Here is a 57,671-nt window from a genome sequence, read left to right as displayed (position 1 = left end):
ACAGGCAACTATATCTAAAGGATTTTCATTGTTATTATCTTTACGCTCAGTTATCCCTTGAGCAATCAGCTCAGCAATAAATGGTAAAATTTTAGGGCCAATTGCAGTCGTTACTACATCTGCACTATTTATTGCCTTAATTACCTGATCTGGATTGTCTTTATTGTTTATTCCGTCAACATTATCCACATGAATTTTTTTATGTCCTTCAGATGCTAATTCGATATCATATTCATGTCTTTCTTTTAAAGCATCAATAATAGTTGCATTTACATCCACAAAATCAATACTGAAGCCATTTGATGACAATGTTTCTCCAATAAAACCTCGACCTATGTTACCTGCTCCAAAATGTACTGCCTTCATAATTAGTCCACTTCCTTCAATAGATTTATAACTTCTTCAGAGTTTTGTGCATCTGCTAATTTTTCGACATTTCTTATGTCACTACAAAATAATGCAATTTGGGAAAGAATTTCCAAGTGTTCTCCATTTAAACCAGCAATTCCAAACTCTACAGTGACCAACTTCTCTTCAGAAGGATCGTCACTAAAATCAACACCCATGGGATATTGAATAATAGATATTCCCGTTTTCTTAATAAATTTTTTCCCTGATTCTGTCCCATGAGGAATAGCTATAAAATTACCCATATATACAGATACATCTTTATTTCTGGCTAGCATGGAATCTACATAGCCTTCTTCAACATAGCCATTATCAACCAATAATTGGCCACATTGCTTAATTGCTTCTTCTTTTGTTTTAGCACTTTGATCTAATTTGATTAGATTAACATCCAAATTATCCAAAAGTTTCACTTCCAATCATTTATTTTAATTTGTTCTATAAATATTCTTGCCAATAATTCTTTAATTTCAATATCATTTCCATTTTGATAAATATCCAAATTATTATCATTTTCAATAATTGAACTAGAAATAGCACCTAAAAGTTTTTGATAATATACATCAATTTCATTGGGGGAAATCATATAAATACAATTTCTTAAATTTGTAGAATTTCCATCCATACTCTTAATTAAAATTGGATTACTTAATCGAAATACTCCAAAGAACGGTTTATTGACATACTCACTCCTGCTATGTATCAACCCACTATCGGTATTAGGTATACCAACAGGAGATTTTTCCATTCTTTTAAACAAGCTCAAGGCAACCATTTCAGTATCTTCCACGATACTGTGATCTAATTTAGATGTCATATTTAAAAGAATTTCTTTCATGGAAGAATTATTGCTGTCTAAGTATCTCACTTTGAAATAATCAATTAATTTCATAGAATGATCCGTAACAATAGATAATTCTGATAATTGTTTTAATGGATCTAAGTCATTAGATTCGTCACTTTTATCGTATATAGGTTCTATAGCCTCAAGTGAACTTCTTATATCTTCAACTTCATTATCTAAGATTAAAGGTGAAATGACCTTGTATGGATAACTAAATCCTGGTAAAAAATTCGTTGACAAAATAAGATCATACTCAGAGAAATCTATTGTTTTTAAGTCATTAATACGTGCGATTATATACTCGTTATTATATGGTAGAGTTTCTTTTAATCTAGATTCTAAAATCCTTGCTGTTCCTATACCATTTGAACAAACCAGTAAAATTTTATAGTATCGATGCTTTTTTTGCTTTTCGTACTCTGAAGCAAAGTGTAGCAATAAATACGCAATATCACTTCTTGCTAATTTAGCATTGAATGTGTCATTCCACGAAGCCCTAATTAAAGCAAAAAGTTTAGGATATTTCGTAATTATTTCTTCTAATGTAGCATTATTGATCTCTGGTAATTTATTCATATTTCGATTTAACATTGAACCAACATGTGACAACAAGTCATTAATCAGTTGTAGATTATTAAAGTCATAGTTATAGCCTTGTGAAACTTTTTTCACAAAATCTTTAATATTGTAAGATAATTCTAAATCATAATTATCAGATAGAACATTTTCTTCTGTTGAAAAATGCATATTTTGAATTTGATTAGCTAAAAAATCTAATTCTAATAAATTAACCTTTTCTACAATATTCGAATTAAAAAATTTGTATAGATCACTGGCAATTTTTTTATATTGCATTTGAATATTACTTGAATCATTTAAATTGTTAACTGGATTGTTATCATTAATTCTCATAGCAGAAATAGCCAATACAATGGTTATTTGTTTTAACTGACTATCCGAAAGCTTGCTTAAATCTTCACTCAATTTTGACTTAATAGCTTCTCCAGATTTTATTAATAGTTCTCTATCAAAAAGTTTAATGAAATAACTAGTTGTTGTAGTTGATTGTAATTTTTGATTATCAATATATTCGAAGAATTCATATTCATTAATTTCACTGGACAAAATTCCACTAATGACACGACGTATATTATCTTCTTCGCCATCATATGTGAGTCCTTTTGCCTTAATTCTAACTAGCTTTACTTTATATTCATTAAGCAGCGGTTCAATAGCTTTTAAATCCTGGGTTACGGTTGCAACACTAACCGACAAATTGTCAGACAATTCTTTTATCGTTATTACATCACTGCGTAATAATATCTGACAAACTAGTGAGCTCTGCCTAGATGTAGGTGAAATTATATCATCGTATGATCCTTTATTACTGATCATATTATTTAATGCTTCAATAGTATTGTTACTTCCAACTAAAGTATACAATCCCTCCTGTTTTACCAATTGAACTCCGAGCTTAATTAAGCTCTCTTCTATACTTGATAGTTCACGATAAATAGTACGTTTACTTACACCTATTCTTTTAACTAGTGAATCAATAGTAACACCATTGTTACTCCTCAAAATATGAAGTATTATTTCAATTTCTCGATTTGATAAATTCATCAAGCTACATCCCGATTATAATTATTTCCATTCTGATATAAGTTTATCATACTCAGGATTATCAACTAGATTATCCACAACAAGCACTTGAACATTCTTAAATGATAATTTAATACGTTTTGATGTTTCTTTACTTGCAATAACCAATACAGATTGGTCATCATCAATTTCTCCAACCGAAACATGTTTAACCATAATGTCTGATAATCCAGACTTATTCATTTTCTCTTTAAATAATGATCTACCCATTGTTGCTGATCCTACATTTTGATCATGATGGATAAAATCAATTGTTCTAATTACATTTGTATCTATATTTTGTAGAGAAATATTTTCGTTGTTTATTTCTTCTGAAATATTTTCATCACTAAGAGAATCATTACCAGTAACTTCCTTTGCTTTTAAAGCAGCAACAATTTCATCATACTTAGGTGAACTTAAAAAGTTCTCTACTTGAACGTGTACTGCTGAAGGAGTCTTTTGAAGAGCTCTATCTGCAAGTTCATCCTGTGTAACAACCAATAAACCTGGTTCATCTTTTAAATTGTTTATAGCAGTATTTGTTACAGATAAATTCAGACCAGATTTCTTAACCTTATCCCTTAATAAAGATGCACCCATTGCACTTGATCCCATACCAGCATCACATGCAAATATAATATGATCTACTTCTGAGCTTGAAGTCATGATGTTCTTTGCATCGTCTTGACTAGAAGATAACTGACCTTTTGCTTCACTCTTCATGTTTGAGACTTTATTTTGTGCTGTTTCAATATCATCTTCATCACTGTTATCTCTTTTCAAGATGAAAGCAGACACTAAGAATGAGACGACTGTCGCTACAATTACACCCGACAATACTCCAACGTAGTTATTTATTCCCTTAGGTGTCATCAATAGAATTGAAATGATTGATCCAGGAGATGGTGATGCTTTCAATCCTACATCAAATAGACTAAACATGAATGTTCCTGATACACCACCAGCTATAACTGATAGGAATAGTGCTGGTTTCATAAGTACATATGGAAAATAAATTTCGTGAATTCCACCAAAGAAGTGAATAATTGCTGCCCCAGATGCACTACTCTTTGCTGTTCCTTTTCCAAAAAACATAAATGCAAGTAGAACACCCAGTCCAGGACCTGGATTTGGTTCAAGTAGGAATAGAATAGATTTTCCTGCAGATCCAGCCGCTTGTTGTATACCTAGTGGAGTCAAAATACCTTGATTAATTGCATTATTCAAGAATAGAATCTTAGCCGGTTCAATGAAAACATTTGCTAATGGTAGTAGATGTACTGAAATAATCCAGTCAACACCCTTTGCAAGTGCAGCAGATAGTCCGGCAACAACTGGACCTATTCCAAAGAATCCAATAATAGCAAGGATCATTCCTAAAATACCAGCAGAAAAATTATTTACTAGCATCTCAAATCCTTGTTTTGTTTTAGGTTGTACCCATTCGTCGAATTTTTTAATCGACCATCCACCAAGTGGACCCATAATCATGGCCCCAATAAACATTGGAATGTTTGATCCCACAATGACTCCCATAGTAGCAATTGCTCCTACTACACCACCACGGTGATCATCAATTACGCTACCTCCAGTAAAACCTATAAGTAAAGGTAATAAGTAGGTAACCATAGGTGTAATCATTTTAGCCAAATTGGCATTAGGTAACCAACCTGTATCCATAAATAAAGCAGTTATAAGACCCCACGCAATGAAAGCACCTATATTTGGCATTACCATACCAGATAGTTTGCTTCCAAATTTTTGCATGGAGTTTTTAATAGATGCTTTTTCTTTTTTAGAACTGTTATCCATTGTAACTCCCTCCAAAATTTAAATCGTTTACATTTATAGTTTAATAATTGAAGATTACTACATCAACACTAATTTTGGCACATTATTTTTTGTCATCTTTAAGCGCTTACATTTTCTTAAGTATTGACTAACGCCTTTCACACTTATATAATTGGACTATACCGATTGAGAAGGAGCATTTAATTATGAAAATAATAGTTGCAGATACCAAAAAAGAAGGAAGTAAAGTAGCTTTCGATCTTATTAAAGAATCTATGAACAAAGGCATCAAGACATTAGGTCTTGCTACAGGTAGCACCCCCGTTGATCTATACAAAGAGATGACAAATAGTGATCTTGATTTTTCTAATATGACATCAGTTAACCTTGATGAATATGTTGGATTAGCTCCTGAAGACACTCAAAGTTATCGTTACTTTATGCAAGATCATCTATTTAATCAAAAACCTTTTGCTAAAACATTTGTTCCTAATGGACTTGCTAAAGATGCTGATGAAGAAACAGCTCGTTATAATAAAGTGATTGAAGATAACCCTATTGATTTACAAATTTTGGGTATTGGTAGAAACGGTCATATTGGTTTTAACGAACCAGGTTCTTCTTTCGATGAACAGACTCATAAAGTTGCCCTTACTGAATCTACAATTGAAGCAAATTCAGTTTACTTTGAAAACAAGAACGATGTCCCAAGATATGCTTATTCTATGGGGATTGCATCTATTATGAAGAGTAAAGAAATTATCCTTATGGCTTTTGGAAAAAATAAAGCCGAAGCTATTAAGGGTATGGTGGAAGGACCTGTTACAGAAGATTTACCTGCTTCCGTTTTACAAACAAAAGATAATGTAACAGTAATTATTGATAAAGATGCAGCAAGTTTACTAAGTCCTTCTTCTTTAGAAGAAAATAAATAACCACAAAAAAAGCCAATAGATATTAATCTATTGGCTTTTTTATTATCTCAACATTGTCTTAGTAGCACATGCCATAACTTTAGGATCTTTTTCATAATGATGAACAGGTGTTAACTGTGCTTCTGAAATTCCTAAGAATTTGTATACAGCAATTTGTGCAGCTCTAAATGAATATTGTTCTGTAAATACCATATCAAATGGCATTTCACAGAATTGACTAACAAATGCTAAATTCTTGCTATGAGTAGGAACTACTGCTGGTCTATCACCCACTGCACGTTGATTAAATAAAGCACTTGCATATGGCATATGAACAGGTATTACATTGATAATACTATCCATAATCTCATCTTTGTGATTCATAATGTTGTCTTTACTTGGATCAACTTTTGAAAGGTGTCCCAAAAGTTCTTCTAGCATCTCTTGACCAGTCATTTCTATGATAGGTTTTTGAACAAAATCACCATTTCTACGTGGATACATGAAATAGCCCCAGAATACTGATTCATTAGGCTTTTGTGCTTTGAAATGTGGTTGATGATGTACAACAATTGATAGTAAAGCTGTACTATCGATAAATGTATTCAAGGCATTACCTGGCTCTTGCTGAGTAATTCTTGAAATTTCTTGTACAAGTTTATGATCATCAGTTGTAACAGTGAAACTTAACCATTCACTTTGAGTACGATCATTAAAGAATTTGTCAGGATTACCCAAAGAGTAGAACTTACTTGCTGCCTTTTTCCAAAGTTCAGCACTAGGAGCATATTCCATATTTTCTTTGACTGGAGTATTGATATCACCAATTGATGAGCTATCAGTAATTGATCCATTGGTATCAAATACCATATCATCTTCTTCAACTACCACCTCGGATATCTCATCGTTAGTTACATTTTGCATAATCAATTTTGTAACAATAATATCATCCATTAGTGGTGTATCTTTGAATTCTAAGTCAGTGACTTTCATATTATTTACAAAAGTTACACCGCGATCCTCAAGATACTTTCTCATAGGCAAAATAATACTTTCATATTGATTGTATGGTGTTCTTGTTACACCTTCCAAAGTGTTAATACGACTAAATTCTAGTATCATTCTATTCATATAACGTCTTAATTCCATTGCAGAACTAGCACGTTTGAATGCAAAAGTAGTTTGCCACATGTACCAAAAGTTTGTTTGGAAAAATGTTGGACTTGTCTGGAACCATTCAGCAATACTAATATTATTTAATTTTTCCTCATCTTTTTCAGGCATCAACATTAATTTAGATAATAAAACACGATCTTTATTACTAAATTGCATATGTTTGTAATCATCTTTTCCACCCTTATTACGAGGTCCTTTACTGTCAATTAAACGACCAACATCATGTGTAGGATGTGCGTGATCAAAATTCAAAATATCGTCAGTAACAGTTTGTCCTGGATTATCTAATGACGGAACAGATCTCAAAAGATCCCATAAGTTTTCGTATGTTTCTTCGTTCAACATACGTCCACCCTTTGCTAGGAATCCTTTATTATTAGAAAGTTTTGGATTACTGTACTCAGATTCATATGCAGCAACCGTATTACCATCATTGGCTCCATGTGTCTCCAAACCATACATAGTGATTTGTTCTCCTTTGAAGCCACCATCTCTAATCAAATATATACCAGCTGCCAAATTTCCTATACCAGTACCAATCATATATGCTTTACGTGTCATAACAAAATCCTCCGTTTCTACACCTTTAGTTAACCACCACTCTAACATCTTGTAAATGTTTTCACATATAAAATTATTAAAAAATCATAAAATATTGATTTTATTTTTGAATAGTAAACAAAAAAGGAACTCCATTCGGAGTTCCTTTTAAAATGTTTCTTCAGACCATTTTTTTATTTGTTTTCTAAACTCTTCAAATTCCTTGATATTATTTACATCTGGAATTGTTCCCATAAGAACATTTGGAGTTTGTTTAGAATGATCACCATGTTTTTGAAGAACAACAATAGATTTTTGTGCTTCTTTTGAAGTAAAAAGATTATTGGGTAGATCAAGCACTGCTTGCAAGTACACACTCTTGACCATCCAACTAGACAATATCTTTGCTTCTTCAGTTTGAAAAATTTGTGAAGGAACAATAAAAATTCCTACACCATCATCATTTAGATTATCCATAGTTTGTTCAATTAAGAGATGGTGCGCATATGAATGACCTGATTCTGATTTTGTTTCGAATTTAATGGCATTATCATCAACTGGATAATAACCAACAGGTAAATCTGCAATTGCTAACTGAATATCTTCTATTGGCCAATCAGCAATTGCGTCCTGTAAGTACGCTTCCAAGTTGATATTCAATACTTCACCGAATACTTTGGTAAGTGACAGAAGACTCTCGTCATTATCAATGGCCGCTGCATTTACATTAATATCCATTGCAAGTTTTAACTGATGAATAAATTCAATTAAAAGATTTCCTGTTCCTACAGTAGGATCAATGATATTAAGTTCTTTAACATCTAGTTTTTTAATAATCTCATAACCAATCACACTTGAAATTAATCCGATAGTATCTGGTGTCATTAACTTGTTAACTTCAGTCTTATCTGAGCGTTGTGATTTAATAATTGAAATTGTGATAGCTTGTTTCAATTGTGTCTGCGTCAGATTAATATCTGACATTTTTTTGTATATATCATTTAACTTTTGAACTGTTTCTTCATTTGGAGCACCATTTTCAACAAATACTTCTTTATTTGCTATATTATTTAAATTTTCTGATAAAGCATCAACATTAGAAGAAGACAGTGATTCCTTTAAAAGAGCTGTGGATTCATCTAATAAATCAAAATATTGTTGTAGTGCTTGATTTTCTGCCATTACTCTACCTCTTTTAATAAACTAGAAGTAAATTCTACAGATAAATGTTGTTGAATTCAAGTATTCTAATTATCGACAAAAACAATTTTTTCATTATCTAAATGAGTAATTATCTTTTGTTGATATAATTTATCTAACTTTTGATAGTTTCTCATTTGGTTAACGTAATAATCATTACAAAACAAGATGACCATAATACTTAAGAATAAAATAAATATGACATTTACCATCACTGTACCTGATCTATGCTGTAGGTGTAAATTCTGGAAAATTTTCATGATTATTTGTAATATACCATTCTGATTTTTTATGTTCTTTATCTATGATCTCTATCTTTAAAACATCGCCATTTAAACTAAATTGGCAATCTTCAATATCTGTAATTAATGGAACATGACCACCATGAGTGGTGGATCTATAACGGATCATTTTTTGATTACTTATATATTCTTCTATAACAAAAGAATTTTGAGAAAATCCACCATTTTCTCTTGGTCTAAATATAATTCTGTGTGAATTCTTTACTTTCAATTGTGACCCTTCTAATAAATTTTGTATTTTATCATAGGTCACTTGTCCTCTTATATACCCACTATTTGCACTTGTTTCAACATTCTTTATCACTGCAATAACTTGACTTAGTATCAGAAGAATTAATAGTGTCACAAATAAGGACATCATTGCTTCTGCTAATAAAAAACCTGACTTTTTAGTATCTAATTTTATATATTTCATTATTAACCCTTACCTGATATAGATCATCACTTTTAGAAAATATGTAAGTATAATTTTTTATAGTTAACTTATCAGGCACTTTGTCTGATTGAATATGATTATCTATAAAACGATAAGCGTTAATTTTTCGTTCGTATTTGTGTAACATCTCAAATTGAGCGGATACTGTATAAGAAAGAGTAATTGTAATCAAAACTGCAATCATTAAAGAAATTAATGATTCAGCAAAAATGAATCCACTAGATTTTTTCAACATTTTCTAAAATTTCTCCCCAATGTAATTGGACTTTGAAAGTGTAACGTTTACCACTAAGGGAAGAGATAAAAATTATCGTATAACCTTTAGAAGATCCATTTATTTTTATGATTTTAGAACCACCATTACCATATTTAATATACTCAGGAATTTTCACTACATTTAATTCTTTATTTTCGTCAATATCTTTAAAAACGATTTTTTGTTCATCGGTAAGAACAATCATTTCGCAGGTACTGTTTGATAAATAAGAATAATTTAATGTGTTTGTCCATGAAAATTTAAAGGATTGAAGAAATTGCTTTTCTTCAATCCTTAATTTATATTGATTAATTCCCGTTATGCTGATACTCAAAACAATACAAGTAATTGATAATGCAATAATTGCCTCAATCATTCCAAAAGCATTATTTTTTCTCAACATTACCATTTATGATAGTGTATCCCTCATCTGTGGCTTTTTTCATTTGTTTATTTGAAATTAGATGTGCATTCTCTAGGTCATCAAAACTTTTAGCATTTCCATCGTACAAATCTACTTGTGTTTGAAGAGTTGTTCTAAACGATTCATCAGTTTTATTTGATGCTGATTTTTTTTGCTCCCCTAAATTAGGCAAAATAATCAGAAGTAGCAAGGAAATAATAAACAATACGATAACCATTTCAATAAGAGTAAATGCCTTTTTAGTTTTCTTCAATAATTTTTTCTTCATTATGAAATTCCCCTCATCATTCCATAAACCGGTAGCAGAACCAATAAATATGTAGTAATTATCGATATAGCAATTACCAAAAATAGTACTGGCCGAACCAAGTTTAAAATGTTTTTTATTTTTTTGGTAGTTTCGCTATATTTTAAATCCGACATTAACAAGATATCTCTTGCCATTGATTGATTATCGCCACCCAAATTAATGATTGATTTCAATTCATCTGGAATCAACACAGAATTATCAATTAAAACATCTAGTTTTAACCCCCTGTTAAGCGATTTTTGAATGTATCTAGATAATTCTTGTTGGATAGATCCTTCTACGTATATCCTACTCATTTGACAAACTTGGTTTAAATTTGTTCCACCACTCATCTGCATACCTATACCTTGTAAAATCAAATAGTGATAGAAAGCCAAATGTACTTTCCCTACAATTGGTAACTTAATTAACGTTAAAGCTTTATTATATTCAGTTTTTTTCGCTAATTTTTTAATGAAATAAATTATAAATGATATTAAAAGTACCCCTACTGTAATTACAATCTTTTGCAAAATATCAAATATAAACTCATAATCATCAACCTCTAATTGCGGGATAATATAGAATTTTATTCTTATAATCATAATTACTAATGAAAATAATATGACAAGAGGATACATCAATAATTCTTTTAATTTATCTAATTGTTTTTTCTTAGAACTCAAAAGTAACCCACATTGATTAAATGTTTTTACTATTTCACTATTTTGCTCGGCTATAAAAAACTGATTTATCATCGTTAATGGTAATTCCAATCTTTGCATAGCAAATGCAACACTATTCCCTTGTTCTAAATCGGCTTCAATTAAATTAAATATTTTATCTTTAGTCATAATATGTAAACTTCTAACAGCAGCTAGTAATGAATACCCATTTTCCATTAACTTGCTCAATGTTAGTAAATATTCTGACTTCTTATTGGCTGATACCATTTTCTTACCCACTAATATACTCTTCATATATATCTTTTGTGATAACTCCTTTGTTCAGAGATTCCTTCAATTGAAGTTTCCAGTTGTTATCACTTTTGGAATTTTCTAAAAATTCTATTATTTTAGAATTACTTATTGAGTCTATAAATATTTCACTTTTGGATATGGTGGGTATTAATCTTTGATATGAAATTAAATTTACCCCATTTACAATTTCATCAGGATCAATACCTAGCTGAACCATTCTCTTTATAACTGAAAATTTAGACTTCGAATGTATAGTTGTTAATACTGTATATCCACACATTGCCGCTTGAAGAGCTACTTTAGCGGTTTCTTTATCCCGGATTTCCCCAATTATTAATACTTCTGCTCTATGTCGCAGACTGGCTTTTATTAGCTTTTCATAAGTCATCTGAGCTTGTTCGTTTACTTGTAACTGTATAAATTCTGGTTCCTCAATTTCAATTGGATCCTCAATACACATTACTATTTTTTGATCAGATAATTCTCTGGCTATTCTATACATCAAAGTTGTATTACCAGATCCCATCGGTCCTGAAAATACCATCATCCCAGGTTTCTTGGCTGATAACAATAAATTCTTCACTATCTGGTCACTAGATGTATCTATTACGGCTGAATTGTAGATAAGTCTAATTACTAGTGATTCTCTATTCTTGTAATCACCAATACTAGATATTCGAATACTAACGTTGGCTGTGTCAGATTCAAATACAAATGAACCTTTTTGTGGACGTCTCTTTTCGGCGATGTCTAGTCCTCCACGGAACTTTAATACATTCATCAAACTTTGAGCCATATCGCTATTCAGCTGCGATATTACCTGCCGACTACTTTGATTTCTTGCCTGAATAATATAAAAATCAGACTTAGGTATAAAATAAATATCTGTCACTACATCCTGCATCGCTTTATGTAGTAAATCATTGACTATTTCGTCAGCTGACATATTTTCTCCTTTCATGAATTTAAATTACGTAATAAAAAAAGACAACACTTTATGTGTTGTCTTTTTTTATATTATTCTGCAGCTGTATATACTTCTGATACATCATCGTCATCTTCAAGTTGATCGATCATGCGTTCAAATTGTTCTTGTTTATCTTCTGGAACTTCTGTTGTATTTTGAGGAATCATAGTTAGTTCAGCGTTAGAGACATCATAACCTTTTTCAATTAATCCATCACGAACCGCTGTAAATTCTTTAGGTCCCGTATAAATTTCAAATACTTCATCTGAAGTTTGCAAATCATCTGCACCTAAATCCATAATATCCATTAATACATCGTCTTCTTCTTGAGTATTCTTTTCTCTCTCAAGAACGATATATCCACGGCGATCAAACATGTAAGCAACTGATCCAGCAGAACCCATGTTACCACCATTTCTAGTGAAAGCAACACGAACTGATGATGCAGTTCTGTTCTTGTTATCAGTTAGTGCTTCAACTAGAACAGCAACTCCACCTGGTCCATATCCTTCATATACTACTTCATCATAATGTTCATCACTACCACCAGCGGCCTTATCAATAGCACGCTTGATGTTGTCTTTTGGCATGTTCGCTGAACGGGCCTTATCTAGCATTAAACGAAGAGCAGGGTTACTAGCAGGATCCGGACCACCCGCCTTTGCTGCCATAAAAATTTCACGTGAGATTTTTTGGAAAATCTTACCACGCTTAGCATCTTGAGCATTTTTTCGGCCTTGTATGTTATGCCATTTTGAATGTCCTGACATTTCTGCTTCCTTCTTTCGTTAATTTTTTTGAAACCAGACTAAATAATATCAAAAGAAACCGTTTAATTCAATATTTTACGAGTATTTCTTCTCTGAATAATCCATATTATTGTCAATAAAATTGCAATTCCAAATAGTGCACCCATACTATCCAAGATTACATCCTCAACCATAGGACTGCGACCACCTGTCAAACCTTGATGAAATTCATCAAATGCAGCTAAACCAGTAGTAGTCATCCAACCCACAAAAGCTAGTAACCAATGATTATTTTCAAAGTATTTATATAAAAACAATACCAAAAATATTCCTAATACCAAATAAATTCCAAAGTGAGCCCCCTTGCGAATAAAAAATTCCACAAAATGGTAATATCCATCATTTTCAATAGATTGCACTTTGCCACCATAATTAAATTTAATACTATTTAAAAAGTGATAGAGTGGTTTATTTTCTATATTCTTTTCTAAAAATGGCACCGATGTTTGTTGTTTATATGTCATTGATGAACTATAAAATAAAATTCCTTCTATCAAAACAACAATCCAAGCAAACCATTTTTGCTTATCAATTATTTTTTTGTCCATAAATTACCAATCTACTTTTTCATTTAATTTTCTAGCATCTTCAAAATATCCTGATTTATATGAAGAGTTGATACCCCAATAATAAAACACTGTAGAGCCAATTATAATTACTAGGAAATCCCAAGGATAATGTATCAAATCAATTCCACCAAAATGGACACTTCCTAACCATGAAACAATTGATAAAAATAACAACTCAAATATAAACCACAAACTTGAATATAACTTTAGTTTAAATTCTCTAAACCCTCTTTTATAATCGTAAAAAATATATATTGGTAATCCAATAATGATTAATATAATTACCTCAACGGCGGTTGGAAACATTGACCAATAAATTGCTAAACTAATGGCATCAAAAGTTATTGGCGCCAATATTTTCATACCTCTAATCTTAGATGGTCGTTTAAAATCTGGAGCAATTTTTCTGAGAGAACCTACAACTACTGGACCAGTTAACAACGATATCAACGTTGCAGCCGCCACGACTCTTGCGAGTAGTGCCCAATTTTTAAATAGTAAAATCAACAAAAAGCTAACGATGAAGTTAACTAATAACGCAATTCTTGGAGAATTATATTTATTATTTGTTGATCCTATAAACAAAGGAAAATGCTTATTTTTAGTCATTGAAGAAAGTGATTTACTTGCTGATGCAGAGAATGCAATACCACTTCCCACAGGTGATACAAATGCAGCAAAGTAAATTAAGGTAGACAGCCAGTATACGTTGAGCATAATCGCTAGATCAGCATATGGTGAATTAAAATTAAGATTAGACCAACCGTTAGCTACCACACTATATGGAAGTGCTCCTATAAATACAAATTGTAATGCAATATAGATTACTGCACTAATAAATAGCGAAATTATTATTCCCCTACGAATATTAACTGCAGGATTAATAATGTCATTTCCGATACTTACTAAGGTTTGAAATGCAACGTATGAATAAATTATTCCAGCACTACCTATTGCAATAAAAATTGATGAACTGCCATTTGGCATAAATTGATGAACACTACTTCCAAAATTACCCATATCAAAATGAGCATTCACTAGAAATATCATCGTTAAAATAGGAACAGCTAATTTAAAAATAGATATTAAATTATTAAATCTTGACATTATAGATACAGACCAATAGTTCAATATAGTGAAGAAAAACAACAATATGAAGGACATTAATAATCCATAAACCGATAGGTTGTCTCCATTCATAAGATTGGCTGTCCACTTTGCCCATCCCCATGGCCACGTACTCATATACTGAGTGCTTGCAACGGCTTCAATAGGTAATATTGCCAATAAGGCAAACCAATTGGACCAAGACGCCATATGGCCCAATAAAGAACCATGAGTATACATGGTGAAGCGACTCATCGCACCATCTTCTGGAAACATTGTACCAACTTCAACGAAGACACTTGCCATCATAGCAACAAGAATTGCAGCAAGTATCCATGAAATTATGGCAGCTGGCCCAGCAATTTTTGCTGCCTGACTAGCCCCAAACATCCATCCAGATCCAATAATGGCACTTAATCCAAACATGGTAGTAGAAAATAAATTCAATTTTTTCTTCATTGATTAAACAACCCCTAAAATAGTTATTCTATTAATAATAAAAAAAATACTCTGAAATTAACAGAGTATTTTTAATTAATTATTCAACTGTAACACTCTTTGCCAAGTTTCTTGGTTGATCAACATTGTTACCACGTTGCAAACTTGCATAGTAAGCAATTAATTGAGCAGGAACAACACTGATTAGTGGTGAAATCATTTGATCAATTTCGGGTAGAACAATTTGGTCGCCCTCTTGAGCAAAATCAGATGAAACAATTCTTAGAACCTTAGCTCCACGAGCTTCAACTTCTTTGATATTACCTCTTGTGTGATCTTGACCAATCTTATCACTAATAAAGGCAAATACCGGAGTATCTTTTTCAATCAATGAGATAGTACCATGTTTCAATTCACCTGCAGCAAATCCTTCAGAATGAATATATGAAATTTCTTTTAGCTTCAATGCTGCTTCTAGTGATAGTGCATAGTCAACGCCACGTCCAATGTAGAAAGCATCTCTTTTATCTGTAAGATAATCTCTTGCAATACCTTCAAATAGACTCTTTTCATCAATAATAGTTTGAATACCATTAGCAGCCATAGCTAATTGTGCTTTCAAATCTAGATCGATTGCTGCCTGAATTCCTTTGGCTTCACCAAGTGCTTTAGCAAGAACTGCTTCAACAGCGATGTTGGCTGTATATGCTTTTGTAGAAGCAACAGCAATTTCTGGACCTGCAAGAAGTTCCATTGTGTAGTTAGCTTCACGTGAAAGTGTTGAATTAGGAACATTTGTCATTGTTAGACTTGGTAATTCCAATTCATTTACTTTAACAAGTACTTGTCTACTATCTGCTGTTTCGCCACTTTGTGATAGGAATAAGAAGAATGGCTTTTTAGAAAGTTTTGGCATATGATATCCAAATTCACTAGCAACTTCTACATCTACAGGAATGTCACATAATTTTTCAAAAATTTCTTTTCCAGCTAATCCGGCATGATAACTTGTACCAGCAGCGATAATGTATAGACGATCTGCCTCTTTTAACTCGTTAATTAGAGCAGGATCCACGTTAACTTTATTTCCGTCTAGATAATGTGATGAAATTTTTCTCATAACAACGGGTTGTTCATCAATTTCTTTTAACATGAATGTGTCATATGTACCCTTAGAAATATCATTAGCGTCAATATCAACTGTGTAATATTCTCTTTCAACAGGTGTTCCATCTAATTTACTAATAGATACTTTGTCTTTTTCAAGAATAACAACTTCACCATCATGAATTTCAACAAATTTATTTGTACGGTCTAACATGGCCATTGCATCAGAACAGATAACGTTAAAGCCATCTCCAAGTCCTATAAGTAGTGGACTCTTACTCTTTGCAACAAAAATCTTATCTGGCTCTTGTGTATCTACTAGACCAAATGCGTATGATCCTTCAATGATGCCTAGAGCTTTTCTAAATGCATCTTCAGCACTAAGACCTTCATTTGCAAATTTTGAAATTAATTGAACAGCAACTTCAGTATCTGTTTCACTTCTAAATTGAACATTTGATAGATATTCAGATTTAATTTCATTAAAGTTAGTTAAAACTCCATTATGAACAAGATAGAAACGATCATCTGAAGAGAAATGTGGATGTGCATTATCCACAGTAGGTTCACCATGAGTTGCCCAACGTGTATGTCCAATTCCTGTTATTCCTTGTACATCCGGACCAACTGCATTACGAAGTTGACTGATTTTACCAACTTCCTTAACTAGAAAATCTTTGCCATTTTGGTCATTAACGTAGATACCAGCTGAATCGTAGCCACGATATTCAAGTTTTTCCAGGCCATTAAGTAAAATATCTGTTGTTTCTGTGTTTCCAATAACTCCGACAATTCCACACATAATTATTAGCATCCTTTAATTGGTATAGTTAGTTTTATTTAAATTGGTATAGTCAATTTTTAAGTGTTGTTTTTCTTTCAACGCTGATAGAATACTAGATTTATATATAGTTTGTCAAACATTTCTTTAATTTTGTTAAAATGGTATAGCTCAAATCAATAAAAAAAGACCTTTCGGTCTTTTAATTCATTTCTGATTCAACAACTTTTACAATTTTATCTGTATATGCGTTAACTTTTTCTTCTGTTGGAGCCTCGCACATAACGCGTAGCAATGATTCTGTTCCACTAGGACGAACCAATACACGTCCGTCTCCAGCCATTTCTGATTCCACATCTTGAATAACATCCATAACTGCTGGATGTTCTTTCCAAGATTCTTTATCAGCAACAGGAACATTAACCAATTTTTGTGGATAAATAGTTACTTGACCTGCTAATTCAGACAAAGTCTTTCCTGTTCGTTTCATGATATAAAGCAGATGGATAGCTGTTAACATTCCATCACCAGTATTTAGATAATCATAAAGGACAATATGACCTGATTGTTCTCCACCAAGATTGTAATCATTTTTACGTATTTCTTCTACGACATGACGATCACCTACAGCAGTTTGAACATCTTGCATACCATGTTCTTCAATTGCTTTATATAGGCCTAGATTACTCATTACAGTAGTTACAATTGTATCCTTCTTTAGACGACCTTCATCATGTAAAAATTGTCCTAAGATAAACATAATTCTATCTCCATCGACAATTTCACCATTTTCATCAACAGCGATACATCTATCGCCATCACCATCAAAAGCGATACCTGCCATGGCGTCGTTAGAATCTTTGACTCTTTGTGCTAGTCCTTCAGGATGTGTTGATCCTACTTGACGATTAATATTAATTCCGTCAGGATGTGAAGCCATGATTTCAAAATCAGCATTCAAATCAGCGAATAAACTACTTGCTAGTTTGCTTGTTGATCCATTAGCGGTATCAATAATGACATTCATTCCTTCAAGGTCATCTGAAAGTGTTTGCTTTAAAAATTGTAAATACTTTTGAGATCCTTCTGGATAATCTGAGCTTATTCCTAAACCTTCTGCAGATGGTCTTGGTAATAGATCCTCTGGAGCATCAAGAAGAACTTCGATTTCGTCTTCTACTTCATCAGGCAGTTTGTATCCATCTGAACCAAAGAACTTAATACCATTGTCAGCAGCAGGATTATGTGATGCAGAAATCATAATTCCAGCTTGTGCTGAAACGGCTTTAACTAAATAAGCTACAGCAGGTGTAGTTACAACATTTAAATCAAGCACCTCTATTCCTACTGAAAGTAGTCCAGAAATCAAACTTGACTGTAACATTTGACCTGAAATTCTTGTATCTCGTGCGACTAGTACGCGTGGATTTTGATCTTTTTCATTTGATTCTTCAAAATGTTTTGTTAGGACAAAACCACCTGCTCTACCAAGTTGAAATGCCAACTCTGGTGTCAGTTCTTTATTTGCAATACCCCTAACACCGTCAGTTCCGAAATATTTAGTCATTATTTATGTACCCCCAAAAATTAGTCATCTTCATTATTTGAATCTGTTGTCGAATTTGTATTGTTACTATCAGTGGTTGTTGAATTGCTAGTGTATTTTATATCAACAGATATTTGTTCTGGGTCTGAATCAACTATTTTACCACCTAGAGTATTAATAATATTAACAGTTTTTCTCATATCACCAGAAACATCTGATACATCAACCGGAATATCTATAGAACTAGATATTGCTGCTATTTGTTTGGAAGAACCGTAGACCGTAACTTTCTTAGTTTTTGAACTAAGAGTTACATTACCTGCGTTATCTCCCGTTGCTTTTAAATTAACAGTAACTTCTTTACTTGGAAGAGATATAGGAATAGTTACTTTAGCAGTTTGAGGTTCTAGAACAACATTTAGTGTATGTCCTTCTTTATCCAAGGCCTGCAACAATACTTCTTGGTCAAATGTATTTTTAATACCACCAGGTAATAGAGGTTTAGCAACTATTCTATCAATTTTTTTAATTTCCGATTTTGCTCCAGTAACTTTGGCTGTATCTGGAGAAACCTTGATTTTACCTACCTCATAACCATCAGCCAAGGCATCTTTGTTATATTCTACTTCAACAGGTAACTCAGCCACAGAACTTGTCTGAATATTGACTGTTACATAACTTGGTTTAAATGAACATGTTAATTCACGATTTAAACCTTTTTCCTGAATTTTAACTTTGTGTCTACCATTTGATAAACCTGTTAAATTAATGTAGACCCGATAATTTTGTGTATTCTTTGTACTTGTCACTAAGGCAGAAGAGCCTTCTATATTAACTGAAACTTTACCTGGATAACCAGTTATATATTTTCCCTTATCAGCTTGAACTTGCAAAGGCATCTTCATAGTAGCCGAAGTATTTACATTAGAAGTGTTAGCCTGATTGGAATCTCTTGTAGATCCCATTCCCGGTGTACTAACATTTAAAAATAAATAAATTGCACAGAATAGTGATACTACTAAATAAAAGTACTTACTATTAAGAATATTTCTCATCATAATTATGCGCCCCTATTCTTTCTACGGAATAGTGAACCAAATATGGAATTGCTTCTTTCATCAGAAGGTACCAATTGAGCTCGTAAGTAATTTAGATACTCATCACGTGACAAGTCCAACATCATGTGACCATTTCTAGTAATCATGACCCCACCAGTCTCTTCAGAAACAACAATGGTTATAGCATCAGTAACTTCACTAATACCAACAGCCGCACGGTGTCTAGTTCCTAATTCTTTAGGAATAGTATTACTTTCCGAAAGTGGCAAGTAAGCCGCAGCAGCAGATATTCGATTATTTTGAATAATAACCGCACCATCATGCAATGGCGTATTAGGAATAAATATATTAATTAGTAGCGCTCCGGTAATTTCCGAATCTAGTGAAATACCTGTCTCTACGTACTCTTCAAGACCTGTACTCATCTCTAGGGAAATCAAAGCACCAATACGTCTCTTACTCATGTACTGGATAGCTTGATCCAAACTTTCGATTAAAAGATTTTGGCTTTTACCTTCTTCGTTGCTATTAGTACTGAAGAATGGTAGACGTCCCAAATGTTCCAACCCTCTTCTAATTTCAGGTTGGAAAATAATTACAATAATAACAATTCCCCAGTTTAAAAGCTGATCCATGATATAGGAAACTGTGTGTAAATTTAGCGCCCAACTTACCAAACGAATAACAAATATTATTATTATTCCCTTAAGTAATTGAACCGCCTTGGTACCTCTCATAATATTCAAAACTTTGTACAAAAAATACCATACGACCAAAATATCAACAAGATTTGCTAAATTCTGCCATGTAAAGATATTATTTGGTATTAAATTACTCATTATCTTACCTCTTTATTTATAACTAATATTATAACAAAAATTAGTCTTAGTTATACGGTATTAACTAGCCTAATGATCGAGATTTATCAATTCTTCACTATAATTAATGTTTTGTCTTAAATCATTAGCAATTGAGCGATTAATTTTACCAGCTTCTAACAAATCTTGCAGAAATGCACGTTGATAACTTAATGCTTTTAAATCGATTGCCGATTTTTCTTGAATAAAGTCATCGGAAGGACGTTCAATCCTACCTTCAAATGAATCAATTCTATTTTCGTAATGCTTTTTAAAGTTTTCAACTAAATGCTCAGAACCTTCAAACTGATTAGTCTCTTCTATTTCGTTTAACTTAACAATAGCATTCTGTGATCCAGCAATTGCTATCAGTTTGAAATCTTCTCTATTAGCTGTCATAACAGCTTTTTTCTTAATAATTGACCATCTGATTAATTTTGCAAAACCTTTTACCGTGTTTTTTACGTAAGAGTTAATAAAATCTAGTGACTTATTTCTATGTCCTCTTACCAATTCTCTTTTGTATCTACCAATTCGTCTGACTGATAAATTATAAGATTCTTCACTAATTTTTCCTTCTTCAAGGAGCTGTTGAGCTGCTTCTAGTTCAGAATTAAAACAGGTTTTCCATAAATTTATACCTTTTTTAGTATGAACTTGTTTCTTACTAATAGGTCCATCAATAATTTTTTCAGAACTGACTGAGTATTGAAGATGTTGCAAATTGTGTAAATATTCAGCTATAACGGCAGAATAAACAACATTTGAATCATCCCCACTTTCAGCTCTCAGTTGTTCAATTGTCTTCTCGTAAACAAATTTCTGTGCTTCAAAACTATCCATCAAACTGCTGTCATCATCAGAATTTTCTAACTCTTGGATATCTTGATCTTCAAAATTACCACGATATGTAATATGAATATTTCTGTTTGTTAGTAATGGTATTAATATTGTGGCTCCTAATAAACTAAAGATTATTACCCCACTAGCTAAGAATAACAAGAGTGTTCTAGCTGGAAATTCTGAACCATTATTGGTAACAAAAGGTAGTGATAGTATACCTACCATAGTTACAGATCCTCTAACTCCAGAAATTCCTGACAACAAACTATAAAAGAATCGTTCTGAAACAGAGTAATCTTTGTTTCTTTTGCGGCCAAAAGTCAATGTATAAACGAAACTCCATATAAATCTAATGACTACTAAAATAATCCAAATGACAAATGCTAAGAAAATAGCTCTAAAAGTATTCATTTGATCATTTGCTACTAATTCACGCATAGCAAATGGTACTTCAACACCTAATAAGACAAAAACAAAACCGTTCAATAAGTAAACTAACATATCCCACGATCTTGCACTCATTAACCTAATCTCTGGACTAAAGGGACTTCTAGGTGATCTTGTATTTATATTTAAGATTCCTGCGACAACAACTGCCACAACTCCCGATACACCAAATACTTCATCCGCAACATAATAAATCACAAATGGTATCAGTAAAACTAGAATTACATGCAAAATTGTATCGTCAATACCCTGATTAACCATCCATAATCTTAAACCATTAAACAGCCAAATCATTACTGCACCTACGAGAGCACCACCAAATGAAATTGCTAAGAAATCAAGTGAAGCATCTCTTAGAGAAAAAGCTCCTGTAACTGTGGCTGCTACACCATATTTAAAAGCAATCAATCCTGATGCATCATTGATTAAACTCTCTCCACTAATCAAATGCATCAATGAATCCGGTAGCTTAGTTTTCTGAGCGATTGACTGTACGGCAACAGGATCAGTTGGTGACAATACGGCAACTAAAGTGAAAGCTGCCGCTAAAGGTAGACCTGGAATCAATATTTTAACTAAAATTCCACCAACTATTGTTGATAGAAAAACTAATAAAATTGCATTTCCTAAAATGGGACCTCTTAAATTCCACAATTCTTTTTTAGGAAATCTATTCCCATCGTTAAACAAAATGGGAGCAATAAATGCTAACATAAACCATTCTGTATTAACTTGAATTTTAACCTTCATGAACAAAGCAGCTAAAATTCCTGCACCAATTTGAATTAAACTTGGTGGTATCGAAATAAAATAGTTACTAATGATATTAGCAATAAGCAATAAAGCAACAATCAATATAACAGACTCAAGTATGTGCATAAAAATACCTCATCTATTCTTTTATTTTTTATCTTCACCAATAATTCGGACTTCTGTTTGAAGTTCAATATCAAATTTTTGTTTAATTTCCATTTGAATTAAATGAATCAAATCCATGTAGTCAGTAGCTGTAGCTCCATCTATATTCACAATAAAGCCAGCATGTTTCATCGAAACCTGTGCCCCACCAATTATTTTACCTTGAAGACCAGCTTCTATTATCAATGGACCTGTGAAATGACCTTCTGGGCGTTTGAATACACTTCCACAAGAAGGATATTCTAGTGGTTGTTTAGATCTTCTTAAGGCATTAAGGTGATCCATTTCTTTTTGGATTTCTTCCTTGTCACCCTTTGCCAGTTGAAATTTGGCACTTATAACGATACCGCCATTTTCTTGTATCGTACTGTGACGATATGCAAACTTCATATCATCATGATTGAAATTCAATATCTGACCATCAGGCATCAAAACTTCAGCACTCAAAAATGCGTCTGTTAGTTCTCCACCATAGGCACCAGCATTCATGAAAACAGCGCCACCGACACTACCAGGTATTCCAGCAGCAAACTCAAGGCCAGTTAGCCCATACTGTTGTGCAACGATTGTAGTATCAATAATTGTTGCACCTGCTTCTGCAAAGACAACATTACCATCAACTGAGATTTGTTTGAAATTAGGTAAAATTATAACAATTCCTCTAATACCACCATCTTTAATAATCAGGTTACTGGCATTTCCAACAATAGTAATTTTGATATCATAATCTCTGGCAGTATTTATAATAGATACTAGTTCATCACGTGATTTAGGAAAAGCTAGAACATCAGCATTCCCACCCGTTTTCGTAAAAGTATACTTACTCATAGGTTCATTTATTTTAAATTCGATATTAGGTAACTTTTCAATTGGAAACTTCAATTTTAAAACCGTCCTTATTATTAAACGTGTCCTTGTAATTTTATCATATTTTGATATATCCCCAGAGTAATAATGCTTAAAAGATGTTATAATTCGACTAATAATAATTAGATTCAAAAGAGGTAGCTTATGAACTTTGTAACTTTAGATTTTGAAACTGCAAATAGTAAACGTGAAAGTGCGTGTTCAATTGCTCTAGTATTAGTAAGGGACAGCAAAATAGTAGACTCATTTTACTCTTTGATAAATCCTCAAATGCAATTTGATCAAAGAAATATAGCAATCCATCACATTACTCCTCAGGATGTTCAAGATGCTCCAACATTTGATAAAATTTGGGGCCATATTTCACCACTATTTGATATCAATCATTTGGTAGCCGCACATAATGCCAGCTTTGATAATAGTGTTTTAAACAAAACATTAAGCAACTACGGAATTATTACTCCTCGTTATTTGACAATTGACACTGTAAAAACTAGTCGGAAATTTTATCCAGAATTACTAAATCATAAATTAGATACTGTTTCTAGAAATTTGAATATTGAACTAGTCGACCATCATAACGCGCTAGCAGATAGTATAGCGTGTGCAAATATCTTATTAAGAACTGAACAAGATTTTGGAACTGAACAAATTAAAAAAATGGTTCAGTTTACTAAATAATAAAAAGTCTCTACTAAAATTTAGTAGAGACTTTTTTATTTAATGTGGTAAAAATTTGTTTGGACAATACCACGTTAGACAATGGACAGAACCACCCATGGTAGAAATTTTTGATACATCTACTGGAATAATTTTTTTATCAGTATTCTTACGAAGTGTTTCAATTATTTCTTTATCTTTTTTCAATGAATATTGTGGAACATATATTGCACTATCTGTTTCTAATATATTTGTATAAACTCCTCGTGCCGAAGGTATCTTGCTATCATACTGACCCTTTGAAGTATAACCACTAGATAACTTTATGAATTTAATATTTGGTAATTGCTGACTAATTTCTTTTTCAACTTGTTTATAGTTCTCAAAATCGCTAATTAACAATGTATTAGGTTTGATAAAGCACAGCATGCCATCAGTATGAGCAAGTACATCACCATATTCAGGTGTTACAATAACAATCTTTTTCAAACCTAAATCATTCTTCAATGTCGAAATTACATCTTTCTTAGAATAGTTTTTATTATCATCAAAAACTCGATTAGTAATTATCGCTGTATCTTTACCGTTATAAACGAAATTTCCACCATCCAAAATAAGTTTACTCTCAGTAAATTTAAACTTATTAGTCTTTAACCATGAAGTAAAATCTCTGTCTAATTTGCGACTATAATTTTTACTTAGGTATTTTGGTGAATATCTAAATTTGACTAATTTATTTGTTACTACAGGAGCTACATCCCTAATCCATATATCATCATATTTAGATGAAAAATTCTTTGAACTATTAAGATTAATTACATTGTTACCTTCAGAATTGTCACTCATGTCAGAATTAAATTTAAGTATATTAGGATACATATCCTTATAATATCTATCTTTTGAGTTGGGTAAACTAGTTAAAATAAGCGGACTATCATTTTCTATTTTTATTGGTGCGTTTGTATTATACACAGTAAAATTAGTTGATATTAAAGATAAACAAGTAAGTATATTTGCAATCATGATATCATCTCCTTCTTTGTTAAGGTGATAATATCATGACCTTTTTTTATATATTTATATATAAAATATATCCTTACTCAAGCTTAAGAATTTTTGGTATTGACAGAAATTTTATATAAATATATATAAATTAAAAAGTCCCTACCCAAATTTGGTAGCGACTCTATTATTGAAATTAGATACAAAATTTAGAATTATTTAAAAATATAATGCAAAAACTGAGAAATACATATTATAACTATAATTCCGATAGTGCCTGTAACCCACGATGTTGCTCCAAAAAATACCCATAGAATAGCAGCAACTATTTCTATTAAAAATATTATATAGTTAGCAATTAGTAGATCCTCCCTAATTTGTTATAAAATCAATTTACTTCACTAATCTTTTCATGAATATTGTTTCTTCTGTTTCAGATTCGACACTAAAACCATATTTTTCATAAATATGAATAGCTACAGAATTATCTCTATACACTTCTATAGTTAGTTCATTGATATCTTTGGAATCAGTAGACCAGTTGATTGCGTCCTCTGTTAAATAAGAGGCAATATTATTCCCACTAAACTCTTCGGTTACTACCACTCCAAATTCTGAACTTTTATCGTCTGCATGAGCTACACGAGCAAATCCAACGATATCACCTTCAAAAATTGCTAAAAAGATATTATCTTGTGTTGAGTTATAGATTCTATCCAGTTCAATCTTTTCTTCTTCAACCGTCAAAAATCTCAAACTAGATTCAAATTCTATAAATTCTGATTCATCTGCAACCTTTTTCAAAAATGCTATTAGATTAGCAGCATCATCTGGAATAGCTTCTCTTAATGTAAGTTGTTCCGTCATTTTATGCCTCCGAATGACCGTGCTTGGTATTTGTCGCCTCGTAAAATAATTTCAATTATGCGTCCATCTTCTGATTCAGGACTTCTTCTGATACTTATAGATATATGATCCTTAGGTAACTCGTCTTTGATAAATTGTGGCCATTCAACAATGGATACACCATCTCCATCAAAATACTCTGAGAAGCCCAAATCTTCATCCATACTATCCTCTAGACGATACATATCCATATGATACAAAGGTATACGTCCATCTTTATATTCTCTTATTAAGGTGAAAGTTGGACTTTTTACATTTTTAGTAATTCCTAGTCCTGAGGCAATACCTCTAGTAAATGTTGTTTTACCAACACCTAAATCACCATTTAATAAAATAACATCCCCGGGTATTAAATCTGAAGCAAATTGCTTACCAAGATTTTCAGTCTCATCATAAGATGAGGTTTGAATAGTAATTTTTTCCATGTCATTTCCCTTTATAATGCTTGTGATGCAGTTAAAATGGCTGATTTATAAACATCTTCTTCATTACATCCACGTGATAAATCAGAAACTGGTTTATTTAAACCTTGTAAAATAGGTCCGATAGCTTCATATCCACCTAAACGCTGAGCAATTTTATAACCAATATTTCCTGATTGTAAATCTGGGAAAATAAAGACATTAGCGTGACCTGCCACCTCAGAACCAGGAGCTTTTTGTTCACCTACTGATTTTACAAATGCGGCATCAAATTGTAATTCACCATCTAGAGGAACAGTAGAATCTAATTCTTGAGCAATTTTTGTTGCCTCTGCGACTTTTTCAACTTCTTCACTCTTGGCACTACCTTTTGTTGAAAAGCTAAGCATTGCAACTTTTGGTTCAATATCGAACAATTCAGCTTCCTTGGCAGATTGAATAGCAATTTCTGCTAATTCCTGAGCATTTGGATTAATATTGATAGCACAATCAGCAAATAGATATCTTTCATCGTCCTTTTGAACAATAAATGATCCACTTATTCTAGATGAACCAGGTGCAGTCTTAATTATTTGTAAAGCAGGACGAACAGTATCTCCTGTAGAATGTACTGCACCAGAAACCATTCCGTCAGCTTTTCCCATATAAACAAGCATTGTTCCAAAGTAATTATTATCTTTCAACATTTCAAGTGCTTGTTCTTTTGTATTCTTATCCTTACGGCGTTCTACAAAAGAATCAACCATATTATCAAAATCATCATAATTTTCTGGATCAATAATTTCTATTCCAGAAATATCAAAATTTTCTGATGTGGCTACTTTAGAAACTTCTGATTGATTACCAATAAGAATTGGTTCAAGAATACCATCTTTTTTCAAACGGCTTGCTGCTCCCAGAATTCTTTTTTCAGTACCTTCTGGAAATACTATTGTTAGATTTTTTCCATCTATCTTGTTCTTTAAGCTTTCAAATAAATCCATCTTAAATACCTCACAATATTTTATATTATAAAACCTATGTTTGTTCATTTAATAACGTTTAGTTCGATTTTGTGAACCTTTTGTGAACCTCCAGGCTGTTTAAAATCGCTTACTTACAAAGTATAACAGAAACCTGGTTTGACTAATAAACATTAGCATTTTATAATAGTAAGTATAGGTAAGACACGACCATTTAATTATTGAGTTTGTGTCTAAACCGAATAAAATTGTTTATATATTCAAATTTCGTTCGAGATAGACATTGCAGTGTCTATCTCTTTTTTTATGCAAAATAAAAAGCCCCTACCAATTAAGGTAGAGGTTATTTTATTTTTTTAATAAAAGAAGAGTTAGGATTAGTAATTAAAAACAATAATAATAATATTACTAATACTGAAAAAAATACAACTTTATTAAAAGTGTGTGAATATGATTCTACTCCTATCCAAAAAAATGCTAAAATCAGAAAGCAATCAGATAAATACTTCATTATTTATACCCCCACATTTAAGACCGGTTCCAGGTAAATAAGAACCGGCCCAATTTATTGTTGAAAGTGGTTCAGCAAATTCCTTTAACTTATAGTATCCAACTGATGATAATGATTGAATTTCCTTATCTGTTAACATCTTTTAATTTTAAATAATAATGTCACTATTACTTTTTAACGTTTATATAGAAACGAGCTATGAATATCAAAATTGAAAATAGTAATAAAAAATATCTTTCATTTTTAACCATTTCAAAAAAAGAAGGTACAAAAATAGAGATCAGTAGTACTATCAAAAAAATAATGCCTAATACATCTATTAGATAGTTAAAACTTTTTTTAGATTATTGTAATCCAGCATTTACAATCCATCCCCCATGTATATTCATTCCGTGATGTTTATCACATTTACAGATTAACATTGAATTATACTTCACAAATAAAATAAATATAAACGTATCGATTTTGGATATAAACGTAATAATATTTATAAATTGTCAATAATATAAATTTATATAATTCATAACCTGAGTGATTGTAATAGATAGAACTTATAAATTATTTATTTTCACAATAAAAAATCCCCTACCAATTAAGGTAGAGGTATTTTAATTTTGAGACATTGCTTCTTTTTTGTACCAATCATCAGGAAATCCCAATAATTTTGTTATTTCATTCATTTCTATAGAAGTTACTTTATTAGATAAATATTTAAATCTCTTTCGCAATGTATTATTTAATATTGTATATTCTGTTTTGCTTAAAAAACACTGTAAATTTATAAAAGTGGAATACGTTCTTGTTCTTTTTTGATTTTGATTAATGTCATTTTTTTCATGAAGATCCTTAAAGTATTTTGTATCTGCACGACATTTAAAATCTAGTAATCTATTATTGTGAGCACAAATATTTCTAACTTCTCTGATATTTTCCATAAATGAAATCATAATTTTAGGTGAAAATTTATTTTTATTATCTTTATCAAGGATAAAACTTGTTAAGTCTTTAGAAATTTTGTTTTGTAATGATTCAGGAAGACATTTTATAAGATGAACTAAGTCCCCAAACTCTAAATAATCAACCAATACCCATATAGGAACATCTTTATATTTTTTTTCATAATAGTAAATACTATTATTGGGATAGTTTTTGTTTTTATTAATAATTTTGGATAGTTTTGATATTAAAAATCCAACATTTAAGACTTCTTTATCTGAATAAGAATTAATATCTAAATACGCATAATGTTTGCCTTTATATTCTTCTGCAAATCTGTAGGCAAAAATTGATTTTAAGTGATGTTCAGCATCCAAAATGGAATTCATCAGTGCTTGCTTAATTTGTTTATCAAAATTATATAATCTAAATACTTCCTCAAATGTTGTTCCTTCTATATATTCGTCTTTTTCACCATCTAGTAAAAATATTTACTATATCCATTTATAATATTGTAGTAATTATTTGTTATTAAATATCTACGTGTTTTTTCTATATCACCTAAATCTAAATTTCTACTGTGCAATAAGTCTATTTGATCGTCTATTGTTTTAAATTCTTTTTTATGAGACAAAAAAAACCTCCTATGATAGAGTACTTCTTTCGCAACAGTCCTCTTGAGGATACTGCCACTCTTATACCTTTGTTATACTCACGTAATATTTTTAGTCAATTAAAATAACATTAATCTGAATAGCACATCGATATTTTACCATATTTTTAAAAACAAAAAAAATTCACAAATAAAAAAGCCCCTACTCGATTTGAGTAAGGGCTAAATTAATTTTGGATCAAAAAAAAGCCTTATCTGGCATGAAAGGAAAACGACAGAATAGGCTTTTAGACGGCAATATGCTTGTAGTCAGCAATCAAAAGATAATTCTTTAGAAGTATCTTGCTTTGTTCGAACTTGCATTTGCAATCATCGATATCTTAATTGGTATCTTTGGAATATTGCATTACCTAGGTAATTTCTAGGTTGTAAATAGGAAGAGACCACTTCGGTGGTCTTTTTCTATACCTCAATTATAACAAATAAACTAAGATTTAAACAAAAAAAGCCCCCTACCATTTAAGGTAGAGGATCTTTTTATAACTATAATGCTCTATCTCTATTTACAATTCCCAAATACATATTCAAAAATTGATTCTCAATACTCTTATCTTGGAATGGATCTAATAATGTGAAATCAGTATATCCCATCCTTGTATAGGTTCATTGTATTGCCAGATTCCAGGTTGATCCACAGTATGACTATCTTTAACATGTGCTTGATTTAATGGATACTCACCTGAGATCACTGGAACCGCTCCATCATTAGCCCACCATTGAGAATTTCCAGCGTGACCAATATATTGTGCTGTTAATCTTAAAACAGGAGTTGTACTTAAAACTGGCGCCTGAAATCCTAGTGCATCAGCCTTAGTAGTCTGACCAGAGTATGTGTAATAATAAGTATCTGGTGATAAATCTGTTTGGCTATTTAATTCTTCTGCACCAGAAGTTGTTAAATCATACAGAGAAATATCTTTACTATTCCAAATTGAACTTTCCAATACCCTATTGTTGTAATGATTTATTGATTCACCTTCTTGCTATTTTAATCCCCATTGATCTAACAATCATAAGGTAATTTATTAACATTTGTTCCAGCAAGACCGCCTACGCCTAAAATAAGCAAAGCTAACAATAAAGGTATGAATAACTGGTAAGAAAACCAACCACCAACTCCATGTAATGAATCCCGTTATCTTCGCAATAACAAATATCAAAGTTAATAATCCAAAAAAGCCAATTCCTGTATATGTTGTTTCATTAGATTTCATAAGTAACCCTCAATCTTTCTTCATCGTATTCAAAAAGGTACATGACTTTTTTACTAGTCGTGTACCCATTTTTTATTTCATAATAAAACTCTTATAGTATTCAAATTAACGATATGTAGAATAAAATATTTGGAAGATACCAATTCATTATAAAATTGATTTATCATTAATTTATTAAGTAAAACAAAAAATACACCTAACGAGTAGGTGTACTTTTATTTATATAGTTTGTCACTATCAGAATTAGTTTTTCCACCGTAAAATAGAACAAGTACAGCAACCATTACTATTTGTAAAGCTGGTAAATATATTATAATTAATAACCATACAATAATTTGTAATAATATTATTTTCCAACTTGTCATCAATGAAAAGATAGGCATATTTCTTATACTATCTGCAACTTCCAAATGACCGGCCTTTTTGTTTGCATTTAAAATTGAATATGATAGAACAATATACGCCACAGTCCACAAAGTATAAATAATGGAATAAAATATTTGTGGTCCTCTAGAGTTAATACTTTTTCCTATCCATGCGGTTGCAACTGGAACAAAAGATGTAGTAAACATCCAAAAATTATTTGCCCAAAATATTTGCTTGGTAACGACCTTAGTCTTAGAAAACATATAATGATGGTTGTACCAAGCTACACCAATAAATAACCATCCTACTCCATATGAAATAATATAAGGTAATTCTTCTAACATTGCACCAAGATGAGTTGAATCTGGTATTTTTATTTCTAAAACCATTATAGTGAGAATGATGGCTAGGACTGCATCTGAAAATGCTTCTACTCTAGTTTTATTCATAATAATTTTTCCTCTAATAATTAATAAATTTTAACAACGTAAATAAATTACTGTTCTTTTATTTTTTTAGATGTTGTTCTTAAAAGAAGATATCCAATCAGTAATAACAAAATAGCAATAACCAAAATATAAACTAATATTGTCAATACAGTATTCATAGAAGGATCTAAAAAGAAGTAAGGATATAATAGTTCCTTGGATATTCTTATTCCATAAAAAACACGTATTTCCGTTAAAATAAGATAAATAAATGTTATAAGAATAGGTATGTAAATTGTTTTTTTATTATATTGAATTTTTTCTCTAGATAAAAACCAATCAAACAATACCATTATTGGAATAATTAAATGTAGTAATAAATTGTCTAATGTAAGAATCGAAGAAATACCTTCTGTTTTTAGAGTATCTGGCGCCAATAATAACCAATAAACAATTCCCGTCAATGTTATAAAAGTTGTCATAGAAAACTTGATATTTGAATAATTTAAAGAATAACTATGGATATCACCACTGTTTAATTTCCAAAAACTGTATAAATAAAAAAATAAAACAAGTAAATTACTTAAATCTGTATAATAGTACAAATTTGTATATCTAAAATCCAAATTACCAATATATGTTGCTTTGAATATTCCTATAAAAGAAAGTATAGAAATCGTAAGGTAATAATATTTTGTTTTCACAATCTAACCTCCATAAAAAAATAACATATTTATATTATACTAGTTAAACAAAAAACACTACCTAATTAATAGGTGTGCTTTTTGTTGTAATTTTTTTAAGGACTACCAGTGGTAGTCTTTCTATATTATTTTGCCTACCCGGGAAGATAGGCATAAGCAAGCAATAGGAATCGAACCTACTCTAGTTTAATTTTTAATGTGATATGGAGGACACCATGAAAATTAAATTTGCTTTGAAAGGAGTTTTACTAGCACCATGACTTGCGTATAAGGTATGTCCTTATATTTTGTTACTATATCAATTTAACACATAAAGTGTCCGGTCAAACTCCGGTATTAGTCCGGAAAAAGTCCGGTTTTGTAAACATGTAGATCCATTGTTCTTTCAAATGAATTAGCAAACCAAATATATGCTTTCTTGGTATTCTCATAGTATTGAGTTTTTTCGTATCCCAATCTTTCCATAATGATGTAGTTAGGTAGTTCATCAATATATTTCAATCTTAATAATCTTTGATACTTAATTGGGCATCTATCTATAGCTACGATCGTCTCAATTACAACTAATCGTGCATCAATATATGCAACTAGTTGTTTCTCAACAGTATTACCATAAGGCGTAGAACTGGGCATATCATCAATCACCGGGGACTTAAGTTGAGACATGCTATAACCAGCTTTCATTACCAATTGTGGGAATTTATTACTGAAATAATTGCGAACATTGTTTTCGGTTTTCTCAACATCAACATTATTGAATATCTGATCTAATATAGATAAATCTCTAATTGCCACTCTACACCCTCCATGTGATATAATTAATTTGTTCAGGATTAATCAATCTAGAGGTCACTCACTTTGTGGGTGGCTTTTTTATTTCTACTTAAACCACTTAGAGTGTGTAAATGCAATTATATCGTTAGTTAGATATAGCATATAGGTTATCATCAATACCCATACAGCATGTCCATTAATTGCAGTTTGAATCCACAAAGCAATACTCATAAGTGCCTGAAGTGTCCACATATAATATGAGGCTCTATAACGCTGAACAGTTAAAACAGCACCAGTTAAACCTACAGAAGCTGATATACTATCTAAAATTGCTTGCTGACTTCCCAAATATGTATCCAGTAAAAAAGTTAATATTACAAAAATAAAAAATAATCCTAGGTAAAAAATAATGTTGTTAATTTTCATTTTTCTAGGTTCAAAATTTCCATTCCAAGAAACACTAAGAAGAATTGGTATATCAAGTAACAAAACATAAGCTGTTTGCATAATAACATCAGAGTAGTTACCTGTTCTTGTAGCTACGAATATTAATAATAAAGCTGATATAAATCCTAATAATCCATTTATACTCTTACCATTAGTAATTGCTATTGTACACGTAAAACCGATAACACCAGCAATTGTACTTGTAACACTCAACATATTAATTCCACTATTAAACCCTATTACCAATTGTATTAAATACCCTACAAATAATAGAATGTAACTAATTTTCGTCCACCCACTCATTTGTTCCTTGTACCATTTGGGGTTAATTACTCTCAAAATATTATTCATCTGTTTCTCCGTTCTATTTATTTTAGAATTACAATTCTACTACTTAAATTCATTAAAATAAATTACGATGTCCACTTTCTAGATCCTCACTGTTTATCTTTTATAATTTTCTCCCACAGTTACTACAGTATGTTGGTGGTAGATACACTTCACCATCTTTACTTCTATGTAAATATCCTTGGTATCTGCATGTCGCAGTGTTCGCAGTAACTCATCGTTTTTCTCTCCATAACTCATCACTTAAATGACCTAGTCGTATTTCTTTTTTTAGAGAGTCATTAGATATACCTATTTCTTTTATAATTTTACTTTTAGGAACACCACTATCTAATAATCGTTGGGCAAACCCATGATCATATTTATTACTTATAGATGTTAAATATAGATATTTAGTATTATTTAGATAGCCATATTTATATAGAAAACTAATAACACGTTGAGGCATTTTTAATTTCTTAGTTAATCCCACTTTATTACCACTATCTAAAAAATGTTGTGCCTCTTTAAATTGTTTATTTTTAGACATCCATTTTTCAATAGATAAGTCTTTTGACATAATCAAGTTCAATAGTTTTTGTTGACTAATAATATTTCTTTCTGCTATTTCATCAAGATTAAACTCACCATAATCAAGTTCATACTGAATAACTTTTAATATTGCTGGGTGTATATCATTATCTGGTATTTGAAGTTTCTTTCTAAATTTAATAACTCTAGGGTCATCTTGATGCTCCAAAATGCTGTTAAATCCAAATTTATACTCTAGTGATTTCATTCTCTTCCTCAAGTTCTTCTATTTTTAAAAGTAGAGTTTCGTTTTCTGTTTTCAATTGCCTTTTCTCAATTTCTAATTCATGTATTTTTTCAATAAGTAATTGTTCGTTTGATTTTCTAACCATTAATAATATTGATTGCATCTTCCACTGAACAATCTGGTACGTTAAAACCTTCCGAGATAAGATCCACATTACTAATAACTTGCAGGATTCCTTTTTTGAAGTTACTCATTATCTGTTCACGTTCTTTAGTAGGTGTTTTAGAATCCGCATGAGCTGCCTTTATACCAGCTTTATTAAACTGTTCAGCTATATACTTACTAAATTCTATTGAGTGGCAGTACACAATTGCTTGCTTACCATCAGCTACTTTCTTATAAGTACTTATTACATCTCCAAAGATTGTTCGACCTATCGCATAGTCAATTGATTTGTTAGTGAAGTCACCAGTGCTAGAACGTTTTAGCTTTTCATCATCAACTAATTTCACTGAATAATACTTGTAAGGCGCTAAATAATTGTTCTTTATCAACCATTCAACGCTAGGACCTTCAACCATTGAATCGTATACATTTCCTAGTCCCTTACCATTCATACGCCATGGAGAAGCAGAAAAGCCTAATCTAGGTACATCAGAATAATATTCATATATAGATTGATAAGTCTTAGCTAATGAATGGTGTGTTTCATCAGTGATTATTAATGTTGGTTTTGGTAGACTATCTAATCTGCTAGCTATCTTTCCAACAGTCATTACAGTGCATCTATTTAGATCAACATCATTATCTTGAAATGACCTTTTAATCTGTTCTATTAGCTCTTTTCTATGAACCGTAAACATTACCTGTCCATCTGGTTTTAGTAATGCTAGGCGTGCTATTTCAGCAATGATGACCGACTTACCAGAACCAGCGGGACTAACTATTAATACTGATTTACTTTTCTGACTTAGTTTCTGTCTTGCTTGGTTTACCAGCGTCTGTTGATACTGATGAAGCTTGTACATTAACATCACCCCAGTTGAAAAGTTGCTCTATACTAGTTGCTTTGCGATTGTCTAATCTGTTCTTAGCAAACATCCCGTCGTTTCCTTCTAAGAAAACTCCTCTATTGCCTGATTCTGGATTGATTGCCATACGACCAACTACATCAGCTAATCCTAATAAACCATCTCTTACAGCGTCTCTCATTTGAGGTGCATATTGACTGAACTCTTGACCGCTTGGACTAGTAATTTTTCTTTGGTTTTCCCATGCTGTAGTGACAATATTGATGTTAGGTAACATATAAATAGTTGTCATAACTCTGGCAAAGTAATTAGTCCATTGTGAATAATCTTGAATCTCATTACTTATTCCATTTTTTGATTTACGACCCTTTTCAACAAACCAATCTTTTTCAAAACTTGATACATTATCAATAACAAGATTGTTATATGATTTTATAAGTTCAGGGAGTTGCTTAAGTAGCTCTTCCATAAATTCTTCTGGGTGTACTCTATCAAAATCAATTATGTCTACATCAGATCCAGCCAATACTCTTGAACTGTTATCTAAATCAACTACAAGTGTCTTACCTTTTAAATTTTTAATTGCAGAAATTTTACCAACACCCGGTTTTCCATATAGAATAGTTTTCCAGTTATCACTTCTAGAAATACTTTTTGCACTTTTTATTTCCATCATCTAATCCTTAAAGAAGAACCAGTTTCTAGAGTTGCCCCCGGAACTTCTTTTCCTTTCTTTAAGTCTTCTTTTAGCTTTTGATTATTAAGTACATACTTTGTTTCAAAATAACTAGCTGGTACTTTGCTTTCATCAAATGTGTTTAAAGATGGTTGGTTGTTCTGAACCCAGATAGTAAACTCAGGTGTTTTAATCTTTTCCTTACCGATTGATTCCATTTGTTCAGCAAGGTTATTTTTTAATTTTTTTCTATTGTTATGAATTGTAGTAGCTCTTAAACTAAGTCTTTGAATATCTTCTTTGAGAGCTAATTCATCTTTTGATAATTCTTTATCAACTTTTGCGTAGTTGACTGCTTTATCTTCTATTGCTTCATCGATAGAATCCAACGTGTCATGGAATAATGTTGGGTCCATATCTTCTGCATAATCTAATAACTTCATGTAGTTATCAGTCAGTTCGTATAATGTGGACATAGTTTATCCTTTCGTGATATATTTAAACGGTATTCAATTTATAACCTAGTCCCTTAATCAGTTGCCGCTGATTGGGACTTTTTTTGTGCCCTAGAATATTCGATATTTATCACCCCTTTCTTTGGTATAATTTTGGTAATAATAGTATTGGAGAATGATTATGGATAATTTCTATGATGAGAATTTTAGGAGACAGTTGTCAGCTTCAGCAAGAACGGCAGAAACAATAAGTAACGCTATGAAACCTACCATTCAACAAATTAAAATTTTGAACGAAGCAATATCCCCCTTAAAAATCAATTCAGAATATGCTAGAAAAATGACAGGCGCAATCAGCAAGGGACTTCCGTCCCCTTATCTTTTAAATGAAATTAAAAATGTAAATAGACGTAATGATTACTTAATAAAAAACAATCAACTTATTTCCCAATATGTAAAAAATTGTTATGAATTTGGAAGAAGCACAATATTTTGTATACTGTCTTAAGCAAGTAAGTAAAGTAAATCCAAATATATTAAAATTTGATCAAAGTAAGATTGTTTTTAAATCAGAAGATCAATTTTTTACTGCATCTTAGATTTCAGAATCTGAAAACTTAATAACTTTAAATCAAGAAATAAGCAAGAAAATTTCTTTGCAAGATGTCACACCATCTTTTCAAGATATGAAATTTTTAACTAATACACTTTTAAAAATTTCAAAAAAAGCTGCAATGAATTTCTATGTACATTTAGATACCGCTTCTCTGGATAATGTAAAATTTTTAAATAGTCCAGAGACTACTTTTAGTTTTTATAATTTAGATACAAATAGTTCTATTGAATTCGTTGGTTTTATTTAGTTTTAAAAACTGGTGTAATAGATCTAATTTTTTCTAAATCTTTTTGAAGTTCAGCAGATTCTTGTTGAACTTTTTTTATTAATTCCATATATTGGTCACCATTTTGCAATACTAATTCCAAACTTGGTTTTCCATAAATAGGACTATCTAAATTAAACTTTTTATTCATACTTCTTCCTCCTTTCGGTAATAAATTCATCAAGTTGTTGACTAATTTTAGCACGGGTGATAAAATCAATGCATAGCAAATAACCATATAACATGTACCCTAGCCCTTACGACTCCTACATCTCACGGGATAGGTCTGTTTACTTATTGCTCAATTACTTGATGAACTTATTATTGTGCATTCGTGCTAAGTAGTCAACAGATATTTTAGCATGGGTGATAAATAAGCTTTGTCAATCACGGAGAAAGATTGATATGACAACCTTTGATAGAGTTAAAAAAATCGCAAAAGAACGTGGATACACGTTGCAACAATTAGCTGAAAAAGCAGAATTAGGTACAAATTCTATATATCACTGGAAAACAAAAACCCCTAGTACAGAAAATCTTTCTAAAGTTGCTGACGTTTTAAATGTTTCTATTGATTATCTATTAGGAAAGACTGATACAAAATCTAAAAACAAAACAGTAGAAATTACAGATGATGATGTTCTTATGACATTTGAAGGTAAAGAAGTTTCAAAAGAATATAGAGAAATTATTAAACGTTTACTAAAGGAAGATTAACCTGAATGAATATAATGGACTACTTGTTTAATTATGCCTATGATCATAAAATTTCTATAATTTCCACGTATCTATTACCAGAAGAAGAAAATTGTTCTTCTTACCCTTCGAAAAATATGATCATCATAAATATGAATTTAAAAAATAAGAAGCAACTTCCCTTTCAGATAGCACACGAGATTGGACATGTACTAAACAATCATGACTCTATGGCTCCTCTGTATTTCACAAATAGTAAAAATAAGATTGAATTTGATGCCAATAAAACAGCAATCCAGATTCTTGCCGATTTTTATATTGCTAATTCAGAGGAAGAATATATCAACCCTGAGCAATTTATGGATACCTTTGATGTTTTGCCACATCTTCATGACGAAGTATATAAATACATGAATAATAAGTTATAATTAATATATTAATAGTCCAAACACTGACGACCCAAAAACCTGGATTATATTTTTAGGGGAAATTTAATGAAAACAACTAAATTAGTATTAGGGATTTTAATGATTGTACTTTCGCCACTTATTTTAATTCAAGGTATAGCTATGGGATTTATTAACTCCGTAGAAAGCAACGGTCAAGCTAGTGACTCTGGAGCTGTACTTATGGCATTAGCTTATATCGTTTCTGGGATTGTATACTTAGCCACACGTAAATCAAATGGTTTAGGTGGAGATATTGCCAATGCGGTTATTCTTGGATTGATTGGATTGATGTCAATTACAACGACTACCAAGGATTCAGGGGACTTAGTTATCTGGATTTGGTTAGGTTTTATTATTGGATTTGGATTACTAATTTGGCATATTTTAATTAATAGAAACGTAAACAAATCTCAAAGTACATCTAACAATAACAATAATGTTCAAAACTACTCTCAAGGTATGACAAGATCACAAATGAGATCTAGAAAAAAATAACTTATTAAATAACTAAGCCACCCTAGGCTTAGCATTCTGTCCAAATACTGAAGACACAAAAAGCTGAATATTATTTTTAGGGAGGAATTTACTATGATAAATTCTTATAAAAAGTTTTGGAGTAATGTATTTAACTTTTCAGGTAAGTCAAATAGACCAGATTATTGGTGGCCAATTATTATTAACTGGCTTCTAGCTGTAGTAATAATTGCTATAATTCAAGCAATCACTGGTCATCCATTTGAAGATATTTATAATTTTAGAGATCTTTATGCAAATATGGTTTCAGATATTATTGCCATAATTGTTTGGATTGGAACACTTTCATTAAGAATTAGACGACTTCACGATACTGATAGATCAGGATGGTGGGTACTAATCAATCTAGTTCCTTTAATTGGAGTTATTTGGTTCATTATTCTAATGCTACTTCCTTCTAAGACTAGTCGCTGGAATTAATAATATTTTATAAATAAGCCACCCTAGGCTTATTTATTTTTACCCAAAATAAAAAAGACATGTAATTTACATGTCTTCTAAAAGATAGTCCTTTTTGTTTGTGTTTCAATATCTATTACAGATATTGAAGTAACTGACTTAGTATTTTTCAATACTGATGCCATAGATTTTGTATATGTTAAGTTAAGTAAACTATTTGGAATGTAATCTCCTCTTTGAGTACATATCAAGGAAAGAGCAACCAGATCTTTATTTGATCTGATTGCTTTATCAAAAGACAGGTTTGTAAAATTGCCATTATCTGAAATTCTAACGCCTTTTGAAATAAGATATTTTAAATTGTCAATACATCTAATTTTAGCCTCTACAACATTCTTGATACTAGAAGACATAATAACATCCTTTGGATCTAATCTTCCTCTTTCCAAATCTCTCGCAAAATTCTTGGCTCCTCGTGAATATTTAACTCCACATAAATGTAAAAAATGTTTCTTTTTCATTGATACTTCTAAAATTTTTGTTTGATTTTTATATTCATACTCATATATAACTCTTTTGCCAATAAAATTTTTACAAAAAAAACTATATGATTCTTCCCACGACTTAATCTGATTGCTTTTCATAATTAAAAAAGCTAGGTATTAACCTAGCTTCCTTTCTGATTTTTAAGTTGTCGCCCAACCTACGTCTGGTTTTTCCGTTGCCAGCCAACAATAATGGATGCAACTTTCGTTGTCCACTAAGCGATTATAATGTCAGAACATTAAAGAGATGGAAGAAAGAATAGATGAATGAAAGATTAGACTATTCTCTCTTCGAGTATTCTAACATCTTACATAAACTCATACAAGATCAAAGTAGCTAATTTAAGCTCAAAAGAGCTCAAATCAATACAATTTATTTTTACCTAAATTAGGAGGTGAACCCATGGCAAGTATATATAAACGTGGTAAAACGTGGACTTACCGAGTGAATTACTATGATGATAACCACACACGGCACTCGAAAACTAAAGGTGGGTATTCTACAAAGAGAGAAGCTGAAATTGCAGCTAGAGAGATTGAAACCAATAAAGATAAGGGATTCAGCATAGACAATAAAAATATTAGCTTTGCTGATTATTTTAAAGAATGGTTTGAGATTTATAAGAAGGGTAAAGTTGTTGCCGGAAGAGTAAGATTGTATATGTCCGCGTATAATAAAATTCACTTGTACTTTAAATTTACACCTCTCAATTCTATAACTAGAAGCGATTATCAAAAGTTTGTCAATAATCTTAGTGAGGAATTAAAATACTCCTCCATTCAACAGTACCATTCGGTTATAAAGTCAGCTGTTAGAGATGCTGTACAAGAAGGGATTATATTCAAGGACTTCACATATAGAATAGAATTCAAAAAGAATAAAATCATTCCTAAACAACAAGTATTGAGCAAAACAGAATATTTTAATTTAATAGATTATTTAGAAGCGCACTTAACAGAAAAATCAAACTTAGCTTTTTATGTTGCAGCAAAAACGGGTATGAGAATTGTTGAAGTTTTTGGTTTAAATTGGGAAGACATAGATTTCGAAAATAATTTTATAGCTGTTAATAAAATCTATGATTTTAATAGTGGCACATACGAGAATAGAACAAAGACTGTTTCATCGAATAGAATGATTCCACTAGGAAAAGATACAAAGGTATGTTTATTAGCAATAAAAGAAACCGGTCATATTACAAGAGCTTTATCTCACAAAACTGTTATCGATAGATTTAAATCTTTGCTGTCTTTTTTAAATATAGATACCAACTTCACTCCTCATAAATTAAGACATACATATGCTTCATATCTAATAAATGAAGGTGTTGATATATCCTATGTGTCAAAAATATTAGGCCACGCTAATATTGGCATGACGATGAGGGTTTATCAACACGTTCTGGAAGAAAGGGCTAAAAAAGAGGTACAAAAAATTATGAGTCTCATGTAATGATTTGTGAACCTGATGTGAATCTAGAACAGACGTTCTTGTGTTTTTTATTTTTCTTAATCGAGGAAACATATCTAATAATCATTGATACAACAGCATTTTTTGAATATCATCTTTATTTAAAATTGTTTTAAATCCTTATGTTTATTTTATATTATAAAACATTCCAATCAATTACTTCTTTATTATAGTGTAAAAGCGCTTTATTTGCTTTAGAAAAAGGCTTTGAACCAAAAAATCCTCGATATGCTGACAAAGGACTTGGATGAACTCCTTCTATAATGGTATTTTTTTCTTCATCGATTAGTGATTTTTTACTACGAGCTGAGTTACCCCATAGTATAAATACTACTTCTCCCCGATCAGACAACTCTTTGATAGCCGTATCGGTTAACTGTTCCCAACCTTGTCCCTTATGAGAATTGGCACGACCACGCTCAACTGTAAGAACAGAGTTCAGTAATAAAACTCCTTGATCTGCCCACTTTTTTAAATATCCTGTTGATACAGGGGGAATACCTAAATCATCATCTAATTCTTTGTATATATTTTGAAGTGAAGGTGGTAGTTGAACGCCTTCACTGACTGCAAAGCTGCACCCGATAGCTTGATTAGGTTCATGATAAGGATCTTGACCTAAAATAACTACTTTGGTATCACTAAATGATGTCCAATTGAAAGCTTGATATATATGGTGCATCTCAGGATAAATAGTTTTTGTACTATACTCTTTCTTTAAAAAATCATGTAATTTTTTATAGTAATCTTTTTGGAATTCTGGCTCTAATATATCTTGCCAATCATTTGATATAAATTTTCCCATCATATACCTACCCATAATTTATCCTAAAGTATTTATTTTGTGTTACTATTCAAATATAAATTAGGAGGGATTTTCATGACAAAACTGTTTATAAGAAAAACAGATCTAGATCACGGAAATGTTATGACTATTAGCAATAAAAATAGCCATACTATTTTTATTGCTTCTAGAGATAAAAAAGATCCCTTACTAATCAAATTATATAACACTCAGAATGAACTTATTGGAGAAATTAAATATAAAAGCAAACTCCTAAATTCTTTTAATTTTTTTATTGAGGAAGTTAATATTGCCAGTATTACGACACTTCCAGTTATTGACTTAAGATTCATTCACATTTCAAAATTGAATTGGAATGTTCATGGTAATTTACCATTATGCAAATACACTGTTACTCATAAATCTGAACCAGTTTTTAATGTCCATCCAAGTGTGGGTAGAATTAACCAACAGATTTTAGAAATGGATATTGCTGACAATTCCAATATGCCTGTGATTGTTTTAATCACTATCTTTCTAAATAGATATCTCAAAATACCTTTATTAGACAGCGATAAAAAAACAAATTTAACACCTTCTAAATCAAAATTAAAGTTATCGGTAAGTAAAATAAAAAACAAAAAGACGTCTTGTTAGACGTCTTTTTTATATAAGATTTAATTGCATATGTTCGTACAGATGAGTTCCAATATATAATTCGCCAACTTTTTTAAAGCCTAGCTTTTCATATACGTGTCTAGCACGATCATTTTTGGTATCAACATTCAAACTAAGTGTTTTTTCGCCTTGGTTCTTAACCCACTCGATTAATTCTTTTAGCATTTTAGTTCCAATACCTTGATTTTGAAGGTCTTTAGAAATTGCAAATGAATCTAAGTACCACTCACCGGGCCATGCCTCTTTGTCATCGAAAAGTGTTTGTGAGTCAATTCCATGTTTCTGCATAATTTTTTGCATCGGTTGATCAATATCATCTTCTAACTCTTCTGGATAACCTACAGATAATCCTGCGATTTTTCCCTCTATCTCTTCAACTAGAATATTCTTATAGCCATATCGATAGTCACTTTGGAAAAATCCTTCACGAATTAGTTTCATCATTTTTTCGCGACCAACTTTATTGAAAACTTCTAATTCCATATCATCAAAAATTTGGAACAGTATTGGTATTAAATGATCTACATCTTCTTCTTTAGCAAATCTAAGCATTTTTTCACCTCATCTAAATATGATACCGAAACTTACAAATTATTCAAAAAAAAAGATGATATCTAATTAGATACCATCTTTTTTTGATAAGTTGTTCGTTTTTATTTGAGCTTTAGCTCATATATTATGCTACAGTTCTATCTTTTCATTTAGAATAAGCAGAAATTTAAATCAGTCTTAAAATAGTACACTTTCCAAAATTTGTATAGACCTTTAAATATATTCACTTAACATTTCAAAAAACGAATGAACTTGTTTTTTTATATCTACACTATCAGTGCTCAAATTATCTTCAAACCAAGAGTATAGAATAAAAACAAATCCTCCTATCAAATATCTGCGGTGAGAATTAATTTTGTCTTCTCCTAGTTCATATTTATAAAAAGCTTGGTTAACCAAAGAAATAATATAATCTCTCCTATTCATATCAGACGTTAGTCGATACACATTAAGACAAATCTTCTTATTATTAACTATATAGTCAATTAGTCCCTCAACAATTGGCCTTAAACTCAAATTTTTGACGATTATATTAGGTAATATTCTTTCATTAAATAAGCTCTTGTAAACTTCTTCCAATGATTCAAAGTGATAGTAAACGGTACTTCGACTTAAATCGGAAATATTTACTAATTCAGTAATTGTAAACTTATCTCTTAAGTTATCTGATAATTCTTTTTCAACAATATCTAGTAAATACTCTCTAGTTAAATTCATATTTCACCTCTTCGCGTTTAATAATTTTAGCAGTCCCAACTGGACTTTAAAAATTATTAGCACATAAAAAAAAGACCCAATCTCGAAAAAATTAACGGGTATTTTTCAATGCTCGTTGAATTTCTCTTTCTTGATCGCGTCTCTTCAATGTTTCACGCTTATCGTATTGTTTCTTACCTTCAGCAACACCGATTAAAACTTTTGCAAAACCATTTTTTAAATATACTTTTAAAGGAATTATTGTAATTCCCTTCTCTTGAACAGTTGCAGTTAATTTTCTAATTTCTTTTTTATGTAACAGTAATTTTCGTGCTCTCAAAGGGTCGTGGTTAAACTGATTACCCTGATCATAGACACTAATATTTACATTATCCAACCACATTTCACCATTTCTCGGTTGAACATAGCCATCACGGATTGTTATCTTACTGGCACGCACAGATTTTATCTCTGTCCCTGTCAAAGAAATACCTGCCTCATAGGTTTCTAAAATATTATAATCATGTCTTGCTTTACGATTATTAGCTACTTCGTTATCAGCCTTTGCGTGATGTTTTTTCATAAGTCATCACCGTCTTTCGTATTTACTGTTGCGATGTCTTTTCTTATCAGAATTGTTATTCTTATCTTCATGACCTCTGCCATTACGACTTGAATTTTTGCGATTATTACGACGCTTTTGGAATTCTGCTTCACGCTTAATAACCATTTCTTGTTCTTCTTTTGTTAGAACTCTTTCAAAGTCAAGTTTTCTAAGTTCTATATCAGCTCTTATTAGCTTAACTTTAATTTCTTGACCGACTTTGAATTCTTTTCCAGAATTTCGACCATGAATTGACATGCTCTTTTCATCATATTCATAGAAATCATCTTTCATATTAGAAATATGAATTAAACCTTCAACTGTATTTTCAAGCTGAATAAACATACCAAATCCTGTAACAGAACTCACAACTGCATCAAATTCATTTCCAACTTGATCTGCCATGTATTCTGTCTTCTTAAGATCATTGACAGCTCTTTCTGCATCGATAGAATGTCTTTCACGACCAGATGAGTGCTCTGCAATGTCAGGAAGAATTTCTGACCACTTATCTTGTTCTTCATCAGTGAATCCTAAATCTGCATACTCATGTATCATACGATGAACGATCATATCAGGATAACGTCTGATGGGTGAAGTAAAGTGTGTGTAGTATTTAGCAGCTAGTCCAAAGTGTCCTAGAGGATTATCAGAGTATCTAGCTTGTTGCATACTTCTCAATAACATGATAGTAACAACAGCTTCTTCTGGAGTACCAGAAACACTCTTTAAAACATTTTGGAACATCATTGGGCTTATTTCTTTAAGGTTACCCTTTACTTCTACACCCATAGCGGCAACAAATTCAAAAAAACGTTTTACTTTCTCATCATCTGGTTTTTCATGGACACGATACAAGAATGGCACTTGCTTAGTACTATAGTGTTCAGCCACTGTTTCGTTGGCTTCCAACATGAATGACTCGATCATTCGTTCAGAAATTCCACGTTCTCTCAATTCAATATCTGTTGGTTTACCATTTTCATCAACGATAATTTTTGCTTCAGTTTCTTCAAAGTCAATGGCACCACGATTATGACGCTTATTATAAAGAATTTCATGAAGAGATGCCATTGCTTGAATTTGAGGAACAATAGCTGAATATTCTTCATTAAGTAATGGATCACCATCTAAAATTTCATTAACATTTTTATATGTCATACGATATTTTGACTGAATTACACTAGGATATATCTCATGTTTAATAACATCCCCATTGCGATCTATTTCCATATCACAAGTTAAGGCAAGACGGTTCTCACCAGGATTTAGTGAACAAATACCATTTGAAAGTCTAAACGGAATCATTGGAATAACACGATCAACTAAATATGTACTAGTTCCACGTTCATAGGCTTCTTTGTTCAGTTCACTACCTTCAGTAACATAGTGTGAAACATCAGCTATATGGACCTCTAAATGGAAGTTACCGTTAGGTAAGACATCAGCACCAACAGCATCATCAAAATCTTTTGAATCATCTCCATCGATTGTCATAATTACATGTTCAGTTAAATCTTTGCGACCTTCCCAATCTTTTTCCAACACTTGATCAGGTATTAATTCGGCTTCTTTTAAAACTTCATTAGGAAATTCTGGGTTGATATCGTTATCAATAACAATAGAAATAATATCAACACCGGGATCATTTTTGTTACCCAATATTTCCAAAGCAGTTCCCTTCATACTTTGTGGGTGCTTTTCATTGGGGTATTCATCTACTGAAACTTGAACCATATCACCCATTTGTGGGTGTAATCCCTTGTCTGAAATAAAAATCATATAAGAAGCAATTTTCTTTTCATGACTTTTTATATATCCGAAGTTTCCAGTCTTTTCAACCTGTGCATCACTATATGGATGGAATTCTCCGACAATCTTTGTGCTTCCACGTTCTACAATACCTACTACTTCACCTTCAGGTCCCTTGTCAATCCAAGGATTAGAGGGCTTAGTTATTTTGACTTCAACGGTATCTCCATTGACAGCAAACAAAGTATTGCCTTTATTGATAAATATATCAGGTTCTACTTCGTCATATCTAACAAATCCAAAACCCTTTTCGTTTCCTCTAAATGATCCTTCGACTACTTTAGTCTGTTGAGCCATCTTAAATTCATCAGTATTAGTTAGTGTAATTTTACCTTCACCCTCTAATACTGCAAGTGCCTTAACTACACGTTTAAACGCACTTGCACCATGCATTCTAAGCGAATCTTCTACTTGATCAGAAGTGTATCTCTTTTCGGGATTACTTCTAAAAAATTCAAGTATATCCGCAATTAATTTTTGTTCTTTATCAGGCATTTTTGTCCTCAATTATTTTCTAAAAAATTTAATAAATCTATTTCCAATTGTTTATGTGCATCATTCACTGTTAGCACGTGTCCTGCATCATATAAATGGATTTCAGCGTTAGGAACTTTCTTCCCCATTGATACTGCCAGCTCAGGATTTACTAGCTTATCATATGTACCTTGACCAATAAAATATGGTTTTCTAATTTGAGATATTTTGTCTTCAACATCTTCCGTATAAGAAGCTATGCTGGCTATCATTTTATCTAAATTAGTAGTAAGTAAATCCAATTTTTCATCTATATCCGCTTGATTGTTTATTTCATAAACTTTTCTAGAATATTGAAAAAAACCTTGGCGAATATTACTAAAATCTCGACTACCTAAAGGTGTTCCAAATACTCCACCTAATTTGACTCTATTGTTTTCCTCTAATATCTTAGTAGCAAAGATAGAACCCAGAGATAAACCAAATACAGATATTTCGGCCATACCTTCTGATTCCAAAAATTCAATAGCTTCAACAGTTTGTCGATACCAAATATCTGGTGATCCCTGTTCAAAAATATCGTTTGGTTCAAATGTTCCATGACCTGCAAAAATTGGTGCATAAGCTGAGTATTCATTTCTCTCTAAGAATCTGCCTAATAGACGCATGTCATTGGGGCTTCCGGAAAATGAATGTAGGAGTAATACAGCTTTGGTGCTATTTTTAAAATAAAATGGCTTAGGTTCAACTATTTTCACTTTAATCCCTCCTAACAAAAAACCCCCTGATCAAACTATCAGGAGGTTAACTAAATTAATGTGATGATAAGTATACTAGTATTAGAGAAAGTCCAAAGAAAATTACTAGTAGTACATATGTAACCTTGACCATAAATGCTTCAAAGCCACGTTTCTTTTGGTTACTGAATAAATCAGCACCACCACCAGAAAGTGCACCCAAGGCATCTTGTTGTTTAGTTGGTTGCATCAATACTGCAATAACGATAAGAATTGACACAAATATTAATAATCCTTCAAGTATATTATACACCTGCAAAACCTCCAAAATTGGTGTTAGACGCTAAAATCACTTCTACAAGAATAACATATTTATTATGATAATTCTAGTTAATTCCGTTAATCATTGTTCTAATTTGAGATCGATATTCTACCCTTCTAGGGGAAGGTACTGAAAATATAATTCGATCTCCTGATAGTATCATAGTATCTCCATGTGGAATAATTAATTTTTCTCCACGGTATATTTTTACAATTAAACATTCGTTAGGCAAAGACAATTGACGAACTTCTTTACCATTAATCTGAGATCCTTCATAAACAGGAACTTCAATTGTATCTTCTGAATTAAAATCAGTTGAATGGCTGCCATTTATCTTTATTTTACTCTTCAAAGATTCATAAATTGGTGCACCGCCAAGCAAGTCTACTATTAGATATGCCACAAGTGAAACTACTGCCAAAGGCATTAAATGTGCCAAAGAACCCACCATTTCCGTAACCAATATGATGGCTGTAAATGGAGCTTTACCAATACAAGCAAAGTATCCTGCCATTGCATATATGATTAAGCTACTTTCAAATTGCATAGGTAATAAGCCCAAGTGACTAAATATAACTGTAAATATTGCTCCAATAATTGCCCCTAAATTTAAAATTGGAAGGAATATTCCACCAGGAAGACCTGATCCATAAGATATCATCGAAAAAATGAATCTAAAGACAAATAATCCTAATAAGGCCAATAAACCAATTTTTAAACTAGGTAATGAGGTGATAATAGAGTTACCACCACCAAGATATTGTGGAACAATCAATCCAATCGGCACAATTAATACAAAGGGAATAATACCCTGCCAGTTTCTCGGAATTCTACTATAAGATAGCCATTTAGGCATTCTTAGTAAAACGATTTGGTATAACCTTCCTAATACTCCTAAAGCAATACCTAGTATTAACAGAATCCAATAGTATTTTATTGGGAAACTTGTATTATGAGATATATCTAAAATTGGCTGATACAGCACTTGCCAATGCAGTAATCCATACAAGTGGAGAAAAATTATGATAGATTTCTTCTAAAACAAATAGTGTTCCTGCAAGTGGAGCACTAAATGCAGCCGCCAAACCAGCCGCAGCACCACTAGAAATTAAAATTCTTTGATGTGATGAAAATTCATCATCAATTAACTCACCAAAACCTTGTCCAACCATTGCACCCAATTGGATGGATGGTCCCTTCTCTTCCAAGAAATAAACCAGGTCCAATACTAATAATTCCACCCAGATACTTCTTCCATAGAATCGACCACCAATTGAGTTTCAATTCTCCGGCTAGCTGTAATTCAACCTGAGGTATTCCGGAACCAGCAATATTTTTTTCGCTCTTCAATAGTAATGCATTAATAACAACAAAGACAATCAATGTGGCAATGATGCCAGCTAAAACCACAAGATTTCCTTGAGTTTGTACTAAAGAATAAAAGTTACGATAACTTGCTAATAAGTTTTCGATTATCCAACGAAATGAGCTTACTATAGTTCCAGCTATTAATCCGACTAGTACTCCTTCAAAGATTAACTTTACTTTTTCAAAATTAATATTTGCGTCCATAATTACCCCCGTTACCCTAATTATACATTACGCAGAGGAAAACAAAAAAAGACAGCCCTAAGGCTGTCTTTTTATTTACAATAATCTGTAATTATTTCTTTAGGTTGTAGAAACTATGTACACCTTTGTATTCTGATTGTGAGCCTAATTGATCTTCGATTCTCATCAATTGATTGTACTTAGCAATACGGTCTGTACGACTCATTGAACCAGTCTTAATTTGACCAGCGTTTGTAGCAACAACAAGATCAGCAATTGTTGTATCTTCTGTTTCACCAGAACGGTGAGAAACAACAGCTGTAAATCCAGCTTCTTTAGCCATTTCGATAGCTTCAAATGTTTCTGTAAGTGTACCGATTTGGTTTAGCTTGATAAGAATTGAGTTTGATACTCCCATATCAATACCCTTCTTCAAGTAATCAGTGTTTGTAACAAATAGGTCATCACCAACTAGTTGAACTTTGTCTCCTAGTTTAGTAGTAACTTTTTGCCAGTCTTCCCAGTTGTCTTCATCGATAGGATCTTCGATTGTAAGAACAGGGTATTTTTCAACGATTCCTGCAAGTAGGTCGATGAATTCGTCAGCTGTTAGTTCAGCACCGTTGGCACCTTCACCTTTAAGTTCATACTTGCCAGTTTCTTTGTTGTAGAATTCTGATGAAGCACAGTCAAATCCAATAGCAATATCATCACCAGGTTTGTAACCAGCTTTTTCAATAGCTTCAACAAGAATCTTAAATGGTTCTTCGTTGTTTTCAAGGTCAGGAGCAAATCCACCTTCATCACCAACAGCAGTGTTTAGACCGCGAGCTTGTAGAAGTGATTTTAGTGCGTGGAATGTTTCTGAACCCATACGAACTGCTTCACGGATTGACTTTGCACCAACAGGTAGAATCATGAATTCTTGGAAGTCAACGTTGTTATCAGCATGCTTACCACCATTGATAACGTTCATCATTGGTGTTGGCAATGTATGAGCATTTGGTCCACCAAGATATTCATATAGAGGTAAACCAATTTCGTCAGCAGCAGCACGTGCAGCAGCAAGTGATACACCAAGAATAGCGTTAGCACCTAATTTACCTTTGTTTTCTGTACCATCAAGAGCGATCATAGCTTGATCAAGTGCTCTTTGATCAGTTGCATCCATACCGATAACTTCTTTAGCGATTTTATCGTTAACATTAGCAACAGCTTTCAAAACACCATTACCATTAAAACGTGATTTGTCTCCATCACGAAGTTCTACAGCTTCGTGTTCACCAGTAGAGGCACCTGATGGAACAAGAGCGCGACCGAAGCCACCTAATTCAGTATAAACTTCAACTTCAACAGTTGGATTTCCACGTGAGTCAAGGACTTCACGACCTAAAATATCAGTAATTACAGACATATTGTAATCTCCTTTTTTATTTCAAATATAAGTTTATTTTAACATTAATTTTAGTATTAATTAATATTAATTATTTTTGATAGTTAACTAGTGCGATGAATGATTCTGGATCAAGTGATGCTCCACCAACAAGTCCACCATCAATATCTTCTTTAGACATTAATTCTTTGATACTTTCTGGTTTTACAGAACCACCGTAAAGAATACGAACTTTATCAGCTGTATCAGCATCATAAAGACTTGCAACTTTTTCACGGATTACATGAACAACTTCTTGTGCTTGGTCACTTGTAGCTGTTTTACCAGTACCAATTGCCCAGATTGGTTCGTAGGCAATAACAAGGTTAGCAACATCAGCAGCAGAGATACCTTTAAGAGCTGCTTCAATTTGACCAGTAACGAAACCTTCTGTTTCGTTTGCTTCACGTTGTTCTAGTGTTTCACCACAACATACGATAGGTGTTAGACCATTAGCAATGATCTTAACTGCTTTTTTGTTAATATCTTCATCAGTTTCGTGGAAATATTCTCTACGTTCTGAATGTCCAATAATTACATATTCAACGCCCATTTCTGATAGTACTTTAGGACTGTTTTCACCAGTGAAGGCACCTTCGTCTTCAAAGTATGAGTTTTCAGCAGAAATCTTTAGAGGTGTATTTTTTGAACCTTCTACAAGTGTGTATAAATCTACAGCTGGTGCACCGATAACGGCTTCAACACCAGATTCTGGTAATTTACCTTCAATTGCATTTAAAAATTCTTGTGCTTCTTTAGGGTTTTTGTTTAATTTCCAGTTACCCGCGATAATTGGTGTACGCATAAATTTGTTACTCCTATTAAATTATTTGTCTGAGATTGATGCAATACCAGGTAATGTCTTACCTTCTAGATATTCAAGTGATGAACCACCACCAGTAGAAATATGTGTGATCTTATCAGCAATACCTAGTTGTTTAGCAGCAGCAGTTGAATCACCACCACCAACGATTGTAATAGCATCAGGTAGTTCACCAAGTGCCTTACCAACTTCAAGAGTACCGTTGGCGAAGTTGCTCATTTCGAATGCACCCATTGGTCCATTCCAAACAACTGTCTTAGCACCTTGCAATTTACTTACAAATAACTTGATTGATTCTGGTCCAATATCAAGAGCCATCATGTCATCAGGAACATCAATTCCAGATACTTCAAATGGAGCATCATTTGAGAATTCTTTTGAAACAAGGTGATCTACAGGTAGAACAATCTTGTCTCCAGCTTTAGCTAATAGTTCCTTAGCTAAATCAAGTTTGTCTTCTTCAAATAGTGACTTACCAATCTTGTGTCCTTGAGCTGCAAGGAATGTATATGCCATACCACCACCAATAATGATGTGATCTGACTTAGGAATTAGGTTTTCAATAACAGCAATCTTATCTGAAACCTTAGCACCACCAAGAATTGTAACAAATGGGTGTACTGGGTTTTCAACAGCATTACCTAAGAATTTGATTTCTTTTTCCATAAGGAATCCAGCAGCAACTGGTTTGTTGCTAGCTTTCATTGCTTCTGAAATACCAACGTTAGATGCGTGAGCACGGTGAGCAGTACCGAAAGCGTCATTTACAAATACGTCACCAAGTGATGCCCAGTATTCACCTAACTTAGGATCATTTTTACTTTCACGTTTACCGAAGTCATTATCGATATCTTGGAAACGAGTATTTTCCATAAGAAGGATTTCTCCATCTTGTAGTGAGTTGATAGCATCTTCTAGTTCTTTACCTTCATTTGAAGGTACAAACTTAACTGGTTTTCCAATTAGTTCTTCTAGTTTAGCTGCAACTGGTTTTAGAGTAAGAGCTTTCTTGTCATCATCACTCTTAATTCTACCTAAGTGAGATAGAAGAATAACTTTTCCACCATTATCAGCTACGTAGTTAATTGTTGGCATTGCTGCAACGATACGGTTTGTATCTCCTACAACACCATCTTTGATTGGAACATTAAAGTCAACACGGATAAGAACCTTCTTATCTTTTACATCAACATCTGAAACGATTAATTTTGCCATGTTAAATCCTCCGAAGTTTTTTCCTAAAAAAAAGCGGAAGGAGTTTCCTCCCTCCGCCATTTCAAACTTAATAAAAGTTTTAAATTGCCACTAAATGACTAAAAATTAGTCTAAGCTAGCAAATTTTTGAAGTGTACGAACCATTTGAGCTGTGAAACCTGATTCGTTATCATACCATGCAACAGCCTTAACAACTTGGCCTTCACCTGAACCAACAACTTGTGTTTGTGTTGGGTCAAATACTGAACCAAATGAAGTTCCGATAATATCAGATGAAACAATTTCATCATCGTTGTAACCGAATGATGGGTTGTTTTCTGTATATTTCTTAACAGCAGCGTTTACATCGTCAGCTGTAACTTCTTTGTCAAGAGTAACAACAAGTTCTGTAAGTGAACCTGTGATAACTGGTACACGTTGTGCATGTCCATCAAGTTTACCTTGAAGTTCAGGAACAACCATACCAAGAGCCTTAGCAGCACCAGTTGAATGAGGAATGATGTTAGCAGCAGCAGCACGTGCAGCACGTAGGTTACCACCACGATCAGGACCATCTTGAAGTTTTTGAGTAGCTGTGTATGCGTGAACAGTTGTCATTGTACCAGCTTTGATACCGAATTCTTTGTTAACGGCATTTGCTAGAGGTGCAAGACAGTTTGTTGTACATGAACCAGCTGAAGCGATTCTTACGTCTGATGTTAGAACGTCATCGTTTACACCGTAAACAACTGTTGGCATCTTACCAGCAGGAGCTGAGATAAGAACACGTTTTGCACCAGCGTCTAAGTGAGCTTTTGCTTTTTCTTCTGATGTATAGAAACCAGTACATTCAAGAACGATGTCAACACCGTTTGTTCCAACCCATTTTAGGTCAGCAGCATTTGTTTCTGCGTATACAGGAATTTCTTTACCATCAACGATGATTGAGTTTTCTGTAGCTGAAATGCTGTCAGCCTTAAAGTTACCATGAGCTGTATCATATTTTAGTAGGTGTGCAAGCATTGCAGGTGATGTCAAATCGTTGATTGCAACAACTTCTAGATCTGAAGCAACTTCTGAAATACGACGGAATGCAAGACGACCAATACGTCCAAATCCATTAATACCAACTTTTGTAGTCATGAAAATTTCCTCCTTCAGGAAAGCAAAAATAATATTTTTAAGGGTTATCCCTTAAAATCAGTTTTGAGGCACCTTCGTCAGTTATTAACTGAGTGTGACTAGGTGCATTTTTCATATATGCTTGAATAGCTTCGGCTTTTGATTCTCCACCTGCTATAGCAATCACATATGGGATATTATCAAGGTCCCGAATGTGTAATCCAATTCTGGGTACCTTGTATACTAGTTTACCATTATGGTCATAGAAATGTCCAAATGCTTCAGCAACCGCTTTCTTAGTAACGATTTCATCTGCATCTTTTGATGGTAAGTTTCTACGCTTTGCCATGACTGCTGCAGTTCCAATACTATGAACAACAACATCACTCTTATATATTAAATCAAGAATCGATTTAATTGAAGACTCATTTTGCAAAGATTCAAAACTATTTTCGCTGATGTCCTCTGGTAAGTACAAAGATCTGTAATGACCATGAGATTTTTCAGCCATCTCAGCACACACATTATTAGCTTGTATCTGCATTGATTCTCCAACACCACCACGTGCTGGTAAGAATAACAAATCGCGATTTTTAGATAAATCTGGTGATAAATTTTGTGCAACCTGTGCCATGGTGGAACCACCGGTTACAGAAATTATTGAATCTCCAGCAGGAAGCAATGCTCCTAGTAGCTGATTCAATCGACGACCAAATGAATCTACGACGCGACTCTGTTTATCAGAATTTCCTGGTAAGATTATACATCTTTCAATTCCTAACTTTTGACTAAGCTGCCTTTCAAGTATGGTTCTTCCTTGAAATTCGGCAATAACATTACTTAGTTGTGTAGAAACTCTCTTACCTTCTTCTGTTAAAGACATCCCTGATTTTGAAGAAATTAGCAATCCTTGATTTTTCAAAAGCTCAGTCTCAGTTCTCAGTGACCTTTCGCTCAAATCTAAATCTTCTGCTAAAATTCTTCTTCCGACAGGTTCCATCAATGAAATGGTCTGAAGAATCTTGAAACGCTTCTCCAGAGTCTTAACAAAGTCTGGGGCAATTAAATCCAGCAATTCAATTTCTTCATTATCTGCCATTTTTATCTCCGTGGGACTATTTTTGCCCCTGTGTGTCTTTTTCTGACCCATTGTGTCAAAAAATAAAAGCCCTGTGAAAAATAATCACTTTTTGAGCACAACTAAATTATAACTTATCTCGATTATTTTTCAAGGACTAACCTTTTATTTATATAAATTTATTGAATAACTATCTTTAGATATAAGATGCATATTTGTAACACTTAATACAATGAAGAAAATCAACCATGTTATCCACAATCCTGATGTAGCATCAGTTGTAAAATGTGCCCCTACCCTAATTCTTGTGTACCACATGATTATGCAATAAGCCAAACTAATCCAAAATGTTATTTTTTGAAGTTTTATGTTACTTCTATCAACAAACATTGGTAACAACATAATAGCTGCTGCGGCTGTTGTATGACCAGATGGAAAACTCAAGTGGTTATCTGCTCCATTAGGAAATATCCACATAGTAAAATGTTGTGAATTTCCAGCTAATTCATAGGGACGCCATCTTCCCCAATATGTTTTCATGGCAGAATTAACATTGTCAGCAAGGAAACATGCTAATGTTGCAACAATTGCAACTTTTAACAAGTAGTCCATTTGATAGCTGCTCTTTTGTGATAACCAAATTTGAGATAAACCAATAATAACTAGATAAATAATTATCCAAATTGAAAAGTTACCTAGCCATGATAAGTGTAAATTACCACCATCACTATTGGCCTGTGCTATTGGAGCATGTTTGTCTAAATTATCTTTCAATGCTAATGAATAGTATAGAGTTGTTTTAAGATACCCTCTCCATAATTCCCAACCACCTAATGTCAGTGCTCCTAAAGCCGCAATTAATCTGATTAAAGTTGATTGATTCGATATCCTTAATTCATAATTCACAACAACCATTGAACTTAGAATAATTACCAAAGTAAGTGGCCAAAGACCAAAGTCTTGAAAGATTGTTCCAATTAATGAATTTTGATTAATTAATGCTTGCGATATTTGCCAATCATAAAATGTACCTATTAGCATAATTAATACAATTATCGATATTCCACCAATAATCCCTTTTCTTTGTGCTGTCATATTTTCTCCCCCAAGAGTATTTTGTAATACGCTTTCATTATAAATATAACTAGATACTTTTTGTATTATTTTTTTGCTTTTAAACAATCTATTTGTAATAATCTTTTATGTTATAGAAACTCGCGTCATTAGTGTAATGGATAGCACACAAGATTCCGGTTCTTGGAATGTGGGTTCGACTCCCATGTGACGCATAAATTATGGCTAATAAAAACAAAAAGCCCCTACTCAAAAGAGTAGAGACTTTTGCTGTAAGCAACCCATTAGCCGACCATGACCAATGAATCAATACATGTGATTGTATTCTTACATAGGTACACTATACATTAATAGTTGGCACATAGCAAATTAACGACTAAATCAATTGACCTATTAATATAATTGTGCTAAATTAGCACCATAGCATTTAGAGTGCTAATTTACTTTAGGAGGCAACATATGTTAGTACCTACAGTTATTGAACAAAGCTCACGTGGTGAACGTGCATATGATATTTATTCAAGACTTTTAAAAGACAGAATTATCATGTTATCTGGTGAGGTTAACGATCAACTTGCAAATACTGTTATTGCAGAATTGTTATTCTTAGATGCACAAGATTCAGATAAGGATATTTCTATTTATATCAACTCTCCTGGTGGATCTGTAACATCTGGTCTAGCAATTATGGATACTATGAATTTTGTAAAATCTGATATCCAAACAATTGCCACAGGTATGGCTGCTTCAATGGCCAGTGTATTGTTATCAGCTGGTACTAAGGGTAAGAGATTTGCCCTTCCTAACTCAACTGTCCTAATTCACCAACCTCTTGGTGGTGTTCAAGGTCAACAAACAGAAATCGAAATTGCAGCAAAAGAAATTTTAAAAACTAGAGAAAAACTAAATCACATTTTAGCTGACAACTCTGGTCAATCTTTCGAAAAACTACAAAAAGATACTGAACGTGATA

General features: G+C 32.2%; 61 protein-coding genes, 1 tRNA gene and 1 pseudogene (2 of these 63 running past the window's edge). 12 read left to right on the top strand and 51 right to left on the bottom strand.

Annotation, left to right across the window (positions count from 1 at the left end; all coding sequences use genetic code 11):
• The 4 genes in view from CS873_RS03650 to CS873_RS03635 are tightly spaced (at most 21 nt apart) and all read right to left on the bottom strand, a layout consistent with a single transcriptional unit that may run on beyond the window.
• On the bottom strand, positions 1-366 hold the 5' portion of the coding sequence (locus CS873_RS03650; protein WP_099974519.1) for a mannitol-1-phosphate 5-dehydrogenase. Its footprint begins 783 nt before the window's first position; the window shows 366 of its 1,149 coding nt (coding positions 1-366); its start codon is at positions 364-366; the stop codon falls past the left edge of the window.
• A 2-nt stretch (positions 367-368) separates the two neighbouring features.
• Positions 369-812 (bottom strand): PTS mannitol transporter subunit IIA, encoded by a 444-nt coding sequence (locus CS873_RS03645; RefSeq protein WP_099974518.1) that lies wholly within the window; start codon positions 810-812, stop codon positions 369-371.
• A 5-nt stretch (positions 813-817) separates the two neighbouring features.
• On the bottom strand, positions 818-2,875 hold the full coding sequence (locus CS873_RS03640; RefSeq protein WP_099974517.1) for a BglG family transcription antiterminator: 2,058 nt from the start codon (positions 2,873-2,875) through the stop codon (positions 818-820).
• Between the two features lie 21 nt (positions 2,876-2,896).
• Entirely contained in the window at positions 2,897-4,708 is a 1,812-nt protein-coding gene (locus CS873_RS03635) for a PTS mannitol transporter subunit IIBC (RefSeq protein WP_099974516.1), read from the bottom strand.
• A 185-nt stretch (positions 4,709-4,893) separates the two neighbouring features.
• Between CS873_RS03635 and nagB the strand changes: the two genes are divergently transcribed.
• Positions 4,894-5,622 carry a glucosamine-6-phosphate deaminase gene (gene nagB, locus CS873_RS03630; protein ID WP_099974515.1) on the top strand — a complete coding sequence of 243 codons (729 nt, stop codon included), beginning with the start codon at positions 4,894-4,896 and terminating at the stop codon, positions 5,620-5,622.
• A gap of 42 nt (positions 5,623-5,664) precedes the next feature.
• Here the strand turns inward: nagB and CS873_RS03625 are convergent, their stop codons facing one another.
• From CS873_RS03625 to murB, 17 genes are all read right to left on the bottom strand, one after another.
• Positions 5,665-7,338 (bottom strand): oleate hydratase, encoded by a 1,674-nt coding sequence (locus CS873_RS03625; RefSeq protein WP_099974514.1) that lies wholly within the window; start codon positions 7,336-7,338, stop codon positions 5,665-5,667.
• 147 nt (positions 7,339-7,485) lie between these two features.
• Positions 7,486-8,499, bottom strand: coding sequence for a class I SAM-dependent methyltransferase (locus CS873_RS03620; protein WP_099974513.1), 1,014 nt, complete (start codon positions 8,497-8,499; stop codon positions 7,486-7,488).
• Positions 8,500-8,742: 243 nt separating this feature from the next.
• A complete protein-coding gene (locus CS873_RS03615) occupies positions 8,743-9,234 on the bottom strand; it encodes a ComGF family competence protein (protein ID WP_099974512.1) in 492 nt (163 codons plus the stop codon).
• Entirely contained in the window at positions 9,209-9,490 is a 282-nt protein-coding gene (locus CS873_RS03610; RefSeq protein WP_099974511.1) for a hypothetical protein, read from the bottom strand. The genes CS873_RS03615 and CS873_RS03610 overlap by 26 nt, the downstream gene beginning before the upstream one ends.
• Positions 9,474-9,920 (bottom strand): type II secretion system protein, encoded by a 447-nt coding sequence (locus CS873_RS03605; RefSeq protein WP_099974510.1) that lies wholly within the window; start codon positions 9,918-9,920, stop codon positions 9,474-9,476. The genes CS873_RS03610 and CS873_RS03605 overlap by 17 nt, the downstream gene beginning before the upstream one ends.
• The gene (gene comGC / locus CS873_RS03600; protein WP_099974509.1) at positions 9,898-10,203 is read right to left on the bottom strand and encodes a competence type IV pilus major pilin ComGC; all 306 of its coding nucleotides are present in this window, start codon (positions 10,201-10,203) and stop codon (positions 9,898-9,900) included. The genes CS873_RS03605 and comGC overlap by 23 nt, the downstream gene beginning before the upstream one ends.
• A complete protein-coding gene (locus tag CS873_RS03595) occupies positions 10,203-11,204 on the bottom strand; it encodes a type II secretion system F family protein (protein WP_099974508.1) in 1,002 nt (333 codons plus the stop codon). Before CS873_RS03595 ends, comGC begins: the two co-directional genes overlap by 1 nt.
• The gene (gene comGA, locus CS873_RS03590) at positions 11,182-12,150 is read right to left on the bottom strand and encodes a competence type IV pilus ATPase ComGA (RefSeq protein WP_099974507.1); all 969 of its coding nucleotides are present in this window, start codon (positions 12,148-12,150) and stop codon (positions 11,182-11,184) included. Before comGA ends, CS873_RS03595 begins: the two co-directional genes overlap by 23 nt.
• Before the next feature lie 71 nt (positions 12,151-12,221).
• A complete protein-coding gene (locus tag CS873_RS03585; RefSeq protein ID WP_099974506.1) occupies positions 12,222-12,941 on the bottom strand; it encodes a YebC/PmpR family DNA-binding transcriptional regulator in 720 nt (239 codons plus the stop codon).
• Between the two features lie 62 nt (positions 12,942-13,003).
• Positions 13,004-13,528, bottom strand: a complete 525-nt coding sequence (locus tag CS873_RS03580) for a VanZ family protein (protein WP_099974505.1) — start codon at positions 13,526-13,528, stop codon at positions 13,004-13,006.
• A gap of 3 nt (positions 13,529-13,531) precedes the next feature.
• Positions 13,532-15,115: an APC family permease gene (locus CS873_RS03575; protein WP_099974504.1), complete on the bottom strand. Its 1,584-nt coding sequence runs from the start codon at positions 15,113-15,115 to the stop codon at positions 13,532-13,534.
• 79 nt (positions 15,116-15,194) lie between these two features.
• Positions 15,195-17,003: a glutamine--fructose-6-phosphate transaminase (isomerizing) gene (glmS, locus tag CS873_RS03570; RefSeq protein ID WP_099974503.1), complete on the bottom strand. Its 1,809-nt coding sequence runs from the start codon at positions 17,001-17,003 to the stop codon at positions 15,195-15,197.
• Between the two features lie 181 nt (positions 17,004-17,184).
• Positions 17,185-18,549, bottom strand: a complete 1,365-nt coding sequence (gene glmM, locus CS873_RS03565) for a phosphoglucosamine mutase (RefSeq protein WP_099974502.1) — start codon at positions 18,547-18,549, stop codon at positions 17,185-17,187.
• A gap of 20 nt (positions 18,550-18,569) precedes the next feature.
• Positions 18,570-19,586: a CdaR family protein gene (locus CS873_RS03560; RefSeq protein ID WP_099974501.1), complete on the bottom strand. Its 1,017-nt coding sequence runs from the start codon at positions 19,584-19,586 to the stop codon at positions 18,570-18,572.
• A 2-nt stretch (positions 19,587-19,588) separates the two neighbouring features.
• Positions 19,589-20,425: a diadenylate cyclase CdaA gene (cdaA, locus tag CS873_RS03555; protein WP_099974500.1), complete on the bottom strand. Its 837-nt coding sequence runs from the start codon at positions 20,423-20,425 to the stop codon at positions 19,589-19,591.
• A gap of 69 nt (positions 20,426-20,494) precedes the next feature.
• Entirely contained in the window at positions 20,495-22,612 is a 2,118-nt protein-coding gene (locus tag CS873_RS03550; RefSeq protein WP_099974499.1) for a cation:proton antiporter, read from the bottom strand.
• 21 nt (positions 22,613-22,633) lie between these two features.
• A complete protein-coding gene (gene murB, locus CS873_RS03545; RefSeq protein WP_099974498.1) occupies positions 22,634-23,533 on the bottom strand; it encodes a UDP-N-acetylmuramate dehydrogenase in 900 nt (299 codons plus the stop codon).
• Between the two features lie 129 nt (positions 23,534-23,662).
• On the opposite strand from murB, the gene CS873_RS03540 reads away from it, so the two are divergent.
• Complete coding sequence (locus tag CS873_RS03540; protein WP_099974497.1) at positions 23,663-24,199, top strand: 3'-5' exonuclease; 537 nt, start codon at positions 23,663-23,665, stop codon at positions 24,197-24,199.
• A gap of 39 nt (positions 24,200-24,238) precedes the next feature.
• Here CS873_RS03540 and CS873_RS03535 read toward each other — a convergent pair whose 3' ends face one another.
• The 14 genes from CS873_RS03535 to CS873_RS03470 all read right to left on the bottom strand — a co-directional run bounded on the left by CS873_RS03535 (position 24,239) and on the right by CS873_RS03470 (position 36,811).
• A complete protein-coding gene (locus CS873_RS03535; RefSeq protein ID WP_099974496.1) occupies positions 24,239-25,201 on the bottom strand; it encodes an agmatine deiminase family protein in 963 nt (320 codons plus the stop codon).
• A gap of 372 nt (positions 25,202-25,573) precedes the next feature.
• Positions 25,574-26,047: a GNAT family N-acetyltransferase gene (locus CS873_RS03530; RefSeq protein WP_099974495.1), complete on the bottom strand. Its 474-nt coding sequence runs from the start codon at positions 26,045-26,047 to the stop codon at positions 25,574-25,576.
• Positions 26,044-26,511 (bottom strand): tRNA (adenosine(37)-N6)-threonylcarbamoyltransferase complex ATPase subunit type 1 TsaE, encoded by a 468-nt coding sequence (gene tsaE / locus CS873_RS03525; RefSeq protein ID WP_099974494.1) that lies wholly within the window; start codon positions 26,509-26,511, stop codon positions 26,044-26,046. Before tsaE ends, CS873_RS03530 begins: the two co-directional genes overlap by 4 nt.
• A gap of 11 nt (positions 26,512-26,522) precedes the next feature.
• Positions 26,523-27,491 (bottom strand): phosphate acetyltransferase, encoded by a 969-nt coding sequence (gene pta, locus CS873_RS03520; RefSeq protein ID WP_099974493.1) that lies wholly within the window; start codon positions 27,489-27,491, stop codon positions 26,523-26,525.
• A gap of 1,098 nt (positions 27,492-28,589) precedes the next feature.
• Complete coding sequence (locus CS873_RS03515; RefSeq protein WP_342743849.1) at positions 28,590-29,375, bottom strand: Abi family protein; 786 nt, start codon at positions 29,373-29,375, stop codon at positions 28,590-28,592.
• A gap of 778 nt (positions 29,376-30,153) precedes the next feature.
• On the bottom strand, positions 30,154-30,558 hold the full coding sequence (locus CS873_RS03510; RefSeq protein WP_425435973.1) for a lipase-like domain-containing protein: 405 nt from the start codon (positions 30,556-30,558) through the stop codon (positions 30,154-30,156).
• Positions 30,559-31,019: 461 nt separating this feature from the next.
• On the bottom strand, positions 31,020-31,619 hold the full coding sequence (locus tag CS873_RS03505; protein WP_099974491.1) for a TMEM175 family protein: 600 nt from the start codon (positions 31,617-31,619) through the stop codon (positions 31,020-31,022).
• A 47-nt stretch (positions 31,620-31,666) separates the two neighbouring features.
• On the bottom strand, positions 31,667-32,302 hold the full coding sequence (locus tag CS873_RS03500; protein ID WP_099974490.1) for a Pr6Pr family membrane protein: 636 nt from the start codon (positions 32,300-32,302) through the stop codon (positions 31,667-31,669).
• A 336-nt stretch (positions 32,303-32,638) separates the two neighbouring features.
• Entirely contained in the window at positions 32,639-33,097 is a 459-nt protein-coding gene (locus tag CS873_RS03495) for an ArpU family phage packaging/lysis transcriptional regulator (RefSeq protein WP_169922443.1), read from the bottom strand.
• Between the two features lie 84 nt (positions 33,098-33,181).
• Positions 33,182-33,874, bottom strand: a complete 693-nt coding sequence (gene pnuC / locus CS873_RS03490; protein ID WP_099974488.1) for a nicotinamide riboside transporter PnuC — start codon at positions 33,872-33,874, stop codon at positions 33,182-33,184.
• Between the two features lie 211 nt (positions 33,875-34,085).
• Positions 34,086-34,649, bottom strand: a complete 564-nt coding sequence (locus CS873_RS03485) for a hypothetical protein (RefSeq protein WP_099974487.1) — start codon at positions 34,647-34,649, stop codon at positions 34,086-34,088.
• A 116-nt stretch (positions 34,650-34,765) separates the two neighbouring features.
• Positions 34,766-35,656 (bottom strand): DEAD/DEAH box helicase, encoded by an 891-nt coding sequence (locus tag CS873_RS03480; RefSeq protein WP_099974486.1) that lies wholly within the window; start codon positions 35,654-35,656, stop codon positions 34,766-34,768.
• On the bottom strand, positions 35,586-36,335 hold the full coding sequence (locus CS873_RS03475; protein ID WP_179946639.1) for an AAA family ATPase: 750 nt from the start codon (positions 36,333-36,335) through the stop codon (positions 35,586-35,588). The genes CS873_RS03480 and CS873_RS03475 overlap by 71 nt, the downstream gene beginning before the upstream one ends.
• Positions 36,332-36,811 carry a siphovirus Gp157 family protein gene (locus CS873_RS03470; protein ID WP_099974485.1) on the bottom strand — a complete coding sequence of 160 codons (480 nt, stop codon included), beginning with the start codon at positions 36,809-36,811 and terminating at the stop codon, positions 36,332-36,334. Before CS873_RS03470 ends, CS873_RS03475 begins: the two co-directional genes overlap by 4 nt.
• A gap of 160 nt (positions 36,812-36,971) precedes the next feature.
• Here CS873_RS03470 and CS873_RS03465 point away from each other — a divergent pair, with 160 nt between their 5' ends.
• Positions 36,972-37,298 (top strand): hypothetical protein, encoded by a 327-nt coding sequence (locus CS873_RS03465; RefSeq protein WP_099974484.1) that lies wholly within the window; start codon positions 36,972-36,974, stop codon positions 37,296-37,298.
• Between the two features lie 148 nt (positions 37,299-37,446).
• Positions 37,447-37,653, top strand: coding sequence for a hypothetical protein (locus tag CS873_RS03460; protein WP_099974483.1), 207 nt, complete (start codon positions 37,447-37,449; stop codon positions 37,651-37,653).
• Here the strand turns inward: CS873_RS03460 and CS873_RS08110 are convergent.
• Entirely contained in the window at positions 37,646-37,822 is a 177-nt protein-coding gene (locus CS873_RS08110; RefSeq protein ID WP_169922442.1) for a hypothetical protein, read from the bottom strand. The genes CS873_RS03460 and CS873_RS08110 overlap by 8 nt on opposite strands.
• Before the next feature lie 254 nt (positions 37,823-38,076).
• Between CS873_RS08110 and CS873_RS03455 the strand changes: the two genes are divergently transcribed.
• The 4 genes from CS873_RS03455 to CS873_RS03440 all read left to right on the top strand — a co-directional run bounded on the left by CS873_RS03455 (position 38,077) and on the right by CS873_RS03440 (position 39,770).
• Entirely contained in the window at positions 38,077-38,388 is a 312-nt protein-coding gene (locus CS873_RS03455; protein WP_099974482.1) for a helix-turn-helix domain-containing protein, read from the top strand.
• A gap of 14 nt (positions 38,389-38,402) precedes the next feature.
• Complete coding sequence (locus CS873_RS03450; protein WP_169922441.1) at positions 38,403-38,795, top strand: ImmA/IrrE family metallo-endopeptidase; 393 nt, start codon at positions 38,403-38,405, stop codon at positions 38,793-38,795.
• A 66-nt stretch (positions 38,796-38,861) separates the two neighbouring features.
• Complete coding sequence (locus tag CS873_RS03445) at positions 38,862-39,311, top strand: hypothetical protein (RefSeq protein ID WP_179946638.1); 450 nt, start codon at positions 38,862-38,864, stop codon at positions 39,309-39,311.
• Between the two features lie 93 nt (positions 39,312-39,404).
• A complete protein-coding gene (locus CS873_RS03440) occupies positions 39,405-39,770 on the top strand; it encodes a DUF805 domain-containing protein (RefSeq protein ID WP_099974480.1) in 366 nt (121 codons plus the stop codon).
• 77 nt (positions 39,771-39,847) lie between these two features.
• Here the strand turns inward: CS873_RS03440 and CS873_RS03435 are convergent, their stop codons facing one another.
• On the bottom strand, positions 39,848-40,393 hold the full coding sequence (locus tag CS873_RS03435; RefSeq protein WP_099974479.1) for a PBECR4 domain-containing protein: 546 nt from the start codon (positions 40,391-40,393) through the stop codon (positions 39,848-39,850).
• Between the two features lie 304 nt (positions 40,394-40,697).
• Between CS873_RS03435 and CS873_RS03430 the strand changes: the two genes are divergently transcribed.
• A complete protein-coding gene (locus CS873_RS03430) occupies positions 40,698-41,747 on the top strand; it encodes a site-specific integrase (RefSeq protein WP_099974478.1) in 1,050 nt (349 codons plus the stop codon).
• A gap of 154 nt (positions 41,748-41,901) precedes the next feature.
• On the opposite strand, the gene CS873_RS03425 is transcribed toward CS873_RS03430, so the two are convergent.
• Positions 41,902-42,570 (bottom strand): uracil-DNA glycosylase, encoded by a 669-nt coding sequence (locus tag CS873_RS03425; RefSeq protein WP_099974477.1) that lies wholly within the window; start codon positions 42,568-42,570, stop codon positions 41,902-41,904.
• A 75-nt stretch (positions 42,571-42,645) separates the two neighbouring features.
• Here CS873_RS03425 and CS873_RS03420 point away from each other — a divergent pair, with 75 nt between their 5' ends.
• The gene (locus tag CS873_RS03420) at positions 42,646-43,206 is read left to right on the top strand and encodes an LURP-one-related/scramblase family protein (RefSeq protein ID WP_099974476.1); all 561 of its coding nucleotides are present in this window, start codon (positions 42,646-42,648) and stop codon (positions 43,204-43,206) included.
• Positions 43,207-43,215: 9 nt separating this feature from the next.
• Here CS873_RS03420 and CS873_RS03415 read toward each other — a convergent pair whose 3' ends face one another.
• From CS873_RS03415 to CS873_RS03355, 13 genes and pseudogenes are all read right to left on the bottom strand, one after another.
• Positions 43,216-43,779 (bottom strand): GNAT family N-acetyltransferase, encoded by a 564-nt coding sequence (locus CS873_RS03415; RefSeq protein WP_099974475.1) that lies wholly within the window; start codon positions 43,777-43,779, stop codon positions 43,216-43,218.
• A gap of 213 nt (positions 43,780-43,992) precedes the next feature.
• Positions 43,993-44,496: a TetR/AcrR family transcriptional regulator gene (locus CS873_RS03410; protein ID WP_099974474.1), complete on the bottom strand. Its 504-nt coding sequence runs from the start codon at positions 44,494-44,496 to the stop codon at positions 43,993-43,995.
• 91 nt (positions 44,497-44,587) lie between these two features.
• Positions 44,588-45,058 carry an SsrA-binding protein SmpB gene (smpB, locus tag CS873_RS03405; protein ID WP_099974473.1) on the bottom strand — a complete coding sequence of 157 codons (471 nt, stop codon included), beginning with the start codon at positions 45,056-45,058 and terminating at the stop codon, positions 44,588-44,590.
• A 6-nt stretch (positions 45,059-45,064) separates the two neighbouring features.
• Positions 45,065-47,386: a ribonuclease R gene (gene rnr, locus CS873_RS03400; RefSeq protein ID WP_099974472.1), complete on the bottom strand. Its 2,322-nt coding sequence runs from the start codon at positions 47,384-47,386 to the stop codon at positions 45,065-45,067.
• An 8-nt stretch (positions 47,387-47,394) separates the two neighbouring features.
• Positions 47,395-48,123 (bottom strand): alpha/beta hydrolase, encoded by a 729-nt coding sequence (locus tag CS873_RS03395; RefSeq protein ID WP_099974471.1) that lies wholly within the window; start codon positions 48,121-48,123, stop codon positions 47,395-47,397.
• Between the two features lie 55 nt (positions 48,124-48,178).
• Complete coding sequence (gene secG, locus CS873_RS03390) at positions 48,179-48,415, bottom strand: preprotein translocase subunit SecG (protein ID WP_099974470.1); 237 nt, start codon at positions 48,413-48,415, stop codon at positions 48,179-48,181.
• A 73-nt stretch (positions 48,416-48,488) separates the two neighbouring features.
• A pseudogene (locus tag CS873_RS08355) lies at positions 48,489-49,996 on the bottom strand (ClC family H(+)/Cl(-) exchange transporter).
• A 91-nt stretch (positions 49,997-50,087) separates the two neighbouring features.
• Positions 50,088-51,389 (bottom strand): phosphopyruvate hydratase, encoded by a 1,302-nt coding sequence (gene eno, locus CS873_RS03380; RefSeq protein ID WP_099974469.1) that lies wholly within the window; start codon positions 51,387-51,389, stop codon positions 50,088-50,090.
• A gap of 70 nt (positions 51,390-51,459) precedes the next feature.
• On the bottom strand, positions 51,460-52,212 hold the full coding sequence (gene tpiA, locus CS873_RS03375; protein ID WP_099974468.1) for a triose-phosphate isomerase: 753 nt from the start codon (positions 52,210-52,212) through the stop codon (positions 51,460-51,462).
• 21 nt (positions 52,213-52,233) lie between these two features.
• The gene (locus CS873_RS03370; RefSeq protein WP_099974467.1) at positions 52,234-53,445 is read right to left on the bottom strand and encodes a phosphoglycerate kinase; all 1,212 of its coding nucleotides are present in this window, start codon (positions 53,443-53,445) and stop codon (positions 52,234-52,236) included.
• 105 nt (positions 53,446-53,550) lie between these two features.
• Positions 53,551-54,567: a type I glyceraldehyde-3-phosphate dehydrogenase gene (gap, locus tag CS873_RS03365; protein ID WP_099974466.1), complete on the bottom strand. Its 1,017-nt coding sequence runs from the start codon at positions 54,565-54,567 to the stop codon at positions 53,551-53,553.
• 37 nt (positions 54,568-54,604) lie between these two features.
• Complete coding sequence (locus CS873_RS03360) at positions 54,605-55,645, bottom strand: sugar-binding transcriptional regulator (protein ID WP_099974465.1); 1,041 nt, start codon at positions 55,643-55,645, stop codon at positions 54,605-54,607.
• Between the two features lie 144 nt (positions 55,646-55,789).
• Positions 55,790-56,719, bottom strand: coding sequence for a phosphatase PAP2 family protein (locus tag CS873_RS03355; RefSeq protein WP_099974464.1), 930 nt, complete (start codon positions 56,717-56,719; stop codon positions 55,790-55,792).
• A 122-nt stretch (positions 56,720-56,841) separates the two neighbouring features.
• On the opposite strand from CS873_RS03355, the gene CS873_RS03350 reads away from it, so the two are divergent.
• Positions 56,842-56,913: transfer RNA gene (locus CS873_RS03350), tRNA-Arg, on the top strand.
• A gap of 244 nt (positions 56,914-57,157) precedes the next feature.
• Positions 57,158-57,671: the 5' portion of an ATP-dependent Clp endopeptidase proteolytic subunit ClpP gene (gene clpP, locus CS873_RS03345; RefSeq protein WP_099974463.1), read on the top strand. Its footprint extends 68 nt past the window's final position; 514 of the gene's 582 nt are visible here — the first part of the coding sequence; it begins with the start codon at positions 57,158-57,160; the stop codon falls past the right edge of the window.

Source organism: Companilactobacillus metriopterae, assembly GCF_002762335.1.
Taxonomy (GTDB): domain Bacteria; phylum Bacillota; class Bacilli; order Lactobacillales; family Lactobacillaceae; genus Companilactobacillus; species Companilactobacillus metriopterae.
This window is presented reverse-complemented; position numbering and strand designations above follow the sequence as displayed.

Excerpts from the sequence above, each read along its gene's own strand:
- CS873_RS03640 (WP_099974517.1), bottom strand. The coding sequence starts at position 2,875 with ATGAATTTATCAAATCGAGAAATTGAAATAATACTTCATATTTTGAGG.
- CS873_RS03635 (WP_099974516.1), bottom strand. The coding sequence starts at position 4,708 with ATGGATAACAGTTCTAAAAAAGAAAAAGCATCTATTAAAAACTCCATG.
- nagB (WP_099974515.1), top strand. The coding sequence starts at position 4,894 with ATGAAAATAATAGTTGCAGATACCAAAAAAGAAGGAAGTAAAGTAGCT.
- CS873_RS03625 (WP_099974514.1), bottom strand. The coding sequence starts at position 7,338 with ATGACACGTAAAGCATATATGATTGGTACTGGTATAGGAAATTTGGCA.
- CS873_RS03620 (WP_099974513.1), bottom strand. The coding sequence starts at position 8,499 with ATGGCAGAAAATCAAGCACTACAACAATATTTTGATTTATTAGATGAA.
- CS873_RS03615 (WP_099974512.1), bottom strand. The coding sequence starts at position 9,234 with ATGAAATATATAAAATTAGATACTAAAAAGTCAGGTTTTTTATTAGCA.
- CS873_RS03610 (WP_099974511.1), bottom strand. The coding sequence starts at position 9,490 with ATGTTGAAAAAATCTAGTGGATTCATTTTTGCTGAATCATTAATTTCT.
- CS873_RS03605 (WP_099974510.1), bottom strand. The coding sequence starts at position 9,920 with ATGGTAATGTTGAGAAAAAATAATGCTTTTGGAATGATTGAGGCAATT.
- comGC (WP_099974509.1), bottom strand. The coding sequence starts at position 10,203 with ATGAAGAAAAAATTATTGAAGAAAACTAAAAAGGCATTTACTCTTATT.
- CS873_RS03595 (WP_099974508.1), bottom strand. The coding sequence starts at position 11,204 with ATGAAGAGTATATTAGTGGGTAAGAAAATGGTATCAGCCAATAAGAAG.
- comGA (WP_099974507.1), bottom strand. The coding sequence starts at position 12,150 with ATGTCAGCTGACGAAATAGTCAATGATTTACTACATAAAGCGATGCAG.
- CS873_RS03585 (WP_099974506.1), bottom strand. The coding sequence starts at position 12,941 with ATGTCAGGACATTCAAAATGGCATAACATACAAGGCCGAAAAAATGCT.
- CS873_RS03580 (WP_099974505.1), bottom strand. The coding sequence starts at position 13,528 with ATGGACAAAAAAATAATTGATAAGCAAAAATGGTTTGCTTGGATTGTT.
- CS873_RS03575 (WP_099974504.1), bottom strand. The coding sequence starts at position 15,115 with ATGAAGAAAAAATTGAATTTATTTTCTACTACCATGTTTGGATTAAGT.
- glmS (WP_099974503.1), bottom strand. The coding sequence starts at position 17,003 with ATGTGTGGAATTGTCGGAGTTATTGGAAACACAGAAACAACAGATATT.
- glmM (WP_099974502.1), bottom strand. The coding sequence starts at position 18,549 with ATGACTAAATATTTCGGAACTGACGGTGTTAGGGGTATTGCAAATAAA.
- CS873_RS03560 (WP_099974501.1), bottom strand. The coding sequence starts at position 19,586 with ATGATGAGAAATATTCTTAATAGTAAGTACTTTTATTTAGTAGTATCA.
- cdaA (WP_099974500.1), bottom strand. The coding sequence starts at position 20,425 with ATGAGTAATTTAATACCAAATAATATCTTTACATGGCAGAATTTAGCA.
- CS873_RS03550 (WP_099974499.1), bottom strand. The coding sequence starts at position 22,612 with ATGCACATACTTGAGTCTGTTATATTGATTGTTGCTTTATTGCTTATT.
- CS873_RS03540 (WP_099974497.1), top strand. The coding sequence starts at position 23,663 with ATGAACTTTGTAACTTTAGATTTTGAAACTGCAAATAGTAAACGTGAA.
- CS873_RS03535 (WP_099974496.1), bottom strand. The coding sequence starts at position 25,201 with ATGATTGCAAATATACTTACTTGTTTATCTTTAATATCAACTAATTTT.
- CS873_RS03530 (WP_099974495.1), bottom strand. The coding sequence starts at position 26,047 with ATGACGGAACAACTTACATTAAGAGAAGCTATTCCAGATGATGCTGCT.
- tsaE (WP_099974494.1), bottom strand. The coding sequence starts at position 26,511 with ATGGAAAAAATTACTATTCAAACCTCATCTTATGATGAGACTGAAAAT.
- pta (WP_099974493.1), bottom strand. The coding sequence starts at position 27,491 with ATGGATTTATTTGAAAGCTTAAAGAACAAGATAGATGGAAAAAATCTA.
- CS873_RS03505 (WP_099974491.1), bottom strand. The coding sequence starts at position 31,619 with ATGAATAAAACTAGAGTAGAAGCATTTTCAGATGCAGTCCTAGCCATC.
- pnuC (WP_099974488.1), bottom strand. The coding sequence starts at position 33,874 with ATGAATAATATTTTGAGAGTAATTAACCCCAAATGGTACAAGGAACAA.
- CS873_RS03485 (WP_099974487.1), bottom strand. The coding sequence starts at position 34,649 with ATGAAATCACTAGAGTATAAATTTGGATTTAACAGCATTTTGGAGCAT.
- CS873_RS03480 (WP_099974486.1), bottom strand. The coding sequence starts at position 35,656 with ATGTACAAGCTTCATCAGTATCAACAGACGCTGGTAAACCAAGCAAGA.
- CS873_RS03475 (WP_179946639.1), bottom strand. The coding sequence starts at position 36,335 with ATGATGGAAATAAAAAGTGCAAAAAGTATTTCTAGAAGTGATAACTGG.
- CS873_RS03470 (WP_099974485.1), bottom strand. The coding sequence starts at position 36,811 with ATGTCCACATTATACGAACTGACTGATAACTACATGAAGTTATTAGAT.
- CS873_RS03465 (WP_099974484.1), top strand. The coding sequence starts at position 36,972 with ATGGATAATTTCTATGATGAGAATTTTAGGAGACAGTTGTCAGCTTCA.
- CS873_RS08110 (WP_169922442.1), bottom strand. The coding sequence starts at position 37,822 with ATGAATAAAAAGTTTAATTTAGATAGTCCTATTTATGGAAAACCAAGT.
- CS873_RS03455 (WP_099974482.1), top strand. The coding sequence starts at position 38,077 with ATGACAACCTTTGATAGAGTTAAAAAAATCGCAAAAGAACGTGGATAC.
- CS873_RS03450 (WP_169922441.1), top strand. The coding sequence starts at position 38,403 with ATGGACTACTTGTTTAATTATGCCTATGATCATAAAATTTCTATAATT.
- CS873_RS03445 (WP_179946638.1), top strand. The coding sequence starts at position 38,862 with ATGAAAACAACTAAATTAGTATTAGGGATTTTAATGATTGTACTTTCG.
- CS873_RS03440 (WP_099974480.1), top strand. The coding sequence starts at position 39,405 with ATGATAAATTCTTATAAAAAGTTTTGGAGTAATGTATTTAACTTTTCA.
- CS873_RS03435 (WP_099974479.1), bottom strand. The coding sequence starts at position 40,393 with ATGAAAAGCAATCAGATTAAGTCGTGGGAAGAATCATATAGTTTTTTT.
- CS873_RS03430 (WP_099974478.1), top strand. The coding sequence starts at position 40,698 with ATGGCAAGTATATATAAACGTGGTAAAACGTGGACTTACCGAGTGAAT.
- CS873_RS03425 (WP_099974477.1), bottom strand. The coding sequence starts at position 42,570 with ATGGGAAAATTTATATCAAATGATTGGCAAGATATATTAGAGCCAGAA.
- CS873_RS03420 (WP_099974476.1), top strand. The coding sequence starts at position 42,646 with ATGACAAAACTGTTTATAAGAAAAACAGATCTAGATCACGGAAATGTT.
- CS873_RS03415 (WP_099974475.1), bottom strand. The coding sequence starts at position 43,779 with ATGCTTAGATTTGCTAAAGAAGAAGATGTAGATCATTTAATACCAATA.
- CS873_RS03410 (WP_099974474.1), bottom strand. The coding sequence starts at position 44,496 with ATGAATTTAACTAGAGAGTATTTACTAGATATTGTTGAAAAAGAATTA.
- smpB (WP_099974473.1), bottom strand. The coding sequence starts at position 45,058 with ATGAAAAAACATCACGCAAAGGCTGATAACGAAGTAGCTAATAATCGT.
- rnr (WP_099974472.1), bottom strand. The coding sequence starts at position 47,386 with ATGCCTGATAAAGAACAAAAATTAATTGCGGATATACTTGAATTTTTT.
- eno (WP_099974469.1), bottom strand. The coding sequence starts at position 51,389 with ATGTCTGTAATTACTGATATTTTAGGTCGTGAAGTCCTTGACTCACGT.
- tpiA (WP_099974468.1), bottom strand. The coding sequence starts at position 52,212 with ATGCGTACACCAATTATCGCGGGTAACTGGAAATTAAACAAAAACCCT.
- CS873_RS03370 (WP_099974467.1), bottom strand. The coding sequence starts at position 53,445 with ATGGCAAAATTAATCGTTTCAGATGTTGATGTAAAAGATAAGAAGGTT.
- gap (WP_099974466.1), bottom strand. The coding sequence starts at position 54,567 with ATGACTACAAAAGTTGGTATTAATGGATTTGGACGTATTGGTCGTCTT.
- CS873_RS03360 (WP_099974465.1), bottom strand. The coding sequence starts at position 55,645 with ATGGCAGATAATGAAGAAATTGAATTGCTGGATTTAATTGCCCCAGAC.
- CS873_RS03355 (WP_099974464.1), bottom strand. The coding sequence starts at position 56,719 with ATGACAGCACAAAGAAAAGGGATTATTGGTGGAATATCGATAATTGTA.